The 57,671-nt window shown below is 62.0% G+C and carries 48 protein-coding genes (1 of these 48 running past the window's edge); 29 read left to right on the top strand and 19 right to left on the bottom strand.

Annotation, left to right across the window (positions count from 1 at the left end; all coding sequences use genetic code 11):
- On the top strand, positions 1 to 418 hold the 3' portion of the coding sequence (locus AC1D1L_RS00240) for a type 1 glutamine amidotransferase (RefSeq protein WP_477337865.1). 281 nt of this gene lie to the left of the window's left edge; 418 of the gene's 699 nt are visible here — the last part of the coding sequence; its start codon lies off the left edge, out of view; its stop codon occupies positions 416 to 418.
- A gap of 285 nt (positions 419 to 703) precedes the next feature.
- Positions 704 to 844 carry a hypothetical protein gene (locus AC1D1L_RS00235; protein WP_006206855.1) on the top strand — a complete coding sequence of 47 codons (141 nt, stop codon included), beginning with the start codon at positions 704 to 706 and terminating at the stop codon, positions 842 to 844.
- On the opposite strand, the gene AC1D1L_RS00230 is transcribed toward AC1D1L_RS00235, so the two are convergent.
- From AC1D1L_RS00230 to AC1D1L_RS00220, 3 genes are read right to left on the bottom strand one after another with little or no spacing between them, the layout of a single operon-like run.
- A complete protein-coding gene (locus AC1D1L_RS00230; RefSeq protein ID WP_477337863.1) occupies positions 841 to 1,608 on the bottom strand; it encodes a metallophosphoesterase in 768 nt (255 codons plus the stop codon). The genes AC1D1L_RS00235 and AC1D1L_RS00230 overlap by 4 nt on opposite strands.
- Positions 1,609 to 1,664: 56 nt before the next feature.
- Positions 1,665 to 2,801 carry an alpha-hydroxy acid oxidase gene (locus tag AC1D1L_RS00225; RefSeq protein WP_477337861.1) on the bottom strand — a complete coding sequence of 379 codons (1,137 nt, stop codon included), beginning with the start codon at positions 2,799 to 2,801 and terminating at the stop codon, positions 1,665 to 1,667.
- 8 nt (positions 2,802 to 2,809) lie between these two features.
- Complete coding sequence (locus AC1D1L_RS00220) at positions 2,810 to 3,607, bottom strand: FCD domain-containing protein (protein WP_477337859.1); 798 nt, start codon at positions 3,605 to 3,607, stop codon at positions 2,810 to 2,812.
- A 208-nt stretch (positions 3,608 to 3,815) separates the two neighbouring features.
- Between AC1D1L_RS00220 and AC1D1L_RS00215 the strand changes: the two genes are divergently transcribed.
- The 4 genes from AC1D1L_RS00215 to glcF all read left to right on the top strand — a co-directional run bounded on the left by AC1D1L_RS00215 (position 3,816) and on the right by glcF (position 9,688).
- Positions 3,816 to 5,141: a DUF3422 family protein gene (locus AC1D1L_RS00215; protein ID WP_477337857.1), complete on the top strand. Its 1,326-nt coding sequence runs from the start codon at positions 3,816 to 3,818 to the stop codon at positions 5,139 to 5,141.
- A 271-nt stretch (positions 5,142 to 5,412) separates the two neighbouring features.
- Positions 5,413 to 6,909, top strand: a complete 1,497-nt coding sequence (locus AC1D1L_RS00210) for an FAD-linked oxidase C-terminal domain-containing protein (RefSeq protein WP_477337855.1) — start codon at positions 5,413 to 5,415, stop codon at positions 6,907 to 6,909.
- A gap of 235 nt (positions 6,910 to 7,144) precedes the next feature.
- The gene (locus AC1D1L_RS00205; RefSeq protein ID WP_477337853.1) at positions 7,145 to 8,350 is read left to right on the top strand and encodes an FAD-binding protein; all 1,206 of its coding nucleotides are present in this window, start codon (positions 7,145 to 7,147) and stop codon (positions 8,348 to 8,350) included.
- Between the two features lie 12 nt (positions 8,351 to 8,362).
- Positions 8,363 to 9,688, top strand: coding sequence for a glycolate oxidase subunit GlcF (gene glcF / locus AC1D1L_RS00200; RefSeq protein ID WP_477337851.1), 1,326 nt, complete (start codon positions 8,363 to 8,365; stop codon positions 9,686 to 9,688).
- A 165-nt stretch (positions 9,689 to 9,853) separates the two neighbouring features.
- Here glcF and AC1D1L_RS00195 read toward each other — a convergent pair whose 3' ends face one another.
- Positions 9,854 to 10,774, bottom strand: a complete 921-nt coding sequence (locus tag AC1D1L_RS00195) for a bifunctional 5,10-methylenetetrahydrofolate dehydrogenase/5,10-methenyltetrahydrofolate cyclohydrolase (protein ID WP_192248116.1) — start codon at positions 10,772 to 10,774, stop codon at positions 9,854 to 9,856.
- Between the two features lie 265 nt (positions 10,775 to 11,039).
- Complete coding sequence (locus tag AC1D1L_RS00190; RefSeq protein WP_477337849.1) at positions 11,040 to 11,783, bottom strand: L,D-transpeptidase; 744 nt, start codon at positions 11,781 to 11,783, stop codon at positions 11,040 to 11,042.
- Positions 11,784 to 11,995: 212 nt separating this feature from the next.
- On the opposite strand from AC1D1L_RS00190, the gene AC1D1L_RS00185 reads away from it, so the two are divergent.
- Positions 11,996 to 12,634, top strand: coding sequence for a DNA-3-methyladenine glycosylase I (locus AC1D1L_RS00185; RefSeq protein WP_477337847.1), 639 nt, complete (start codon positions 11,996 to 11,998; stop codon positions 12,632 to 12,634).
- A 120-nt stretch (positions 12,635 to 12,754) separates the two neighbouring features.
- On the opposite strand, the gene AC1D1L_RS00180 is transcribed toward AC1D1L_RS00185, so the two are convergent.
- Positions 12,755 to 12,997, bottom strand: a complete 243-nt coding sequence (locus AC1D1L_RS00180) for a hypothetical protein (protein WP_192248110.1) — start codon at positions 12,995 to 12,997, stop codon at positions 12,755 to 12,757.
- Between the two features lie 353 nt (positions 12,998 to 13,350).
- On the opposite strand from AC1D1L_RS00180, the gene hisS reads away from it, so the two are divergent.
- The 4 genes from hisS to AC1D1L_RS00160 all read left to right on the top strand — a co-directional run bounded on the left by hisS (position 13,351) and on the right by AC1D1L_RS00160 (position 18,890).
- Positions 13,351 to 14,919 (top strand): histidine--tRNA ligase, encoded by a 1,569-nt coding sequence (gene hisS / locus AC1D1L_RS00175; RefSeq protein ID WP_477337844.1) that lies wholly within the window; start codon positions 13,351 to 13,353, stop codon positions 14,917 to 14,919.
- Positions 14,920 to 15,091: 172 nt separating this feature from the next.
- Positions 15,092 to 16,210 (top strand): ATP phosphoribosyltransferase regulatory subunit, encoded by a 1,119-nt coding sequence (locus tag AC1D1L_RS00170; protein ID WP_477337842.1) that lies wholly within the window; start codon positions 15,092 to 15,094, stop codon positions 16,208 to 16,210.
- Positions 16,207 to 16,908, top strand: a complete 702-nt coding sequence (hisG, locus tag AC1D1L_RS00165) for an ATP phosphoribosyltransferase (protein WP_477337840.1) — start codon at positions 16,207 to 16,209, stop codon at positions 16,906 to 16,908. The genes AC1D1L_RS00170 and hisG overlap by 4 nt, the downstream gene beginning before the upstream one ends.
- Positions 16,909 to 17,129: 221 nt before the next feature.
- On the top strand, positions 17,130 to 18,890 hold the full coding sequence (locus AC1D1L_RS00160) for an AMP-binding protein (protein ID WP_477337838.1): 1,761 nt from the start codon (positions 17,130 to 17,132) through the stop codon (positions 18,888 to 18,890).
- Between the two features lie 86 nt (positions 18,891 to 18,976).
- Here the strand turns inward: AC1D1L_RS00160 and AC1D1L_RS00155 are convergent, their stop codons facing one another.
- The 3 genes from AC1D1L_RS00155 to AC1D1L_RS00145 form a co-directional block, all read right to left on the bottom strand.
- Positions 18,977 to 19,378 (bottom strand): DUF992 domain-containing protein, encoded by a 402-nt coding sequence (locus AC1D1L_RS00155; RefSeq protein ID WP_477337836.1) that lies wholly within the window; start codon positions 19,376 to 19,378, stop codon positions 18,977 to 18,979.
- Positions 19,379 to 19,546: 168 nt separating this feature from the next.
- Entirely contained in the window at positions 19,547 to 22,696 is a 3,150-nt protein-coding gene (locus AC1D1L_RS00150) for an efflux RND transporter permease subunit (protein ID WP_477337834.1), read from the bottom strand.
- On the bottom strand, positions 22,693 to 23,862 hold the full coding sequence (locus AC1D1L_RS00145; RefSeq protein ID WP_477337832.1) for an efflux RND transporter periplasmic adaptor subunit: 1,170 nt from the start codon (positions 23,860 to 23,862) through the stop codon (positions 22,693 to 22,695). The genes AC1D1L_RS00150 and AC1D1L_RS00145 overlap by 4 nt, the downstream gene beginning before the upstream one ends.
- Before the next feature lie 80 nt (positions 23,863 to 23,942).
- On the opposite strand from AC1D1L_RS00145, the gene AC1D1L_RS00140 reads away from it, so the two are divergent.
- From AC1D1L_RS00140 to AC1D1L_RS00130, 3 genes are all read left to right on the top strand, one after another.
- Complete coding sequence (locus tag AC1D1L_RS00140; RefSeq protein ID WP_142870218.1) at positions 23,943 to 24,164, top strand: cysteine rich repeat-containing protein; 222 nt, start codon at positions 23,943 to 23,945, stop codon at positions 24,162 to 24,164.
- Positions 24,165 to 24,312: 148 nt separating this feature from the next.
- Positions 24,313 to 25,470, top strand: coding sequence for a calcium:cation antiporter (locus AC1D1L_RS00135; RefSeq protein ID WP_477337830.1), 1,158 nt, complete (start codon positions 24,313 to 24,315; stop codon positions 25,468 to 25,470).
- A 154-nt stretch (positions 25,471 to 25,624) separates the two neighbouring features.
- Positions 25,625 to 25,888, top strand: coding sequence for a hypothetical protein (locus tag AC1D1L_RS00130; protein WP_477337828.1), 264 nt, complete (start codon positions 25,625 to 25,627; stop codon positions 25,886 to 25,888).
- A 218-nt stretch (positions 25,889 to 26,106) separates the two neighbouring features.
- Here AC1D1L_RS00130 and AC1D1L_RS00125 read toward each other — a convergent pair whose 3' ends face one another.
- A complete protein-coding gene (locus AC1D1L_RS00125; protein ID WP_477337826.1) occupies positions 26,107 to 27,015 on the bottom strand; it encodes a hydrogen peroxide-inducible genes activator in 909 nt (302 codons plus the stop codon).
- A 140-nt stretch (positions 27,016 to 27,155) separates the two neighbouring features.
- On the opposite strand from AC1D1L_RS00125, the gene katG reads away from it, so the two are divergent.
- Positions 27,156 to 29,351 (top strand): catalase/peroxidase HPI, encoded by a 2,196-nt coding sequence (gene katG, locus AC1D1L_RS00120; protein WP_477337824.1) that lies wholly within the window; start codon positions 27,156 to 27,158, stop codon positions 29,349 to 29,351.
- Positions 29,352 to 29,416: 65 nt separating this feature from the next.
- Here the strand turns inward: katG and AC1D1L_RS00115 are convergent, their stop codons facing one another.
- A complete protein-coding gene (locus tag AC1D1L_RS00115; protein ID WP_477337822.1) occupies positions 29,417 to 30,094 on the bottom strand; it encodes an MIP family channel protein in 678 nt (225 codons plus the stop codon).
- Between the two features lie 314 nt (positions 30,095 to 30,408).
- On the opposite strand from AC1D1L_RS00115, the gene AC1D1L_RS00110 reads away from it, so the two are divergent.
- From AC1D1L_RS00110 to AC1D1L_RS00090, 5 genes are all read left to right on the top strand, one after another.
- Complete coding sequence (locus AC1D1L_RS00110; RefSeq protein ID WP_477337820.1) at positions 30,409 to 31,698, top strand: RsmB/NOP family class I SAM-dependent RNA methyltransferase; 1,290 nt, start codon at positions 30,409 to 30,411, stop codon at positions 31,696 to 31,698.
- Between the two features lie 140 nt (positions 31,699 to 31,838).
- Complete coding sequence (locus AC1D1L_RS00105) at positions 31,839 to 32,297, top strand: PaaI family thioesterase (protein ID WP_013893903.1); 459 nt, start codon at positions 31,839 to 31,841, stop codon at positions 32,295 to 32,297.
- The gene (locus AC1D1L_RS00100; protein WP_477337817.1) at positions 32,297 to 32,962 is read left to right on the top strand and encodes a 5'-methylthioadenosine/S-adenosylhomocysteine nucleosidase; all 666 of its coding nucleotides are present in this window, start codon (positions 32,297 to 32,299) and stop codon (positions 32,960 to 32,962) included. The genes AC1D1L_RS00105 and AC1D1L_RS00100 overlap by 1 nt, the downstream gene beginning before the upstream one ends.
- A gap of 55 nt (positions 32,963 to 33,017) precedes the next feature.
- Entirely contained in the window at positions 33,018 to 34,580 is a 1,563-nt protein-coding gene (guaA, locus tag AC1D1L_RS00095; RefSeq protein ID WP_192250469.1) for a glutamine-hydrolyzing GMP synthase, read from the top strand.
- A 294-nt stretch (positions 34,581 to 34,874) separates the two neighbouring features.
- The gene (locus tag AC1D1L_RS00090) at positions 34,875 to 36,131 is read left to right on the top strand and encodes a tyrosine-type recombinase/integrase (protein ID WP_477337815.1); all 1,257 of its coding nucleotides are present in this window, start codon (positions 34,875 to 34,877) and stop codon (positions 36,129 to 36,131) included.
- 296 nt (positions 36,132 to 36,427) lie between these two features.
- On the opposite strand, the gene AC1D1L_RS00085 is transcribed toward AC1D1L_RS00090, so the two are convergent.
- A complete protein-coding gene (locus AC1D1L_RS00085; RefSeq protein WP_477337813.1) occupies positions 36,428 to 36,697 on the bottom strand; it encodes a helix-turn-helix domain-containing protein in 270 nt (89 codons plus the stop codon).
- Positions 36,698 to 36,751: 54 nt separating this feature from the next.
- On the opposite strand from AC1D1L_RS00085, the gene AC1D1L_RS00080 reads away from it, so the two are divergent.
- Positions 36,752 to 36,883 carry a hypothetical protein gene (locus tag AC1D1L_RS00080; RefSeq protein ID WP_477337811.1) on the top strand — a complete coding sequence of 44 codons (132 nt, stop codon included), beginning with the start codon at positions 36,752 to 36,754 and terminating at the stop codon, positions 36,881 to 36,883.
- A 232-nt stretch (positions 36,884 to 37,115) separates the two neighbouring features.
- Here AC1D1L_RS00080 and AC1D1L_RS00075 read toward each other — a convergent pair whose 3' ends face one another.
- From AC1D1L_RS00075 to AC1D1L_RS00060, 4 genes are all read right to left on the bottom strand, one after another.
- Positions 37,116 to 37,397, bottom strand: a complete 282-nt coding sequence (locus AC1D1L_RS00075; protein WP_477337809.1) for a helix-turn-helix transcriptional regulator — start codon at positions 37,395 to 37,397, stop codon at positions 37,116 to 37,118.
- Positions 37,398 to 38,194: 797 nt separating this feature from the next.
- Positions 38,195 to 39,448 carry an adenylate/guanylate cyclase domain-containing protein gene (locus AC1D1L_RS00070; protein WP_477337807.1) on the bottom strand — a complete coding sequence of 418 codons (1,254 nt, stop codon included), beginning with the start codon at positions 39,446 to 39,448 and terminating at the stop codon, positions 38,195 to 38,197.
- Positions 39,445 to 39,834, bottom strand: coding sequence for a response regulator (locus AC1D1L_RS00065; protein ID WP_095081778.1), 390 nt, complete (start codon positions 39,832 to 39,834; stop codon positions 39,445 to 39,447). Before AC1D1L_RS00065 ends, AC1D1L_RS00070 begins: the two co-directional genes overlap by 4 nt.
- Positions 39,831 to 45,569: a GAF domain-containing protein gene (locus tag AC1D1L_RS00060; RefSeq protein ID WP_477337805.1), complete on the bottom strand. Its 5,739-nt coding sequence runs from the start codon at positions 45,567 to 45,569 to the stop codon at positions 39,831 to 39,833. The genes AC1D1L_RS00065 and AC1D1L_RS00060 overlap by 4 nt, the downstream gene beginning before the upstream one ends.
- Before the next feature lie 514 nt (positions 45,570 to 46,083).
- Between AC1D1L_RS00060 and AC1D1L_RS00055 the strand changes: the two genes are divergently transcribed.
- The 4 genes from AC1D1L_RS00055 to AC1D1L_RS00040 all read left to right on the top strand — a co-directional run bounded on the left by AC1D1L_RS00055 (position 46,084) and on the right by AC1D1L_RS00040 (position 53,023).
- Positions 46,084 to 49,926 (top strand): GAF domain-containing protein, encoded by a 3,843-nt coding sequence (locus AC1D1L_RS00055; RefSeq protein WP_477337803.1) that lies wholly within the window; start codon positions 46,084 to 46,086, stop codon positions 49,924 to 49,926.
- A gap of 16 nt (positions 49,927 to 49,942) precedes the next feature.
- Positions 49,943 to 50,338, top strand: a complete 396-nt coding sequence (locus tag AC1D1L_RS00050; protein WP_477337801.1) for an Hpt domain-containing protein — start codon at positions 49,943 to 49,945, stop codon at positions 50,336 to 50,338.
- Positions 50,307 to 51,866: a response regulator gene (locus AC1D1L_RS00045; protein ID WP_477337799.1), complete on the top strand. Its 1,560-nt coding sequence runs from the start codon at positions 50,307 to 50,309 to the stop codon at positions 51,864 to 51,866. The genes AC1D1L_RS00050 and AC1D1L_RS00045 overlap by 32 nt, the downstream gene beginning before the upstream one ends.
- A gap of 146 nt (positions 51,867 to 52,012) precedes the next feature.
- Positions 52,013 to 53,023 carry a hydroxyacid dehydrogenase gene (locus tag AC1D1L_RS00040; RefSeq protein WP_477337797.1) on the top strand — a complete coding sequence of 337 codons (1,011 nt, stop codon included), beginning with the start codon at positions 52,013 to 52,015 and terminating at the stop codon, positions 53,021 to 53,023.
- 118 nt (positions 53,024 to 53,141) lie between these two features.
- Here the strand turns inward: AC1D1L_RS00040 and AC1D1L_RS00035 are convergent, their stop codons facing one another.
- Positions 53,142 to 54,260 (bottom strand): alpha-hydroxy acid oxidase, encoded by a 1,119-nt coding sequence (locus tag AC1D1L_RS00035; RefSeq protein WP_477337795.1) that lies wholly within the window; start codon positions 54,258 to 54,260, stop codon positions 53,142 to 53,144.
- Positions 54,261 to 55,010: 750 nt separating this feature from the next.
- Here AC1D1L_RS00035 and AC1D1L_RS00030 point away from each other — a divergent pair.
- On the top strand, positions 55,011 to 55,337 hold the full coding sequence (locus tag AC1D1L_RS00030; RefSeq protein ID WP_113190782.1) for a DUF736 domain-containing protein: 327 nt from the start codon (positions 55,011 to 55,013) through the stop codon (positions 55,335 to 55,337).
- A gap of 76 nt (positions 55,338 to 55,413) precedes the next feature.
- Here AC1D1L_RS00030 and AC1D1L_RS00025 read toward each other — a convergent pair whose 3' ends face one another.
- Entirely contained in the window at positions 55,414 to 55,722 is a 309-nt protein-coding gene (locus tag AC1D1L_RS00025) for a helix-turn-helix domain-containing protein (RefSeq protein WP_477337793.1), read from the bottom strand.
- A 166-nt stretch (positions 55,723 to 55,888) separates the two neighbouring features.
- Between AC1D1L_RS00025 and AC1D1L_RS00020 the strand changes: the two genes are divergently transcribed.
- The 3 genes from AC1D1L_RS00020 (at position 55,889) to AC1D1L_RS00010 (ending at position 57,333) form a co-directional block, all read left to right on the top strand.
- Positions 55,889 to 56,452 (top strand): hypothetical protein, encoded by a 564-nt coding sequence (locus tag AC1D1L_RS00020; protein WP_477337791.1) that lies wholly within the window; start codon positions 55,889 to 55,891, stop codon positions 56,450 to 56,452.
- 130 nt (positions 56,453 to 56,582) lie between these two features.
- Entirely contained in the window at positions 56,583 to 56,777 is a 195-nt protein-coding gene (locus AC1D1L_RS00015) for a transcriptional regulator domain-containing protein (RefSeq protein WP_477337789.1), read from the top strand.
- 55 nt (positions 56,778 to 56,832) lie between these two features.
- Complete coding sequence (locus AC1D1L_RS00010) at positions 56,833 to 57,333, top strand: DUF2285 domain-containing protein (RefSeq protein WP_477337788.1); 501 nt, start codon at positions 56,833 to 56,835, stop codon at positions 57,331 to 57,333.
- Positions 57,334 to 57,438: 105 nt separating this feature from the next.
- Here the strand turns inward: AC1D1L_RS00010 and AC1D1L_RS00005 are convergent.
- A partial coding sequence (locus tag AC1D1L_RS00005) for an IS30 family transposase (RefSeq protein WP_477337786.1) occupies positions 57,439 to 57,671 on the bottom strand: 233 nt, incomplete at its 5' end.

The raw sequence follows: 57,671 nt of genomic DNA, 5'->3' as shown, positions 1-57,671 counted from the left end.
CGCCCGCACTTTCGGTGGCGAGAACAAGATCGGCGGCGCCTCGGAATTCGGCTGGCACAAGGTGTCGCTGACACCGGACGCCAAGACCGATCCGGTGCTTGGCGCACTGCCCCAGGATTTCCCGATCTTCGAATGGCACGACGACACCTTCGCACTGCCCGAAAATGCGGTGCGGCTAGCCGGCAGCGATATTGCCGAGAACCAGGCATTCCGCATCGGCCGCGCCGTCTACGGCTTCCAGTTCCATTTCGAAGCCGACCGGCCGATGGTGAAGGACTGGAGCACATCCTTCGCACCGCTCATTGCCGAGCGCCATCCCGACTGGCACGACCGGCTCGATGGCGAAATGGCTCGCAACGGAGCGGACGCCGATGCCGCCGGCCTCGCCATTGCCCGCGCCTGGGTGGCGACGATCTGAGCCCCGGTTGCCGCACGGAAGCCAGACGTTGCATAATTGGCACGCGGCGCTGAATCCGCCGGGGACAACTTCTTTCATCCTTGGTTTGTGACCGAACGCTATCCTACAAGGCGCGCGCTCTGCATCGGCAATGCAACCGCGATGAACCTTCTGTGTGCTCCGCGCGACACACCGCCGATACAGAATCGACCTACAAGCGCGAAATCGTCGAAACTTTGAGACGAATTCTCCGTTTCAACGCATTGGTAACCGCCTCGTGCCCAGATGCAGGAAGTTCAACTAGAGATGACGTCCGTGAAAGCAGCGCTTCTGTCCTTTGTCATGCTCTCTGCCATCGTGCTGTGCGGTCTCGGCATTTATTCCGCCGATGCAGCCAACAACCATCAGGCCGTCGACGGCTACGGCGTCACCGCCGCGCTTCGCTAAAACGCCTTTCCTTCCACAGTCAGGATACGCTTGTCCGCGCCGTCTACGGCGAGCGCGCTGAGCATGCCTGACTGCCAGGCGAGCGTGTCGACATTGACGCGGTTGGGCATCACCTCGGCCTCCGGCACCGGCGTGTGGCCGTGCACGACCACTTTCGGGTAAAGCCCTGGATGGTTGTGGAAGGCGTCGCGAATCCAGATGAGATCCTGCGGGTTCTGGCTCTCCAGTGGCACATCCGGCCTGATGCCGGCATGGCAGAAGAAGAAATCACCGAAGCTTGTTGAAAACGTCAGCGACCGCAGGAAGTCGACATGGGCTTGCGGCACGGCCTTGACCAGGTCGGCGTGCCCCCGCTGCACCGCCTCTGCCTTGCCGAACCAGCGTGCGTCTCCAATCAGGTTAACGCCATAGGATTGTGCCGTCTGCACACCGCCATAGCGCATGAACAGCCCTTCCGGGTCGGGCACGTCGAGAAAATCGAGGAAGCCGATATCGTGGTTGCCGGCCAGCATCAGGTTGCGCGGATCGCGCTTTTGCGCCTCGATCAGGAAATCGATGACGCCCTTGGAGTCTGGCCCGCGGTCGACATAGTCGCCGAGGTGGATGATCCGCCAGTCGGCGGCCGGCTTGTATTCGAGCTCGCTCTCGATCCGGTGGTGCATGGCTGCGAGCAAGTCGAGCCGGCCATGCACGTCGCCGATCGCATAAAGGCGCATGCCATCCGGCGCGCGCGCGTCGAGGTAATGGATGCCGGTCTCGGTCAAGGCTGGCGTCGTCTCCGTGATCCCAGCGAAGCTAGGGCCAATCGGTGAACAAGACCCTAGCGCCGCAACTGGTCCTTGCCCATGTCGGTCACCAGGCGCTTGCCGCATAGAGCCAGCGTAATGTCCATCTCCTTGCGGATGATCTCCAGCGCCAGAGTCACCCCTTCCTTGCCCATGGCGCCGAGGCCGTACAGGAAGGGCCGGCCGATATAGGTGCCCTTGGCGCCGAGGCAGAGCGCCTTCAGCACGTCCTGGCCGGAGCGGATGCCGCCATCCATATGGACTTCTATTTTGTCGCCGACCGCGTCGGCGATTTCTTCCAGTGCCATGATCGATGATGAGGCGCCGTCGAGCTGGCGCCCACCATGGTTGGAAACGACGATGGCGTCGGCGCCTGTCTCGACCGCCATCAGCGCGTCCTCCTTGTCGAGAATGCCTTTCAGGATCAGCTTGCCGCCCCAGCGCTCCTTGATCCAGCCGACGTCCTTCCACGACAACTGCGGATCGAACTGCTCGTTTGTCCACGAGCCCAGCGAGGAGACGTCGCCGACACCCTTGGCATGGCCGACAATGTTGCGGAAGGTGCGGCGCGGGGTAGCCGCAATGCCCATCAGCCAGCGCGGCCGCATGGCGATGTCTACAATGTTGGCCAGCGTCATCTTGGGCGGCGCCGACAGTCCGTTGCGGATATCCTTGTGGCGCTGCCCGAGGATCTGCAGGTCGAGCGTCAGCACCAGTGCGGAGCATTTTGCCGCCTTCGCCCGGTCGATCAAATTGAGCACGAAATCCTTGTCGCGCAACACGTAGAGCTGGAACCAGAACGGCTTCTTCGTCACGGATGCCACATCCTCGATCGAGCAGATGCTCATCGTCGACAGCGTGAACGGCACGCCGAATTCTTCCGCCGCCTGCGCCGCCAGCATTTCACCATCGGCATGCTGCATACCGGTCAGGCCGGTTGGCGCCAACGCCACCGGCATCGCCACCTTCTCGCCGATCATGGTCGATTCCAGTGAGCGGTTGCTCATGTCGACCAGCACGCGCTGGCGGAATTTGATCTTGCCGAAGTCCTCCTCATTGGCGCGGTAGGTGCTTTCGGTCCAGGCGCCGGAATCGGCATAGTCGAAGAACATTTTCGGCACCCGCCGGCGCGCCAGATCCTTGAGGTCGGCAATAGTGAGGATCTCGCTCATGGTGGTTCCTAACCTGTTGTCTTCACGCCGTCGCCGGCGTCGGAGCGTTGCTTGAGCCTGAGCCGCGACACGCGCTGCCAGTCGCCGCTGCGCTCGGCCTCGAGCATCGAGCGCTCGACATAGGAGATGTGCTCCATCGCCGCCTGCCGGGCGGCTGAGGGATCGCCGGCCTTCACCGCTTTGTAGATTGCCCGGTGCTGGGCCAGCAGCGCCTCGCGCGCGCCGGGCACGCTGAACACCAGCAGCCGGTTTTGGAACACGCCTTCCGACAACAGCCGGTAGCAGGAGCGCAGCGTGTGCAACAGGATGATGTTGTGCGCGCACTCGCAGACCGCGTGATGGAACTCGACGTCGATCTCCGCCTCGTCGTCGAAATCGCCGGTGCGGTGCGCCTCGTCCATGCGCGCCATGATGCGGTCGAGCAACGCGATGTCGTCTGCTGTGGCACGCCGCGCCGCATATTCGGCGGCAACGCCTTCGATCTCGCGGCGATATTCCAGATAGTCCGTCACCGCCTTGCGGTGCATGGAGATCAGGTCGGTCACCGGCTTGGTGAACAGCTGGCCGATGACATCGGCGACATGGGTGCCGCCGCCGGCCTTGGTCGTCAACAGTCCACGCCCCTCCAGCGCCTTCAGCGCGTCGCGCAGGATCGGCCGCGACACGTCGAACTGGCGCGCCAGCTCGCGCTCGCCCGGCAGCCGGTCACCGGTGCGCAGCACGCCTTCAAGGATCAGGCTTTCGATCTGCTGCACAACCTCGTCGGCGGTGCGCGAATGCTCGATCCTGGAGAAAATATCGCTCAACGGGGGCGCCTGGGAAATTGAAGCGGTGTCGTGCAAGATAAAGCCTGCGTCGCCAACTGGTCAAATTATTTATCCAATTCGCGCGGCACAGTCGCTTTCCGCACCGCGCCGGCGAAATCGCTTCGGCTAAACTTTGCTGTTTACGCGCCCCATCGATTGTCCCAAGAGGACTCGACAACACGAAGGGTCGAGAACAGGGGGACCAGCCGTGTCGGACGAGACGTCCAATCTCGAATTCCAGCCGCGCGCCCAGGGCAGCGTGATGGGCTTTCCCGCGCATGAGGGACGGCCCGGCGCGCTTGGCGAGGTTCATGCCCGACCGCATCCGCTGATCGAGAAGCCGCGTGTGCTTGTGCAACTCGCCTTCATGACCGAAGGCGGTTCCGGCGTCGATATGGCCGTGCTCTCCGAATTGTCGCGGCGTCTCGGCATCGCCGCGCCCGACCGCCACGCCCGCCACCACGCCATGAAGTGGGGCAAGGGCACGCTGCGCTGGGAGCGGCATACGGAATTCTCGACCTATCTGTGGGAAGGGCCGCTTGCCGAAAGCGGCAGGGCGGCCCAGGAGGATTCTCCCTTCGGCAACGGGTTTTCGCCGCCGGGAACGGTCATTTCCGGGATAAGGCTCGAAATCCGCAAATGGACGCAGGCGACCGAGAAGCTGATTGCCGGCTTCGACCCGACGAGCCTGTGCTATTCGCTGGTCGAGCGCGGCAATGCCGCCATCATCACCGACTTCCGCCAGGATGGCGATGGCATGACCCGCATCCTGTTGCTGGACCGCGGCCTGACGCCGGCACGCACCGGCGCGCTGTCGCAGCGGCTGATCGACATCGAGACTTACCGGACGCTTGCCATGCTTGGCCTGCCGCTGGCGATGACGCTGTCCGGCCGCGCCCGCCGCATCGAGGACCGGCTTGCGCAGACCACGCTGGAAATGAAGGTCACTGAAACCCGCGACAGCCAGACGCTGCTTGCCGATTTGACCGAGCTTGCCGCCGAACTGGAGGCCGACGCCGCCTCCAGCCTCTACCGCTTTGGCGCCAGCCGCGCCTATGACGGCATCGTGGTCGAGCGGCTGGAAGCGCTGGAGGAAGAGGCCGTGCCCGGCTACGACACATGGGGCGGCTTCCTGCAGCGCCGCGTAGCACCCGCCATGCGCACCTGCCGTTCGGTCGAGGAGCGCCAGGCCAACCTGTCGCGAAAACTCACCCGCGCCACCACGCTCCTGCGCACCTGGGTCGATGTCGAGGTGGAGAAGCAGAACCGCGATTTGCTGGCGTCGATGAACAACCGCGCCCGGCTGCAACTGCGGCTGCAGCAGACGGTCGAAGGTCTGTCGGTCGCAGCGGTGTCCTACTATGTCGTCGGCCTCATCAGCTATGTCGCCAAGGGCGCTTCGATCTTCGGCCATGCCTTCGCGCCCGAAATTGTCACCGCCGCTTCGGTGCCGGTCGCCATCCTGCTGGTCTGGTGGGGAGTTCGGCGTGTGAGGCGGATGCACTCCGAGCCGGCGAAACATCCGGGCGAGTAAGCGCACTTTTACCCTCCCCCTTGTGGGGAGGGTCGATCCGCGTAGCGGATCGGGGTGGGGTCTTCGTAAAGCTCCAGCCTGCGCCGACCCCCACCCCGCTCACTTCGTTCGCGACCCTCCCCACAAGGGGGAGGGTGAAGATCCATAGCGGCAGATTGCCGCTGCGGAAGCTCGCCGCTGGACCCTGCCGCGCGCTCGACCAAAGCAGGATTTGCAACAAGCGCCGACGGCTGGTAAAAGATTTTTACCAGTCACGCGGAGGACGCTGCCGATGTCCGGCCTTGTCATGCCCAAGCCAGACGACGCCACGATGCGAAGGCGCGCCGAGATCGTTGCCGACATGCGCATCATCGTGCCGGGCGAGGGCGTGGTCGACGCCGTGAATGGAATGCGCGCCTTCGAGAGTGACGGTCTCACCGCCTACCGGCAATTGCCGCTGGTCGTGGTGCTGCCGGAAACGGTGGCGCAGGTGTCGCGGGTGCTGAAATACTGCAACGACCGCAACATCCGCGTCGTGCCGCGCGGTTCCGGCACCTCGCTGTCGGGCGGCGCGCTGCCGCTCGAGGATGCCGTGCTTCTGGTCATGAGCCGCTTCAACCGTATCCTCGCGATCGACTATCCCGACCGCGTCGTCGTCGCACAGCCGGGCGTCACCAATCTCGGCATCACCACCGCCGTCGAGCAGGAGGGTTTTTACTATGCGCCTGATCCATCCTCCCAGATCGCCTGCTCGATCGGCGGCAATGTCGCGGAAAACTCCGGCGGCGTGCACTGTCTGAAATACGGCCTGACCGCCAACAATGTGCTCGGCATCGAGATGGTGCTGATGAACGGCGAGGTGGTGCGCCTCGGCGGCAATCATCTGGACTCGGAAGGCTACGACCTGCTTGGCGTCATGACCGGCTCCGAAGGCCTGCTTGGCGTCGTCACCGAGGTCACCGTGCGCATCCTGAAAAAGCCGGAGACGGCCCGCGCGCTGCTGATCGGTTTTCCCACGAGCGAGCAGGGCGGCCAATGCGTCGCCGACATTATCGGCGCCGGCATCATTCCCGGCGGCATGGAGATGATGGACCGCCCGGCAATCCATGCCGCGGAGGATTTTGTCCATGCCGGCTATCCCCTTGATGTCGAGGCGCTGCTCATCGTCGAACTCGACGGGCCGGGCGTCGAGGTCGATCACCTGATCGGTCTCGTCGAGGCGATCGCCCACAAGAACGGCTCCACCACCTGCCGCATCTCGCAGTCCGAACAGGAGCGGCTGAGTTTCTGGGCCGGCCGCAAGGCGGCCTTCCCAGCGGTTGGCCGCATCTCGCCCGACTATTACTGCATGGACGGCACCATCCCGCGCAAGGAACTGCCGCGCGTGCTCGCCGGCATGCGCGAACTCTCGGAGAAATACGGGCTCGGCGTCGCCAATGTCTTCCATGCCGGCGACGGCAATCTGCACCCGCTGATCCTCTATGATGCCAATGTGCCGGGCGAACTCGACAAGGCGGAAAGCTTTGGCGCCGACATATTGCGGCTTTGCGTCAAGGTCGGCGGCGTCTTGACAGGCGAGCACGGCGTCGGCGTCGAGAAGCGCGACCTGATGCCGGAGATGTTCAATCAGATCGACCTCGACCAGCAAATGCGCGTCAAATGCGCCTTCGATCCCAATCATCTGCTCAACCCGGGAAAAGTGTTTCCACAACTGCGCAGATGCGCGGAATTGGGGCGCATGCATGTGCATCGCGGGCAGGTGGCATTTCCGGATATTCCGAGGTTTTGATGGGGTTAGAATTTCGCACGTCGGTGATCCTTCGCGCCCCCCTCTGTCCTGCCGGACATCTCCCCCACAAGGGGGGAGATCAGCTGTCATCTCGGCCTTCGCAAATCTTCGACGCAAGAGAGGCGCGGTCGGAGAAGCTGCCAATCTCCCCCCAAGTGGGGGAGATGTCCGGCAGGACAGAGGGGGGCGCGAAGGAACGCGACGTCTCTGCACTCGCAAGTGGCGCGTCGCACCCATGACCACCTTCACCCCAACCACATCGGCCGAAGTTCTCTCCACCGTGCAATGGGCGGCGGCGGAGGAATCGCCGCTGGAAACCGTCGGCCACGGTTCCAAGCGCGGCATCGGTCGGCCGCAGCAGAGCGAGCACACGCTCGACCTGTCGAAACTCACCGGCGTCACGCTTTATGAGCCGGCTGAGCTGGTGCTGTCGGCGAAAGCCGGCACGCCGCGCTCCGAGATCGAAAGCCTGCTTGCACACAACGGCCAGCAGCTTGCCTTCGAGCCGATGGATTACGGTCCGCTGCTCGCCGGCGAGCCCGGCAAAGGCACGATCGGCGGCGTGCTTGCCGCAAACCTGTCCGGCCCGCGCCGGCTGAAGGCGGGTGCGGCGCGTGACCACATCCTGGGTATCAACGCGGTTGCCGGTCGCGGCGAGGCGTTCAAGTCCGGCGGGCGCGTCGTCAAGAATGTCACCGGCTACGATTTGTCGAAGCTGATGGCCAACAGCTGGGGCACACTGGCCGTGCTCACCGACGTCACCTTCAAGGTGCTGCCGGCGGCCGAGACCGAGGTCACGCTCGCCATCCGTGGTCTGCTCGACGATGCGGCGGTCCCCGCCATGGCGCTGGCGCTCGGCTCCAGCGCTGAAGTGTCGAGCGCCGCGCATCTGCCCGAACGCATCGCCGCGCGCGTTGCCGGCGGCAGTCTCGGCGCTGACGCCGCGACGCTGCTGCGCGTAGAAGGGTTCGGGCCTTCGGTCGCCTACCGCATCGGCGCGCTGAAGGCTCTGCTGAAAAACGCCGGCCCGCTGCAGGAGATTCCGGGCGATGCCTCACATGCCGTCTGGCTCGACGTCAGGGATTGCACGCCCTTCGCCGATGGCAGCGAAAAGCCGGTCTGGCGGGTCTCCATGGCGCCGTCGCAGGCCCATCAGATGGTTCTGACGCTGCGCATGCAGATCGGTGTCAGCGCCTTCTACGACTGGCAGGGCGGGCTGGTCTGGCTGCGCGTGGAGGAGGGCGATCCCGAGGCCGGCCTGCTGCGCGGGCTGATAAGAAAGCATGGTGGCGGTCACGCGACGCTGGTGCGCGCCGCCCCTTCGCATCGCGCCGCCGTGCCGGTGTTCGAGCCGCAGGCGCCGCATCTGGCGGCCCTGTCGGCCAGGCTCAAGGCCGAGTTCGACCCCAAGGCCATCCTTAATCCCGGCCGCATGGCTTAGGATCAGAACGAGATGCAAACCAATTTCTCCCTTGCCCAGCTTGCCGATCCGCATGTCGCGGAATCGGAAAAGATCCTGCGCAAATGCGTGCATTGCGGCTTCTGCACCGCCACCTGCCCGACCTATGTGACGCTTGGCAACGAGCTGGATTCGCCGCGCGGGCGGATTTACCTCATCAAGGACATGCTGGAGAACGGCCGTCCGGCCGACAAGGAGATCGTCACCCATATCGACCGCTGCCTGTCCTGCCTGGCCTGCATGACCACCTGCCCGTCGGGCGTCAATTACATGCATCTGGTCGACCATGCCCGCGCCCATATCGAGGAGACCTACAAGCGACCGCTGCTCGACCGGCTGATCCGCGCCATGCTGGCCTTCGTGCTGCCCTATCCCGCGCGCTTTCGCACCGCGCTGAAACTGGCGAGACTGGGCAAGCCGTTCATTGGCCTGTTCGAAAAACTGCCGGCCCTGAAGCCGCTCGGCGCGATGCTGAAGCTGGCGCCGGCCTCGATCCCGACGGCCTCGCCAATGGCTTCTCCCGGCGTCCATGCCGGCAAGGGGGCGAAAAAAGGCCGCGTCGCCATCCTCACCGGTTGCGCCCAGTCGGTGCTCGATCCCGCCATCAACGAGACGACGATCGCGCTGCTGACCAGGCTTGGCGTCGAGGTCGTGGTGCCACAGGGCGAGGCCTGCTGCGGCGCGCTGGTCCATCATATGGGCCGCGAGGAAGCAGCCCTCGCCTCAGCGAAGCAGAATGTCGATGCCTGGACGCGTGCCATCGACCAGGGCGGGCTCGATGCGATTGTCATCACCGCATCGGGGTGCGGCACGACCATCAAGGATTACGGCTTCATGCTGCGGCTCGACCCGGCCTATGCCGACAAGGCTGCACGCGTGTCGTCGCTGGCCAAGGACATCACCGAATATCTCGCGTCCCTCGACCTGCCGGAGCCGGTGCGCAAGCCGGGCACCGTCGTCGCCTATCACTCGGCCTGCTCGATGCAGCACGGCCAGAAGGTCACCCGCCAGCCGAAGGAGCTGCTGGCCAAGGCCGGCTTCGTCGTCCGCGAGCCGCGCGACGGCCATCTGTGCTGCGGCTCCGCCGGCACCTACAACATCCTGCAGCCGGAGATTTCCGCAAAATTGCGCGACCGCAAGGTGAAAAACATCGAGGCGACCGGCGCCGAAATCGTCGCCACCGGCAACATCGGCTGCATCACCCAGATCGCCTCGGCCGCCAAGCTGCCGGTGGTGCACACGATCAAGCTGCTGGACTGGGCCTATGGCGGCCCGAAGCCGGACGGCGTCTCCGAGGGAAGGCTGGTCGCTGCGGAGTGAGAAGACGATCGTAGGCGCCAGCCCCCTCATCCGGCCGCTTCGCGGCCACCTCCTCCCCGTCCGGCAGAAGAGGTTGGCGCTGACGTCGAAAGTCTCCTCTCCCCAAGGGGAGAGGTCAGCCGAGCGAAGCGGAGGCTGGATGAGGAGGCTTGGCGCCGCCGTATCTTACTCCGCCGCCAGCCTGTCCACCACGCCATACGTCGCCTGGTAGCGTGCCCGCTGGCGGCTGAGCGCGACCATGGTGTTGCGCAGCAGGATCGCCACGGTGATCGGGCCGACGCCGCCCGGCACGGGTGTGATCCAGGACGCGACGTGCTTGACACTCTCGGTGTCGACGTCGCCGACGATGCGGCTCTGCCCGTCCGGCCCGATCTCGGAATTGATGCCGATGTCGATGACGGCGGCACCGGGCTTGACCATATCGGCCTTGATCAGCCTCGGCTTGCCGACGGCGACGAACAGCGCGTCGGCCCGGCGCGCATGGGCGGCCACCGAGCGTGTCATGTGATGGCAAACCGTCACCGTCGCGCCTTCGCTCATCAACAGGAAGGCGATCGGCTTGCCGACGATTTCGGAATGGCCGACGACGACGACTTCGAGCCCCTTGAGGTCGAGGCCGGTTTCCTTCAGCAGCTCGACCGAGGCCGCTGCCGTGCAGGGCGCGAGGTCGAGCTGGTTGTAGACGATGTTGCCGATCGAGGCCGGATGCATGCCTTCGACATCCTTGAGCGGATGCACCGCCGCCTGCAGCGTCTTGATCGGGATGTGTGCAGGCACCGGCCGCTGGATGATGATGCCGGTGACGCGCGGATCGGCGTTGAGGCCATGGATCGCCGCTTCGAGTTCGCCGGCGGTTATGTCGGCGGCAAAGCGCCGCTCCTCGAAGGAGATGCCGGCGAGCCCGGCCTTGGCGCGCTGGTTGCGCACATAGACATCGACCGCATCGGTATCGCCGACGGTGATCGACACAAGCTTGGGCGGAAAACCCTCGGCGGTAGCAATGGCAGCATCCTCGCGCACGGCGGCGATGATGCGCTGAGCGACCGGGCCGCCTCGGAGATAGCGGCTGTCGTCTGGCTGAGACATGGCTGGACCTTCGTAGCGAATTTGGCCGCCCCTATAGCAGGGGAAATGTGGCAAGGGCAGCATGAAAGCGAACCGTCATCCCCCCGGCGCGACGTTCTGGCACAGCTTGGCCCAGGCGCAGCCGGTCCTACCTCAAAGAGAAAGGGCAGCGCGGTTTCCCGTGCTGCCCTTTCCTGACTGGCCGCATCCCCACACGGCCCGTCCCCCGTAGACCCTTTGCGATCCCTGAAGGCCTAGCCTTCCGGACAGCTGATTCGGTAGCCAACTATATCACGACAACGGTCGTTCCAACATTGACCCTCTCGTAAAGGTCAACCACGTCCTCGTTGCGCATGCGGATGCAGCCGGACGACACCGCGCCGCCGATCGTCCAGGGTTGGTTGGTGCCGTGAATGCGGTATTCCGTCGTGCCGAGATAGAGCGCGCGGGCGCCGAGCGGGTTCTCTTCGCCGCCGGCCAGATAGGTCGGCAGATAGCGACCCTTGGCGGCCTCGCGCTTGATCATCTCCGCCGGCGGGCGCCAGTCGGGCCAGACGCGCTTGTTGGTGATCTTGTGGGTGCCCGACCATTCGAAGCCCGGTTTGCCGGTGCCGACACCGTAGCGCCGCGCCTTGCCGTTCTTCTCGACCAGGAACAGGAAATTCTGCGTCGTATCGATGACGATCGTGCCCGGCTTCTGCGGGCCGTCATAGGCGACTTCCTGTGGCAGATACAGCGGGTTGATCTGCGGCCGCATCACCATGCGGTTGGCCGGAGCCTGCACCGAAGCGGTACGCACCCGGTCGGGCTGCGCCGGCTGTGCATAGCGAACGCGCGACTGCTGGATCACCTGGCGGCTCTGGCGCACGATGCCGGGCGCGCGGCCAAGCTGCAGCACCCAGGGTGCCGAAAGGTCGGGGCTCACCATCACCGGCGGCCTGTCGGCATAGCGGTCGTTGGCGGCAGACGAGGTGACGCCGGCGGCCAGGATGGCTGCGGCGCCGAGCACGGAACGCAAAAAGATCTTCATCGGAACGCACCTTGATCGTCGAACGGACGGAGGCGGAACTTGCCCCCGGTTGCGCGATCCTTGGCGCCAAGCCACAACCGAAACATGAATCGGAATGCGTAAAATGCCGTTCTGTCAGTAAACCTTTTGGTGTGGTTACCGCGGCGTTCAGGAATCTGGTAAAGCCCCGGTAAATGCAGGACAAAACGCACTAACGAACGGATCTTTTTGTTATGGCACAAGACAACACCGGTCTGCTCGCCGGCCCCGACGGGGGCACCCGCTGCTTCTGGCACGGCAACCTGCCGGACTATCTGCACTATCACGACCATGAATGGGGCCGGCCGGTGGTTGACGACCGCAGGCTGTTCGAAAAGATCTGCCTCGAAGGCTTTCAGTCCGGCCTGTCCTGGCTGACCATTTTGCGCAAGCGCGAGAACTTTCGTGAGGCTTTTGCCGGCTTCGACTTCGACAAGGTCGCCGCCTTCACCGACACGGATGTCGAGCGCCTGCTTGGCAATGCCGGCATCATCCGCCACCGTGGCAAGATCGTTTCGACCATCAACAATGCCAAACGCGCGCGCGAAATGGTCGATGAGTTCGGCTCGCTCGCCGCCTGGTTCTGGAAATTCGAGCCGGGCAAGGAGGAGCGACCCGAAATCGTCGACCTCGCCCATCTGCGCGCCAATCCGACGACGGCGGTCTCGATCAGGATCTCGAAAGAGCTGAAAAAGCGCGGCTGGAGCTTTGTCGGCCCGACGACGGTCTACGCCTTCATGCAGGCAATGGGCCTGGTCAACGACCATCTCGAAGGGTGTGTTTGCCGCAAGGAGGTCGAGAAGGACAGGAAGGCGTTCAAACGGCCGAAGTAGCGCTGTCCCCTACCTCCCCCTTGTGGGGAGGTCGCGCCGAAGGCGCGGGTGGGGGTCCCTTGGCGCTGCCCCCCACCCCGACGCTACGCGTCGACCCTCCCCACATGGGGGAGGGTAAGCTCACACCCCACTCGCGCCCGTCAAAAACAACCCCGCAACAATCGCCGCCAGCGCTGCAAAGGCCGGATAGATCACCAGCAGCCCGGTCATCAGCGCCTCGCGCATCGTCGAGCCCTTGCGCTCGTCGGCAGTGACCTCAAACGGACCGAGGCTCGCCGTCACCGGCGCACGGCTCTCGGCCGGCCGCAGCCGGACTTCATGCAAGCCGTCGTCTCTGATATCGAATTTCTGTGCCGCAGTCATGGCCCCAACCCCTTGTTTCGGCGCGCTTATCGGCTCCGATTGTGTCGGCACGATGCCGCGCCGATGGCGGAATTGTTTCCTTTTGGTGCGTTTTGTTTCGGACCTGGGCGCTCTTCCCTTCTCCCCCCTGTGGGACAAGGTGGCCGGGCGAAGCTCGGTCGGATGAGGGGTGCTCCAGCTTGGCACCGACGGTGATCCTTCGCACACCCCTCATACGTCTCGGCGCTGCGCGCCGATCCACCTTCTCCCGCAAGGGGAGAAGGCAGGGGAGCTAACCCTTGCCGCACCCAGTCGCATCGTTTAGGAAACGCGCGCTTGAACTAAGTCACTGCTGACCGGAAAAGACCCATCCCATGGCCGACAAATCGGAAAAGACGAAAGCGCGGCTGCCGCGCGGCTTTGCCGACCGCAGCGCCGACGATATCCGCGCCGTCGAGAAGATGATGGCGACGATCCGTTCGGTCTATGAGCTCTATGGTTTCGAGCCGGCCGACCAGCCGCTGATCGAATACACCGATGCGCTCGGCAAATTCCTGCCCGACCAGGACCGGCCGAACGAAGGCGTGTTCTCCTTCCAGGACGATGACGAGCAGTGGTTGTCGCTGCGCTATGATTTGACCGCGCCGACGGCGCGTTTTGTCGCCGAGAATTTTGAGCGGCTGCCAAAACCCTATCGCAGCTATCGCTCCGGCTGGGTGTTCCGCAACGAAAAGCCCGGCCCCGGCCGCTTCCGCCAGTTCATGCAGTTCGACGCCGACACCATCGGCACGCCGGGCGTCGCCGCCGACGCCGAGATGGCGATGATGATGGCCGATGTGATGGAGGCGCTGGGCATCAAGCGCGGCGACTACGTCATCCGCGTCAACAACCGCAAGGTGCTCGATGGCGTGCTGGAAGCGATCGGCCTTGGCGGCGATGAGAATGCCGGCCGCCGGCTGACGGTGCTGCGCGCCATCGACAAGCTGGACAAGCTGGGTGTCGAAGGGGTGCGCCTACTTCTCGGGGCAGGACGCAAGGACGAAAGCGGAGATTTTACAAAAGGTGCAGGGCTGATTGATGCTCAGGTAGATCAGCTCATGGAGTTTATCGAACAGGCAAACAAGTCAGCCGATGCAATGCGCAAAGCCGCCGGCGCGGGTGATCTGTTTAACAACGAAATTGATCAAAGCTATTTCCTTCTGAAAGAGGGCAGCACGTTCTACAACTCTGACCTTTGCGTTGAAGGACATCAGCAGCTTGAGGAAATACGGAGTCTGGCTAGAAGTGCGGGCTATGGAATGGATCGCATTCTGATAGATCCCTCGGTGGTGCGTGGCCTCGAATATTACACCGGCCCCGTCTTCGAGGCCGAGCTTCTGGCCGAGATCCCCAATGAGGACGGCCAGATCGTGCGCTTCGGCTCGGTCGGCGGCGGTGGGCGCTACGATGGCCTTGTCTCGCGCTTCCGTGGCGAGCCAGTGCCGGCGACCGGCTTTTCCATCGGCGTCTCCCGCCTGATGACGGCGCTGAAGAACCTCGGCAAGCTGGACACCACCGATGTCATCGCGCCGGTCGTCGTGCTGGTGATGGACAAGGATACCGAAAGCCTCGGCCGCTACCAGAAGATGGTTGCGCAACTGCGCGCTGCCGGCATCCGCTCCGAAATGTATCTCGGCGGCGCCGGCATGAAGGCGCAGCTGAAATATTCCGACCGCCGTGGCAGCCCAGTCGCAATCATCCAGGGCGGCGACGAGCGCGCCAAGGGCGAGCTGCAGATCAAAGACCTGATAGAAGGCGCCCGCATGTCGGCCGAGATTACCGACAACGCCGAATGGCGGGCAGCAAGGCCTGCACAGGTGACGGTGGCGGAGGGCGAGCTGGTCGCCGAAGTGAAGAAGATTTTGGCGGCGCAGGCTGCCGATCGCGCGAAGGGTGGCGCTTGAACACCCCCCTCTGGCCTGCCGGCCATCTCCCCCTCAAGGGGGGAGATTGGATGTCGTGCATGCTTTCGCCAATCTCCGGCGTTGAAGAAGAGGCGCTGCGCGTCAAGCTGCTGATCTCCCCCCTTGAGGGGGAGATGGCCGGCAGGCCAGAGGGGGGTGCCTCGCGCTGCCCATGACCTCCCGCCCCACCATCGCAACCGAAATCACCAACCTCTTCGCCACCCGCAACACCCATGCGGTGGAAGTGGCCGTGTTGCAGCCGGCCGATCCGTTCCTCGACATGGCCGGCGAGGATCTGCGCCGCCGCATCTTTCTCACCGAAAGCGAGACCGGCAAGACGCTGTGCCTGCGGCCTGAATTCACCATTCCCGTCTGCCTCGACCACATAGCCAGCCAGGCCGGCACGCCGCGCCGCTATTCCTACCTCGGCGAAGTGTTTCGCCAGCGCCGCGAGGGCGGCAATGAGTTTTTCCAGGCCGGCATCGAGGATCTCGGCGACCGCGATACGGCTGAGGCCGACGCCCGTTCGCTGGCCGATGCGCACGCGCTGCTGCAGCTGGTGCTGCCGGGCCAACCCCTGGCGATCATGCTCGGCGACCAGACCATCTTCGAGGCGGTGCTGGCGGCGCTCGGCCTGCCGCGCGGCTGGCGCATGCGGTTGGCGCGCGCCTTCGGCTCCGCGCCGATGCTGCAGGCGGCTCTCGCCGACCTCGCCAACCCGCCGCGCAACGGCCAGCTTGACGGCGATGTCGCGGCCCTTGTGCTCGACGGCGATCTCGAAGCGCTGTCTGCCCACATTGCTGGTGGCATGGAAGAGGCGGGCCTTTTGGCGTCAGGCGGACGCGCGCCCGCCGATATTGCCCGGCGGCTGATCGAGAAGGCCGAACTGCGCAGCGTACGGCTGTCGAACGAAGCCTTCGCGGCACTGAAGGATTTTCTCGCCATCGACGTGCCGCTCGACGGCGCGAGTGCTGCGCTCGAAAGCTTCGCCGCCTCTGCCGGGCTTTCGCTGGGCGCGGCACTCGAAAAATTTGCCGCCCGCGCCAAGGCGATCGAGGCGCACGGCCTGCCGATGCAAACAATCCGCTATGACGCCGCTTTCGGCCGTCCGTTGGATTATTACACCGGCATCGTCTTCGAGATCGCGGCTGAAGGTGGCGAGCGGCCGTTGGCCGGCGGCGGCCGTTACGACCGGCTGCTGACACTGCTTGGCGCGAAAATGCCGATCCCCGGCGTCGGCTTCTCCGTCTGGCTCGACCGCATCGAAGCGCTGCGGGGAGAGCCGCAATGATCACGCTGGCAATCCCGTCGAAAGGCCGGCTCAAGGAGCAGGCGCTGGAGGTGTTGGCCAAGGCCGGCCTTGCCGTCAGCCTGCCCGGCGACGAGCGCCAGTACCGCGCCCGCATCGATGGCGCTGAAGGCATCGAGGTGGCGTTCCTGTCGGCATCGGAAATTGCCGGCGAGATCGGCCAAGGCTCGGTCGATCTAGGCATCACCGGCGAAGATCTGCTGCGCGAAAACCTTGCCGACTGGGAAGCGCGCGCCGAGATCGTCGCTCGCCTCGGTTTCGGCCAGGCCGATGTGGTCGTCGCCGTGCCCGGCATTTGGCTCGACGTCGACACCATGGCCGACCTCGACGATGTCGCCGCCGATTTTCGCCAGCGCCATGGCCGGCGGCTGAGGATCGCCACCAAATACTGGCGGCTGACGCAACAATTCTTCTCGCAAAAGCACGGCATCCAGGTCTACCGCATCGTCGAAAGCCTCGGCGCCACCGAAGGCGCGCCGGCGGCAGGCCTTGCCGACGTCATCGTCGACATCACCACCACCGGCTCGACCTTGCGCGCCAACCATCTCAAGGTGCTGGCGGATGGTGTTGTGCTGAAGTCGCAGGCCTGCCTCGCGGCCTCGAAAAAGGTGCGTGCTGCGCCCGATGAGGCGCTGTTGCGCGATATCGCCGCGAAGATGAGCGCCCTCCCTCCCTCTTGAGGCGAGGGTGGACAGCCGCCGAAGGCGGCTGGACGGGTGGGGTCGCTACGGCAGTGCTCCATCTCTGGTCAAAGCCAGATAGAGGTCGAGGCAGTTGAGGTGACCCCACCCGCCTCGCTTCGCTCGGCACCCTCCCCTCGAGGGGGAGAGGGGTACCATCGACGGGATTTCCACCGCCCCATCAGGCTGATAGGTTCGGCCTATCCCGGGAGGAGACGGCGATGGCGATCAATCTCGACGAACTCAACAACGCCACCAATCTGCGCGAGCGCGGCAGGACGTTCATCGCTCCGCTCGATGGCCGGGCGCATGTTTCGGGCGATCGTTCGGTGCCGCTGCTCAACAAGACAATCCCCGAGCTGTTTTCCGACACGGTCAGCAAATACGCCACGCAGGATGCTGCCGTCTTCGTCGGCCAGGACAAGCGCTTCACCTGGAGCGAACTGTCGGACACCGTCGACACGCTCGCCGCCGGCTTCTTGGCGCTTGGCCTCGAAAAGGGCGACCGCGTCGGCATCTGGTCGCCCAACCGCTGGGAATGGCTGGTGACGCAGTTCGCCACCGCCCGCATCGGCCTGATCCTGGTCAACATCAACCCGGCCTACCGGCTGACCGAGCTCGAATATGCCCTCAACAAGGTCGGCTGCAAGGCGCTGGTGACGGCGGCCAGTTTCAAGACCTCCGACTATCTCGGCATGATTGAGACGCTGGCGCCGGAGCTCGCCAAGGCCACTCCCGGCAAGCTCCAGGCGCAGAAACTGCCGACGCTGAAGATCGTCATCCGCATGGGCGACGACAATTCGCCCGGCATGTTCAATTTCGCCGATGTGTTGTCGATGGCCGGCCGCGACGAGCATGACAGCCTCGACCGCATCTCCGAAGGGCTGAAGCCCGGCGAGGCCATCAACATCCAGTTCACCTCCGGCACGACAGGCGCGCCCAAGGGCGCCACGCTGACCCACACCAACATCGTCAACAACGGCAATTTCGTCACCGCTGCCATCAAGCTCACTGTCGACGACCGGCTCTGCATTCCGGTTCCACTCTACCACTGCTTCGGCATGTCGATGGGCACGATGGGCTGTGTCACCAAAGGCGCGACCATGGTCTTCCCCGGCGAGGGCTTTGACGCCGGCGCAACGCTGAAGGCGGTGGCGCAGGAACGCTGCACCGGCCTCTACGGCGTGCCGACCATGTTCGTCGCCATGCTCGACCACGCCGACTTCGCCAGCTTCGACCTCTCCAGCCTGCGCACCGGCATCATGGCGGGTTCGCCATGCCCGATCGAGGTGATGAAGAAAGTGGTCTCGCTGATGCATATGGAAGAGGTGACCATCGCCTATGGCATGACCGAGACAAGTCCCGTCTCGTTCCAGAGCAGCGTCGACGACCCGCTGGAGAAACGAGTCTCCACCGTCGGCCGCATCCATCCGCATGTCGAGGTCAAGGCCATCGACGCCGAGGGGGCCACCGTCGCCGTCGGCGCGCCGGGCGAGCTCTGCACCCGCGGCTATTCCGTGATGAAGGGGTATTGGGACGACGCGGAAAAGACCGCCGAGGCGATCGACAGCGATGGCTGGATGCACACCGGCGATCTCGCCACCATCGACGCAGAGGGCTATTGCAACATAGTCGGCCGGGTCAAGGACATGGTCATCCGCGGCGGTGAGAACGTCTATCCCAGAGAGGTCGAGGAATTCCTCTACCGCCATCCCAAGGTCAAGGAGGTGCAGGTGTTCGGCATTCCCGACGCCAAATATGGCGAGGAGCTGTGCGCCTGGATCGTGCTGAAACCGGGCCAGATCGCCACCGAGCAGGAGATCAAGAACTTCTGCGCCGGCCAGATCGCCCACTACAAGATCCCCCGCTACATCCGCTTCCGCACCGAATTGCCGATGACGGTGACCGGCAAGCCGCAGAAGTTTCTGATGCGCGAGGCGATGGTGGAGGAGTTGGGGTTGGTGGTGCAGAAGACGGCGTAAAGCGGTTACTTAGCCGCAGCTCGCGCCGGTAGGCATCTTGCCTTACCGTACAGGTTTGGCAGGGTAGTCTCGTATGGACGCGGCCACTAATTTGCGGCAGTGAGTTCGATCTGCTCGACCCCCGCCGCGATGTTGATGCCAGTTTCGTCCTCGACTGCGAGTGGTTGAAGTGCAAAGGCTTTCTCAGTTCCGCCAAGCAAGACATCGGCGCCAACTCCAAGGCCCGCGGCCGCTTCCGCATCGACGCCATCATATTTTCCGGTTAGCAGGCCATTGTCCTTTGCAGCCGAACCGCTCACGACGGCCCATATGAGATGGCCCTCCTTCACGTCGCCAAGTTCAATGCCGAATTCGTTGATGGAGCCGGTGTAATTTTCCTTCGTGCCGTCATTCTTGGTAAATACGCAGGTCATTGTCTGTTTGCGCGTAATGATTTCGCCGATGCCAGTCGAGGTGTCGCATTTCAGGATACCGATCTGGGCGTTCACCGCCCAGGCTGGCGCCGTCGGGACAAGCAGAAATGAAGCGCCCGCAAGAGCGAAGAGGCGGATGAGGGAGTGGAAAAGCATGTCCGATTTTCCTTGGCTAAGTTGCGATGCGTCCGATAGCAGGCAAATCTCCTTGGTAGTCGTTGGACGCGGCTCTCTTGCCGTGCCTTAGCCGGCAAGCGTGGACGTGACCTCCCGCTTCCCTTTGCGCTCGGCGCGCCATTCCTCAAACCGCTGTAAGATCACGAAGAAGGCAGGCACGAAGAGAACAGCAAGGCAGGTGGAGGCGATCATGCCGGAGAAGACCGTGATGCCGATCGATTTGCGCGCACTGGCTCCGGCGCCTGTCGCCAGCACCAGCGGCGCGACGCCGAGGATGAAGGCGAAGGACGTCATCAAGATGGGGCGGAAGCGCGCGCGCGCGGCCTCGATCGCCGCCTCGATGATCGGTCTGCCGGCGGCGCGCAATTCGCGCGCGACCTCGACGATCAGAATGGCGTTCTTGGCCGACAGCGCAATCAGCAGGATCAGGCCGATCTGGACATAGAGGTTGTTATCGATACCGAGCCCGGTGAGGACCAGCACCGGGCCGACCAGCGAAAGCGGCGCGGCGAGCAATATCGAGATCGGCGCCAGCCAGCTCCCATACTGGCCCGCCAGCACCAGATAGACCAACAGCAGTGCCATGCCGAACACCAGGTAGATCTGGCTGCCGACGAGCTTTTCCTGGAAGGAGAGTGCAGTCCAGTCGTAGCCGGTCCCGGGCGGCAGCGTGTCGGCCGCGGCCGCTTCCATCAGCTTGATCGCATCACCTGATGAGAAACCCTGCGCCTGCACGCCAAGGATCGATGCGGAGGGATAGAGGTTATAGAGGCTGATCAGCGAGGGGCCGACGCTTGGCGTGACCGTCAGCACCGTGCCAAGCGGGATCATATCGCCGTTCTGGTTGCGCACCGTCAAGCGGCCGATGTCCTCGGGCGACAGTCGGAACTGAGAATCGCCCTGCACATAGATCTGGAAGACCCGCCCGAACTTGTTGAATTGGCTGACATAGGTGGAGCCTAGATAGCCGGCGAGCGTCTGAAACACCTGGTCGGTGGTCAGCCCGAGCATCTGTACCTTTTCACGGTCGAATTCGACCTGGTATTGCGGGACGTTGGATCGGAACGTTGCCGATACGCGCTGGATGCCGGACTGCGTCGCTGCTGCCCTGGTCAGCGCGCTGGTCGCGCCCTGCAATTTCGCAAGGTCGAAACTGCCGTCACGCAACTCGACCTGCATGGTGAAGCCGGCGGCGTTGCCGATGCCCTGGATCGGCGGCGGTGGCAGCACCAGGACATTGCCGTCCGCCGTGTCTGACAGGTTCTTGTTCAGTGTCGCATAAAGCGAGGCGAGATCCTCACCCTTGCCCCGCACGCTCCAGTCCTTGAGGATGATGTAGGCAACGCCGGCATTTGCTAAAGTCGAGTTGTTGTCGAGGGCCGACAAGCCGGCGATCGTCACCACCTGGTCTACGCCCGGCGTTGCTTTGGCGATCTTCGAAATCTGCTGCAGCGTCTCCTGCGTACGGCCGAGGGACGCGCCGTCAGGCAGTTGCACCGAAGCGAGCAGATAGCCTTGGTCCTCGATCGGAATGAAACCGGTGGCTACGCGCGACATGCCGTAGCCCGCCGCGCCAATGATGAGCAACGCGATTATGCCCATCACCGTGCTGTGGCGCACCATGGATCCGATCAGCCGGGCGTAGCCGTTTTCCGCGCGCTGATAGACGGCATTGAAGCCGCGGAAGAAGGCGTTTCGCTTGTCCAGCGGCACCGGCTGCCTCAGCCAGGTCGCGCACTGCGTGGGCTTCAGCGTTGCCGCGTTGACGGCGCTGATCAAGGCCGTTGCCGCGATCACCAATGCGAATTGCGCATACATCTGCCCTGTCAGGCCGGGAAGGAACGCAGCCGGCAGGAACACCGCCATCAACACAAGCGTGATGCCGATGATCGGCCCGAACAGCGCATTCATGGCCGCGACCGCCGCATCATGGCCGGACATGCCGCGCTCCATGTTGTGCGCGGCCCCCTCGACCACAACGATGGCGTCATCGACGACGATACCGATGGCAAGCACGATGGCGAACAGGGTCGACAGGTTGACGGTAAAGCCAAGCGCGAGCATCGCCGCGAAGGCCCCGATGATGGTCACCGGCACGGTCGTTGCCGGCACCAGCATCGCCCGCCAGTCCTGTAGGAAAAGCAGGATCACGATCAGCACCAGCACCGCGGCTTCAAGCAGCGTCTTGTAGACTTCGTCGATCGCTTGGCTGACGAAGATCGTGGTGTTGAACGGGATCGAGTAAGCAAGGCCTTGCGGGAACTCGCCAGACAGGTCCTTCATCCTGGCCTCGACTTTGCCGGCCACGTTGAGCGCGTTGGCGCCCGGCGACAGGAAGATGGCCAGGCCAGCCGCCTGATGGCCATCGAGATTGAAGAATTGCCCATAGGTCTGGGCGCCGAGCTCGACCCGCCCGACGTCGCGCACGCGGGTCAGGTCGCCGCTGGCGCCGGTCTTAACGATCACCGCGCCGAACTGATCGGGGTCGTCAAGGCGGCTGGACACTTCGATCGTATATTGGAAGGACTGTCCGTCGGGCGCCGGCGGCGCGCCAACCTGGCCCGCGGTGACCTGCTCGCTTTGCTGCTGCAGGGCCTGGACGACGTCCTGGGTGGTAAGGCCGCGCACCTGCATCTTCTGCGGGTCGAGCCAGACGCGCATCGAATATTGCCCGGCGCCGAACACGTTCACGTTGCCGACACCTGGTATCCGGGAGAGCTCGTCCTTCAGCCGGATGGTTGCGTAGTTGGCGAGATAAAGGCTGTCGTATTGTTTGTCCGGCGACGTCAGCGTGACGATCTCGAGAATGGAGGTCGATTTCTTCTGGACGTTGACGCCCTGCAGCTGCACTGCCTGCGGCAGCGATGCGAGCGCAGTGGACACCCGGTTCTGGACACGCACCTGCGCCTGGTCGAGATCCGTGCCGATCTGGAAAGTGACGGTCAGATTGTAGCTGCCATCCGACGCGGAGAAGGACTGCATGTAGAGCATGCCCTCGACGCCGTTGACCTGCTGCTCGATCGGCAGCGCCACCGTGTCGATAACCGAGCGCGCGCTGGCGCCAGGATAGCGGGTGGTCACCGAAACGGTCGGCGGCACCACGTCGGGATATTGCGCCACCGGCAGGCCGAAGAGCGAGACCAGGCCGATGACGACCATGAGGACGGCGATTGCATTGGCCAGGACAGGCCGCTCGATGAAGAATTTGGAGATCATTGGGCAGCGCCGTCGGCCGCAGCCGCTTCCAGCGTTTTCACCTGCGGCTCGATCTTCTGGCCGGGCACGGCCGTCAGCAAGCCGGAGACTAGGACGCGGTCTTCCGCGGTGATCCCCTTGCTGATCACGCGTAAGGCACCGACAAGTTGGCCGATCTCGACCGGACGCTCCTCGACGACGTCGTCCTTTCCTGCAACGAGCAGGTAGCGACCCCTCTGGTCGCTTCCGATCGCTCGGTCGGGAACCAACAGCATGTCTGGTTCCTCTCCCAGCGGCACGCGCACGCGCACGAAGTAACCCGGAAGCAATGCCCGATCGTCGTTGGGCAGCACGGCGCGCACCGCGAGTGTGCCGGTGGTGGCCGTAACCTCAGGGGAGGCGTAGTCCAGCATTCCCTTGTGCGGATAGCCTGTCTCGTTCTGCAGGCCGACTTCGGCCGGTATCTTCTTGAGGTCCTGGCCGGTCAGGCCCCGTTTGGCCATGGCGGCGCGAATGCGCAGCACGTCCTGCTCCGAGATGTTGAAGTTGACATAGATGGGTGCGAGCTGAACGATGGTCGCCAGCGTCGTCGCGCTGCCGGCGCCAACCAGTTGCCCGATTGACACCTGGCGGGCGCCGACGATGCCGGCAAACGGCGCCTTGACCTCGGTGTAGCTCAAATTGAGCTGGGCTTGCTCGACGTCGACGGCGCTCTGCTTCTGCTTGGCGGCGTCGACATCCGCCGCGGCGGCGGACTGATCGAGGGTCGATTGCGAGATGATCTTCTGTGATAGCAGCTCCTGCTGCCGCTTGAGGTCGGCTCCGGACTGCTTGGCGGAGGCGTCGGCCGAACCTTGCCCGGCCTGGGCCTGTTCGAGTGCCAATTTATAGGCATCCTGTTCGATCAGGAACAGCCGGGTACCAGCCTTGACCTCATCTCCGTCCTTATAGTCGATTTCCTGGATGAAGCCGGAGACGCGCGCAACCAGCGGCGTCGTATTCACCGCCGCGGCGCTGCCTGTGGCCTCGAGATAGGGGGTTACTGTCTGCTTGACCGGAAGCGCTACATCTATCTTGGGTGGCGGGGGCGGCGCGTAACTGTTTTCATTGCTGCAGGCGCACAATAAAATTGCTGCAAATGCGAATGAACCAGCCGTCGGCGCCGCTCTCCTCCATGAGAAAACCATTTTGCCCCTCTGAATACTTCAGTATATATATCATATTGCTGTGAAATTGCGTGAACCTAGCTTTTTTTGGGGAGTTTGTCATGCGGATTGCGTTAAGCGTGCTTTTTCTGGCAACTCAGGTGACGGCCAATGCCGCATTTGCACAGACTGCGGCCGAGCGCGAAGCCTGCCAGTCTGACTACGAGAAATTCTGCAAGGGGGTGGAGCAGGGCGGAGGCCGCATCATCAAGTGCCTGAACGATCATCTGAGTGACCTGACGCCGCAATGCCAGAAGGTCGTCAAGGAGAACACGCCCCAATAGGGCACCAAGGCAATTCCAGCAAAAGTGCGCGGTGATTTTGCCTCCGGAATTGGGATAGAGTGCTCTAGGGCTCGGCCTATCCGACGACTGAGCGGGATCAGCGAACGCTGGCCGGCAAGGCCCGCTGGTCTCGTGGAATGTTGGCTGGATGCTTGAAGACAGGCCTACGCAAACGCCCAAGGTTGCAACATCCAAGGCCCCATCGGGCGGTTTCGGGCGATCGGTGGTGTCTTGGGTGATGCCTTTGGGTGCCTTGGCAATGGCTCTCGCGGTGAGGGCCAGCGGCCTTTCGGTCGACCAAGGATCGCTGAACCTCAGAATCCTCGTTGGCGCGCTGTCGAGCGCGATCATGTTCACCACCATTTTCGTGGTGCTCGACCATGCCGAGGCAGTCGCCCGGCGCGTGGGGGAGCCCTATGGAACCTTGGTGCTGACTTTTGCGGTGACGGCGATCGAAGTGTCGATCATCGTTTCTATGATGTTGCACGGAGAAAACAATCCGACGCTGGCGCGCGAGTCCGTTTTCTCGACGGTGATGATCACTTCAACCGGCGTCGTCGGCATATGCCTCACGCTTGGCGGCTGGCTTCATCGCAAGCAGGCAATCGTCCGGCAAGGGACCAGTGCCTATCTGGCGGTGCTGACCGCGCTGACCGTGATGACGCTTATTCTGCCGACCTACACCCAGACCACGGGTCCCGGCACGTTCTCGGCAGCTCAACTTGGTTTCGTCAGTTCCCTTTCAGTACTGCTCTATGCAAGCTTCGTGTTCGCGCAGACTGTCCGGCACCGGGAAGACTTTGTCGAGGGACAAGAGCACCACGTTTCGGTGCGAATGGCATCTGACGAGAACATCTTTGTCAGCGCTGTGCTGCTGGTGGCCGGGCTGATCGGAATTGTTATGCTTGCCGAGCAGGTCGCCGCAAGCGTTGAAGATACGCTCGTTGCCTACCAGGTGACCCAGGCCGACAGCATTGTCGGAGCAATGATCGCAGGGCTGGTGTTGATGCCGGAGGCCATTTCGGCAATTCGCGCTTCGCTCAACAATGAGTTGCAGCGCGGCTTGAATGTCGCGATGGGTTCAGCCTGCGCCACGATCGGCCTGACGATACCGGGAGTAGCAGCCGCCAGCCTGCTAACGGGGAGGGGTTTGACCCTGGGGCTGCCGGCGGCTGACGCGGTCCTCTTGGTCCTGGCGCTTTTCACATGCGCCGTAAGCTTCAGTACCGAAAGAACCACGTTCCTGACCGGCATGGTCCATATCGTGGTGTTTTTTACGTATGTGTTTCTGATCTTTGTGCCATGAAATTGTTGCCGGCCACTGATGCAGGGTCGGGCTATGCCGGGGCTGCATCGATGATCTGGCCGCGCCTCAATGGAACGGAATCAATCGATCTGTTGAGGCTTTCGCTCGCTGATGCTATATTAGAGAGGCTGCAGGTTAAGGAGAGGGGAAACCTATGGTCAGACGCGGTTTGTTTGCGCGCATATTTGCCATTGGAGCTTTGCTCACGATTTCGTCGATGGCAGGCGCCTCTGGATTCGGTTTAATCGCATCAGCGGAAGCAAAGACGGTCTTCATCCAGAAGACCACCATCTACATTACGACACTTCCAACGGGCTGCGTGAAGACCACTTATAGCGGTGGGATCGTGGTCTGGAAGTGCGGCACGAAATACTACCAGCCCTACAAAAACAGGTACGTGCTCGTCTACATCAAATAGTCGGGACAGTATGGTGTGAGGCATAAAGCCTGTTACGGCCCTACGAGGCCTGCCAGGCTGACTACGAGAATTCTGCAAAGCCATGGAACAAGGCGGCGGGCGTATGATCAAGCGCCTGAACGATCATCTGAACGACCAGACGCCGCAATGTCAGAAGGTCGTCAAGGACAACATGTGACCGGCCTATCAGTGAAGAATAGAGTCGCCTCCAACGCGCATCAAACCCCCAGCACCGCCGCATCCAGCCCGCGAATGATCTTCGCCAGTTCCACGCACTCGTCATGCCGCACCTTGCTGCGGCGCCACGCCAGGCAGATCGTGCGTTGCGGCATCGGTTCCTGGAACGGGACGATCTTCAAATCCTGGATGGCGCCGGCTGGACCTGCCGCCATTTCCGGGATCAGCGTGACGCCGAGCCCATGCGCCACCATCTGCAGCAGCGTCGTCAGGCTGGTCGCGCCGTAGCTTGCCATCGCCACCGGCCGCACGCTGCCGCACAGGGCGAGGGCCTGTTCGCGCAGGCAGTGGCCTTCCTCCAAAAGCATCAGCCGCTCCAGCGCCGGGCTTTCCGGCGGCACCGGCGGCGAGGCGAAGGCGGGGTCGCCGGCCGGCACGGCGAGGAAGAAGCGATCGGCGAACAGTTCTTCGGTGACCAGGCCCGGCTGGTCGAGCGGCAGGGCGGCGATGAAGGCGTCGAGCCGTCCCGTTGCCGTGTCCTCGACCAGCGATGCGGTGACTGCTTCGCGCAGTTCGAGCTGCAGGGACGGAAAGTGCCGCTTCAACTCCGGCAGCACATGCGGCAGCAGATAGGGCGCCACCGTCGGGATGATGCCGAGCCGGAAGCGCCCTTCCATCGCCGGGCGGCCGCGCCGCGCCGTCGTCTCGACCTCGCTGATATCGCGAAGGATGCGCTCGATGCGTGGCAGCAGCGCTTGCGCCTCTTCCGTCATCCGCACCGTCTTGCCGCCGCGCTCGAACAGCCGGCAGTTCAGCCTTTGCTCCATCTCGGCGATCTGCGCGGACAGCGCCGGCTGGCTGACGCCAGCCAGTTTTGCGGCGCGGCCGAAATGCAGCGTTTGCGCCAAAGCCTCGAAATATTGCATCTGCCGGACGGTGAGACCAATCATAAGAAAAACCTATCGCAACAAACAGGAAAGGCAATTTGTTTTTATCGAGGAGACGGCCTAGTCTGGAACCATTCCAGAGTGGCGCGGCTCCCGGCCGGCCCGGAAAACCAACACAGAAAATCAGCAATTCGGAGGCTAAGATGGACGCGAACACCGACGACAACAGCGCCGGCAAATGCCCGGTCGCGCATGGAACGTCCGGCAGGACCAATCGTGACTGGTGGCCGAACCAGCTCGACATCAGCGTTCTCCACCAGCAGTCGAACCTTTCGGACCCGATGGGCGAGGCGTTCGACTATGCCGAGGAGTTCAAGAGCCTCGACCTCGATGCGGTGATCAAGGACCTGCACAAGGTGATGACGGATTCGCAGGATTGGTGGCCGGCCGACTTCGGCCATTACGGGCCGCTGTTCATTCGCATGGCCTGGCACAGCGCCGGCACCTATCGCATCGGCGACGGCCGCGGTGGCGCCGGCGCCGGCCAGCAGCGTTTCGCGCCGCTGAACAGCTGGCCGGACAACGCCAATCTCGACAAGGCGCGCCGGCTTCTGTGGCCGATCAAGCAGAAATACGGCCGCAAGATTTCCTGGGCCGACCTGTTGATCCTCACCGGCAACGTCGCGCTGGAATCGATGGGCTTCAGGACTTTTGGTTTTGCCGGCGGCCGTGCCGATGTCTGGGAGCCCGAGCAGGACGTCAACTGGGGTTCGGAAACCAAGTGGCTCGACGACAAGCGCTATTCCGGCGACCGTGAGCTGCACGGCCATCTCGGCGCCGTGCAGATGGGCCTGATCTACGTCAATCCGGAAGGCCCGAACGGCAAGCCCGATCCGCTGGCCTCGGCGCGCGACATCCGTGAGACCTTCGGGCGCATGGCGATGAACGACGAAGAGACCGTGGCACTGATCGCCGGCGGCCACACCTTCGGCAAGACCCACGGCGCCGGTGATGCAGCCCTTGTTGGCGCCGAACCGGAAGGCGCCGGCATCGAGGCGCAGGGCCTCGGCTGGTCGAGCAAGCATGCCACCGGCATTGCCGGCGATGCGATCACGTCAGGCCTCGAAGTCACCTGGACGACGACGCCGACCAAGTGGAGCAACAACTTCTTCGACAATCTGTTCAACTTCGAATGGGAACTGACCAAGAGCCCCGCCGGCGCCCATCAGTGGACGCCGAAAGGCGGCTCCGGCGCGGTTACGGTGCCGGACGCGCACAATCCGGGAAAGCGCCATGCACCGGCGATGCTCACCACCGACCTCGCACTGCGTGTCGACCCGGCCTATGAGAAGATCTCGCGGCGTTTCCATGAGCATCCCGAGCAGTTCGCCGACGCCTTCGCCCGCGCCTGGTTCAAGCTCACCCATCGCGACATGGGTCCGATCGTGCGCTATCTCGGCCCGTTGGTGCCGAAGGAAGAGCTGATGTGGCAGGATCCGGTGCCGGCAGTCGACCATGAACTGGTCAGCGACCAGGATATTGCTTCCCTGAAGGCCAAGATCCTGGCTTCGGGCCTCACCGTTTCGCAACTGGTTTCGACCGCCTGGGCCTCGGCCTCGACCTTCCGCAACTCCGACAAACGCGGCGGCGCCAATGGCGCGCGCATTCGTTTAGCACCGCAGAAGGACTGGGAGGTCAACCAGCCGGCCGAACTGGCCAAGGTGCTGGCGAAGCTCGAGGCCATCCAGAAGGAGTTCAACGTTGGCGGCAAGAAGGTGTCGCTGGCCGACCTCATTGTGCTCGGTGGTGTCGCCGCGGTCGAGAAGGCCGCGACGGATGGCGGCAACGCGGTGAAGGTGCCGTTCACGCCGGGCCGCACCGACGCCTCGCAGGCGCAGACCGACATTCATTCCTTCGCCGCGCTTGAGCCGAAAGTCGATGGCTTCCGCAATTATGTCAGTGGTAAGTTGCTGATGTCGGTCGAAGCGTTGCTGGTCGACCGGGCGCAACTGCTCAATCTGACGGCGCCGGAGATGACGGTGCTGGTCGCCGGCCTGCGTGTGCTTGGCGCCAATGCCGGTGGCTCAAAGCATGGCGTGCTCACCGACAGGCCGGGCACGCTGACGAACGACTTCTTCGTCAACCTGCTGTCGATGAGCACCGTTTGGGATCCAGCCTCCGAACCGGGCTCGCATGAGGTCTACAAAGCGCGCGATCGCAAGACCAAGGCAGTCAAATGGACGGCTACCCGCGCCGACCTGATCTTCGGCTCGCATGCGCAGTTGCGCGCGCTGGCCGAGGTCTACGGGTCGGCTGATGCCGGGCCGAAATTCGTCGGCGATTTCGTCAAGGCTTGGACCAAGGTGATGAACGCCGACCGCTTCGACATCGTCGGCTGATCGCAGCCCTCCCAACAAAAAGGCGCGGGCCGAGGCCCGCGCCTTTTTGTTTCTGCTTTCGAAAATCAGTCCTTTTCGAAGATGCGCGCCTTGGCGACGACACCGGCAATGGCGCCGCCGATCAGCGGCGCGACGATGAACAGCCAGAGCTGGCTGAGTGCGGCGCCGCCGGTAAACAGCGCCGGGCCGATCGAACGTGCCGGATTGACCGAGGTGCCGGTCACCGGGATCATGGCGAAGTGCAGCCCTGCCAGGGTCAGGCCAATGACCAGCCCGGCGAACGCCGTCGAGTGCTTTTCCGCGGTGACGCCGAGGATGACGGTGACAAAGGTGAAGGTGCCGATCAGCTCCCACAGGAAGGCCGAGCTCATCCCCCATTTCGCCACGTCCCAGCCATTGGCGCCGAAGCCGGTGGTGTGTCCGCCGGTCTGGCCGGAAACGATGATCCACAGCGCCAGCGAGGCCAGGATGGCGCCGATGACCTGCGCGATCCAATAGGGGATCACATCCTTGGCCGACAGCCGGCCGGCAAGGAAGACACCGAGTGTGACGGCTGGATTGAGATGCGCGCCGGAAATCGGGCCGACCGCATAGGCAGCCGCAATCAGGCCGATGCCGAACGCCAGGCCGATGGCTTCCTGGCCGAGCGGCAGGTCGGCCAGAAAGCCGCCCGTCGCCACCGACGCCGTGCCGATGAACACCAACAAAAATGTCCCTAGAACTTCCGCAAGATACGTTTTCATTGCCCTCTCCTCGTATCGATCCGCGGGTTCGCGTTTTCTGCGCCGCGAATCATGGTGCAGAGAGTATTCCCAACGTAAAAGCTTGGAAAGCAGAGCAGTTGCGCCACAGGTTATGCTTGCGGCGGCTAGTTTCCAACATTAGAGACCCTGCATCTATTTGGGATTTGTTGTCGCCGGCGGGCGCACATTTGCCGGCCGGGAAATTCGCCGACCGCGATCGGGGTAGTCTCGTTGCCGCGAATGCGAGCGGGGTTCAATCTCGACGTGAAAGGCTCTAAGAGCAAGCCGGGAAGCTTGATTGAATGGAATGATGGATGCGACTGGGTGGACGGCTGGCGGCAGCCATTGAAGTGCTGGAAGACATTGGCCGGCGCCACCGGCCGGTGGCCGATGCGCTGAAGGATTGGGGTCTGTCGCATCGCTTTGCCGGCGGCGGCGACCGCGCGGCGATCGGCAACATTGTCTACGATGCGCTGCGCCATAAGCGCTCTGCCGGCTGGCTGCTCGGTGAAGAAACACCGCGCGCCATCGGCTTCGGCGCGCTGCTGATCGAATGGAGCCAGACGGCGCAAACGCTCAACGATGCGCTCGACGGCGACAAGTTCGCGCCGCCGCTGCTCAGTGCCGCCGAGTTGCAGGCGCTGGCCGAACGCCGGCCTGAAGACGCGCCGGAGGCGGTGCGGGCAGACGTGCCCGACTGGTGCGCGCCGCTGTTCGAGCGAGCCTTTGGCGCAGGCTGGGTCGAGGAGGGCGCAGCTCTGGCCACTCGCCCGCCGCTCGATATAAGGGTAAACACGCTGCAATCCGACCGTGCCAAAGTGTTGGCAGAACTCGCCGACACCGGCGCCAAACCGGCCGCTATCGCGCTGCAAGGCATCCGCATTCCGCCCATCGACGGCGATGGCCGGCATCCCAATGTGCAGGCTGAGCCCGCCTTCCAGAAAGGCTGGTTCGAGGTCCAGGACGAGGGTTCGCAGATCGTTGCGGCGCTGGCCGGGGCGCAAGCCGGCATGCAGGTGCTCGACTTCTGCGCCGGCGCCGGCGGCAAGACGCTGGCCCTGTCGGCGGCGATGGCCAACAAAGGCCAGGTTTTCGCCCACGACACCGAAAAGGCGCGGCTGGCGCCGATCTTCGACCGCATCCGCCGTTCGGAAAACCGCAACGTGCAGGTGGTCACCAAGCCGGCAGAACTTAGCCCCCTCACGGGCCATATGGACATCGTGCTCGTCGATGCGCCCTGCACCGGCAGCGGTACCTGGCGGCGCCGTCCCGATGCCAAATGGCGGCTGACACAGAGACAGCTCGATGCCCGCAAGAACGAACAGTCGGCGATCCTCGATGCCGCTAAAACCTATGTCAAAACTGGTGGCCTCTTGGTCTACATCACCTGTTCGGTGTTCGACGACGAGAATGGCGAGCAGATCGCCGCCTTCCGCGAGCGGCACAAGGGCTTTGCCCCGGTAGATCATCGCGCGCTCTGGGACATCAGCTTCCCCGGCCATGCGGCGGCCGCGCGGATCGGCAAGACAAGCGACATCTCCCTGTCGCCGGCGCTGAGCGGCACTGACGGGTTCTATTTCTGCGCGCTGCGCCGGGCGGCCTGAGCCTTGCCGCAAATCGGCAGTCTTCAGCCGGCTCTCGTCCCCTTGATGGCAGGCGGCGCTTTGCTGCAGTGCAGCAAAAGCATTTGCGCGGCGTTCAAGCCTCTGCAATAAGCTTTTGCAGATCAATCAGGGCGACAGCCATGGCAGCAAAGATCGTACCGGCTCCCGACTATGAGGATCGCGTCAGGGCGTCCTTCGCGCGCCAGCAGGCGATGGCGACGATCGGCGCCGAGCTGACGCTGGTGACGCCAGGCATCATCGAGATCGAGATGCCCTATTCGGCGGCACTCACCCAGCAGCATGGTTTCCTGCACGCCGGCGTGATTTCGACGGCGTTGGACTCGGCCTGTGGCTATGCCGCGTTTTCGCTGATGCCGGAAAATTCCGGTGTGCTGACCATCGAGTTCAAGGTCAATCTTTTGGCGCCGGGCAGGGGCGAGCGTTTCCTGTTCCGCGGCTCGGTGACCAAACCCGGCCGCACCATCATCGTCGCCGACGGCCAGGCCTACGCCTTCGCCGTCGACGGCGAGGCCAAGCTGATCGCCACCATGACCGGGACGATGATGACGGTGGTCGGGCGTGATGGGATTGCAGGCTGATGGCCAAGATTACGCGCATTGGCGGCAAAAATGTCCTCTTCGTCATGGCCGCGCAGGCCGAGTACGGTCCGCATCTGCAGAAACTGTTCACGCCGCTGATGACGGGCGTCGGCCCGGTCGAGGCAGGCGTGCGCCTCGGCGCCGAACTGTCCTGGCTGAAATCCGAGAAGACGCTGCCCGATCTCGTCGTTTCGCTCGGCTCCGCCGGCAGCCGCACGCTGGAGCAGACGGAGATTTACCAGGCCGTCTCGGTCAGCTATCGCGACATCGACGCCTCGCCATTAGGGTTCGAGAAGGGCGCAACGCCGTTTCTCGACCTGCCGATGACCGTGCCGCTGCCGTTTCGGATTCCCGACATCAAGGAGGCCAGCCTGTCGACCGGCGGCGCCATCATCACCGGCGGCGCTTATGACGCAATCGCCGCCGATATGGTCGACATGGAGACCTTCGCTTGCCTGCGCGCCTGCCAGCTGTTCGATATCCCGCTGATCGGCCTGCGCGGCATTTCCGACGGCGCGGCTGATCTCAGGCATGTCGGTGGCTGGACTGAATATCTGCATGTCATCGACGAGAAGCTGGCGGATGCTGTCATGCGCCTCGAACAGGCCATCGGGTCCGGCCTGCTGCGCAAGGAACAGCCTGGGGACGAGCCGTCGCCGCTCTGAAAGTCGGGTTACACAACCCATTGCGCCGACTCGTTTCTTTCTCTAAAGGCTCGCCATGACGACAGCCAATCATCCCGATACAGTCCTGATTGTCGATTTCGGCAGCCAGTTTACGCAGCTCATCGCCCGCCGCATCCGCGAGGCCGGCGTGTTTTCCGAGATCGTGCCGTTCCAATCGGCCGAAGCTGCCTTCAAGCGCATAAATCCCAAAGCCGTGATCCTGTCTGGCGGTCCCGCCTCGACATCGGACATAGGCAGCCCGCGCGCGCCGCAGATCGTCTTCGATGCCGGCGTTCCGGTGCTCGGCATCTGTTACGGCCAGATGGCGCTCTGCGTGCAGATGGGCGGCGTTGCCGAAAGCTCAAACCATCGCGAATTCGGCCGCGCCTTCGTCGAGATCGAAAAGGATAGCCCGCTGTTCGAAGGCCTGTGGGCGCCCGGCCAGCGCCACCAGGTGTGGATGAGCCATGGCGACCGCGTCATCTCGCTGCCGAAGGGGTTCGAAGTCTTCGGCAAGTCGGAAGGCTCGCCCTTCGCCATCTTCGGCAATGTCGCGCGCAAGATGTACGGCATCATGTTCCACCCCGAAGTGGTGCATACGCCAGATGGCGCCAGGCTGCTCAGGAACTTCGTCCACAACATTGCCGGCATCGAAGGCGACTGGACGATGCGCGCCTATCGCGAGCATGCCGTCGAGACCATCCGCAAGCAGGTCGGCAAGGGCAAGGTCATCTGCGCGCTGTCGGGCGGTGTGGATTCTTCCGTCGCCGCGCTGTTGATCCATGAGGCGGTCGGCGACCAGCTCACCTGCATCCTCGTCGACCATGGCCTGATGCGCAAGGATGAGGCCGCGGGCGTGGTGGCGATGTTCCGCCAGCACTACAATTTGCCGCTGATCCTGGTCGACGCTTCGGAGAAATTCATCTCGGCGCTGGAAGGCGAGTCCGACCCCGAGAAGAAGCGCAAGACCATCGGCCGGCTCTTCATCGAAGTGTTCGAGGAAGAGGCCAAGAAACTCGGCGGCGCCGATTTCCTGGCGCAAGGCACACTCTATCCCGACGTCATCGAAAGCGTCTCCTTCACCGGCGGCCCGTCGGTGACCATCAAGTCGCACCACAATGTCGGCGGCCTGCCCGCGCGTATGAACATGCAGCTGGTCGAGCCGCTGCGCGAACTGTTCAAGGATGAGGTGAGGGCGCTGGGCAAGGAGCTCGGCCTGCCCGAAAGCTTTATCGGCCGCCATCCGTTCCCGGGTCCCGGCCTCGCCATCCGCTGCCCAGGCGGCATCACCCGCGAAAAGCTCGAAATCCTGCGCGAGGCCGACGCCATCTATCTCGACGAGATCCGCAAAGCCGGCCTCTACGACGCCATCTGGCAGGCTTTCGCCGTGCTTTTGCCGGTGCAGACCGTCGGCGTGATGGGCGACGGCCGCACCTACGAATTCGTCTGCGCGCTGCGCGCCGTCACCTCGGTCGACGGCATGACCGCCGACTTCTACCACTACGACATGGCTTTCCTCGGCGCCGCCGCCACCCGCATCATCAACGAGGTCAAGGGCATCAACCGTGTTGTTTACGACGTGACCTCGAAACCGCCAGGGACGATCGAGTGGGAATGATTCAGGCCCACTCAAACGCCGCCGAACCTACACCAATCTGCGACGTAACATACTGAAAACAAAGATAAATACTTTCAGAGACAATCAGCGACAATCGGCACGCAGAGATTGGTTGTGACAGACCGACTGACGGGTCGCGTACATATTGCCCACCCGAAATTTTCTGAGTACCGTCACAGTCAATGAGGCTAGTGACGGTACTTTTTTGCCCCATAAGGCATTGAAGAAAAAAGGAATTTTCTGCCGAGAAGCCTCAAAATTGTACTGACGGTACTTTTTCAGGAGGCAGTAGGCATGCTGACGGATGCCGCCCTTAAGGCGCTGAAACCAAAACAGAAAATCTACAAGATTGCAGACCGTGACGGCATGTACATCCGCGTCATGCCCAATGGCGCGATCTCGTTTCGGCTGGACTACAGGCTGAATGGACGCCGTGAAACGGTCTATCTAGGCAGATACGGCAGAGACGGCATCTCGCTCGCGTTGGCCCGGGAGAAGTGCCTCGACGCGAAGCGCGCTGTTCGCGAGGGACGATCGCCGGCCATCGAGAAGCAGCGAGAGAAGCGCCGCTTGAAAGAGGCCAAGAGTTTTGGCGAGTTCGGGCAGAAGTGGCTCACCGCCGCGCCGATGGCCGACAGTACGCGCGCGATGCGGCGCTCCATCTTCGAGCGAGAGCTGCTTCCGGCCTGGCGCAATCGACTCCTGACGGAGATCACGCCGGACGATCTAAGAGCCCACTGCGGCAGCATCGTCGAACGTGGTGCTCCGGCGACCGCTATCCACGTTAGAGATATCTTAAAGCAGATCTACGGCTTCGCCATCCTGCACGGGGAGAAGGTGTCCAATCCGGCTGATGAAGTCGGGCCGGCGTCGATTGCCACGTTCGTGCCAAAGGATCGCTCGCTCTCGCCCTCGGAAATCCGAGTGATGCTGAAGCAGCTTGAGCACGTCGCCACCCTTCCCACGATCCGCTTGGGAATGCGGCTTTACCTGCTCACGATGGTGCGAAAGAGCGAGCTGCAGGACGCGGTTTGGGACGAGGTCGATTTCGAAAATGCGGTCTGGACGATCCCGAAAGAACGCATGAAGCGATCGAAGGCGCATAACGTCTACCTGTCACGCCAAGTGCTCGACATCATGATTGCCCTGAAGACCTGTGCAGGGAATTCCAGATACCTTCTTCCATCGCGGTACGATGCGGATGCTCCGATGTCGCGTGCTACCTTTAACCGCGTCACCTACGCGGTCGTCGAGCGGGCGAAGTCCGAGGGGCTGCCTCTGGAGCCGTTTACGGTTCATGACCTGCGGCGAACGGGCTCGACGCTGTTGAATGAACTTGGTTTCAACAGCGATTGGATCGAGAAATGCTTGGCACACGAAGACGGGCGCTCGTCGCGTGGTGTCTACAACAAGGCCGAATATGAGGTGCAACGCCGCCACATGATGCAGGAATGGTCGGATATCGTCGATGCCTGGGTCGGTGGCAAGAAACATGTGCCGACACTGATCCCGCCGTCGATGCCGATCTTGGAGCCTGATCCGGCCCTTTAATTCCATACACGGGTTGTACGGCGCATCACGCCTGTTTGGCCCGAGGTTCGCCGAGTCCGTTTTTCCTGCTACGCATTAATATGAAACTTTGTGGCGCCGGTATTATAGCTGGACGATAATATGGTGAGGCGGTTCGGGACTCACTACTGCCAGGCATTAGCAAACCACTTTTGTGATTCCTGTTAACGGTTCCCTGGCTCGCACCAGGACCTTCGGCTGCACTCCGGCGACCCCACATCGTACACGAAAGTCGAACCACGTTTTCCGGATCTGTCCAGGCCGCCGACTGGCTTCTGCTACCTGTCTAAACGCGCAGAATCATCTTCCTCAATGATGTCTTCGAGTGTCCGGCGCTTGTTGTTGAAGGTCGTCAGCCGGAAATCGAGCCCTACAATGTTCATGAGTGTGAGCACGCGTTTGAAACCCATGTCGGATACCCTGCCATTCTCAAGCGCCTCGATCCTCGCCCGGCTGAGCCCGGAAAGTTCGGCGAGCTTTTCCCGGGTCAGCTTGCGCTGCTTCCTGGCATTCTTGATCTCATTGCCAATATCGTTCAGGTCGATCATTTTCGCCTCACAAATTAGCTGTTTCGAGCTTTTGTGAGGAAAATAGCTTATATAATGGCTGTTTTCGAGGCTCTGATAACCGTGACATCAGACGGCATCATGCCGATCATAAGCAGCAAGCTCCGCACGCTCTTTGCCCCTGATCATCATCGCCATCATGCCGCCGGCGCGATTGTGCCGACGTGACCATCAGCGATCTTCGGCGGGGTGGATGGTTATCACAGATGTCCCGATTCTCGGGTTAGCAGCTTCGACGTTCGCGACCGCTCAATCTGGTTTCATGGACGCCCACCTGAAGCCTTCACTAGGGCGTCGGATTTGCCAGTGGACTTTGCGGCTCCATGGCATCCGCCGCCGCGGCAGATATGCCGGAACGGATTGATCATCGACACCAAACCGTGGCGATCATCCCCGGTGCTTACGATATTTGTGCCCGATCTCGCGCTCTGACCGGAGAGGTTTTCCGTAGACGCACATCAGGAGGACTCGCTCGGGGGATCGGAACTGCCCTGCGAGCCTGCAGCCAGGCTTCTACTTCGGCCAGATTCCAAACTACGCACCGAGGGGTGAGAGCGAAGCGTCGAGGAAATTGCCCGCGTTGTTCCATTTCATAGATTGTGGTGTCGGCCAGAGGTACGATTTCGCGCAGCTCCTTGCGGCGGATCGTCCGCTTTGTTGCACTTTTCCCGGGACCAGTCATGGCGCCATTCCTCCTTCGCTAAGCAGACGATTGAAGCAGATGGTCTTCAGGGAAGGAAATGGCGAAAGCCGGCAAGCGTATGCAGGGCGGTCATTTCGTAAATATCGGCCGGTGAGGGTTAGCTGTGGCCCGGATCGACCATATGCGTCATGCGCGGCGGATCGCTTCCTGCTCTGCGGTCACGTTAGCGAGCAAAGTTTCATATGGCGCCCTTCGCCGGGGGCAGTCGGTCCCGCATCCCGCCTCACGGCGGCGCTATGCTGATGCTCCTTCGGCCGCCCTGTTGAACCGGTCTCAGGGCCACGAACCTGCTCCAGCACCGAACTGACTTATTCCCGCTGACGGAGATTTCGGTGCTTCCGCCTTGTACGCCCTTTTTCACATTGGTCGGGAGATCAGGGCTCTCCCGACGGAGAGTCAGAGGAGGAGCGGGTTTTTCGCGACGGGTTGAAAGCGGAAGGAGAGGCCTTCGGCGCCAGTCGCGGAGAACCGCAATGTCTGTCCGGACCAATCGAACTCATCCTGTCGCTGACCGGTCAAACCTATACGACGAGATCACCGCCAGATTAGGCGGCACAAGCTGTCCCTCTGTCCCGCTCTCTAGACGGTGGGACACTGCGACAGCCGCGCGTCAATGCTGCGGGCTATAAAGGAGGGACCGGCTCATGCAACCCTGCTGTTTTGTGGATGGCGGCAATGCGCCTCTTGTCGGCCGTTGAGGGCACCTTTGCCACCTCGTGAAATCAGACATTGCCGGCGACGAGGCTTGTCGGTCTCGGTCGCGACAGGCGCAAAGATCAGTCGAGGCTGATCCGCGTTCCCTTGGCGCCGTTGAGCAGCCGCTTGAGATGGAAGCTGGCGAGCTGGTCGTCCGGACATTTGCCGATCTGCGCGGCGAAAGCCGTAAGCGCGGCTGCATCGCCGGCCTCCAGTCTGCCGAAGGCTTCGAGATAGCTCGCCGTCGAAGGATCATCATACTGCTTTGACGACAATGGCTCGAACGCGCGCAGCGCCTCGACCCTGCCGCGCAGCATCAGATCGCCGACCGGCCGTCCACGGAAGCCCTCGACCCTTGCAGCCACGCTCCCGCTGACGCAGATACGCGTGCCCAGCTGCTTGTTGGCGCTTTCCAACCGCGCCGCGATATTGATGGTGTCGCCATAGGCCGTATAGTCGAAGAAGCGGCCTCCGCCGAAATTTCCGACCAGCGCCGGACCTGCATGGACGCCGATGCGGGTCGTACCGACCGCGACGCCTTTGTCGCGCCAGCTATCGCGGAACGATTGCGACAGCGCGTCGAGCTCGAGCGCGCAGGCAACCGCGCGCGCCGCATGGTCCTGCTGCTCGCCAGGCGCGCCGAACAGCACATGCAGCGCATCGCCGACGATCTTGGCGACGGTGCCTTCATGCGCGAACACGACGTCTGTCATGCCGGCCAAATAGTCGTTGAGGAGCGCGCCTAGCGTGGCAGGGTCGATCGTTTCCACCAGCGTGGTGAAGCTGGTAATGTCCGTGAACAGCGAGGCGACCTCGCGCCACTGCCCGGCTAGCGCCAACCCGTCGGCGTCGCCGGCCAGCCGCTCGGCCAGATTGGGCGAGAAATAGCGCGACAGCGATGCATGCGCGCGCTCCGCGACCGCTTGCCGCCGATGCGCCTCGTGCAGCACCTCGCGATGCTTCAAGGTCTTGGTGATCGTGGTCTCCAGGTCGGCAAAGTCGATCGGTTTAGTGATGAAGTCGAAGGCGCCGCGGTTCATCGCCGTGCGGATGTTGGCCATGTCGCCGTAAGCGGAGACGATGACCGTCGAAAGGTGCTGCCCCTCGGCCTGCTGCAACTTTTCCAGCAGCGACAGGCCGTCCATACGGGGCATGTTGATGTCGCACAGCACCATGTCGATGTCGCTGTTGTCGTCGATGACGGACAGGGCGTCCACGCCATCGCTGGCAAACAGGAAAATGACCGCGCCGTCGCGGATCTGACGCCGGAACTTCTGGACGATCAAGACCTCAAGATCGGGCTCGTCGTCGACCACGAGGATGCGCGCCGTCACGCCACCATTCCCAGCCGGGTTTCGATCTGTTGCCTGAGCGCCGAAAAGTCGATCGGCTTGGTCAGCAGCGCTTCGGCACCGTTCTCCAACGCCTTGCTCTTGGTTTCGGCGTCGCCATAGGCGGTGATCATGATGACCGGGACGTCGGGCCGCAGCACCTTGATCTTCGGCAGCAGCTCGAGCCCGCTCATGCCGGGCATGTTGATGTCGGACAGGACCAGGATCAGTGTCACCCCTTCGGCGTGGTCGATCTGCTCCAACGCATCGACCGCCGATTGCGCGAACTCCATGGTGAAGCGGCTGGCTCGGATGTCGCGGCGGAACTGCTGGCGAAACAGCGGCTCGACGTCGGGCTCGTCGTCGACGACCAGGATGAGGAGGCTCATGCTCCACCTCCCGATTTTGCGAGCGAGGCCGCAGCGCGCGGCAGCACAATCCGGAACTCGGTGAACGCGCCTGGTTGGCTGTCGACGTCGATCGTGCCGGCATGCTGTTTGACGACGATGTCGTGGCTGAGCGACAGGCCGAGCCCGGTGCCCTCGCCGGCTGGCTTGGTCGTGAAGAATGGATTGAACATCTTCTCCTTCACCTCCGGCGGAATGCCGGTGCCATTGTCGCGGATCCTGATTTCGACACGGTCGCCGAGACTCCTGGTGGTAGCGGAGAGCGTCGGCTCATAGCCCGCGCCATTCGCCGTGGCGCTACGCTTGGCCGTTGCATAAAAGCCGTTGGAGATGAGGTTGAGAAGCACCCGCGTGATCTCCTGCGGGTAGAGATCGACATCCCCCGCCTGCGGGTCGAAATTCCGCGTCAGCGTGACGTTGAATCCCGGCTTTTCGGCGCGCGCCCCGTGATAGGCAAGGTTCAGGCTCTCCTCCACGACGGCATTGATGTCGATCGGACGATGCTCCCCTGAACCCGCGCGCGAGTGCAGCAGCATGTTCCTGACGATGGAATCGGCCCGCTTGCCGTGCTGGACCACTTTGTCGAGATTGCTCTTGAGCATGCCTGTCAGTTCGGCGACCTCTTCGCGCACGGATGCCTCCAAAGGCGCTTCGGCCAGCACACTGCTCAAATCATCGATGAGTTCGCCGGAGAGCGCTGAGAAGTTGTTGACGAAGTTGAGCGGGTTCTTGATCTCGTGGGCGATACCGGCGGTCAACTGGCCGAGTGAGGCGAGCTTCTCCGTTTGCACGAGGCGGTCCTGCGCGGTCCTCAGATCTTCGAGCGAGCGTGACAATTCGCGGGTACGCGCCTGCACCTCGTCGAACAGCCGGACGTTCTCGATCGCTATGCCGGACTGGTCGGCAAACGTCTCGACGAGCTCGATCTGCCTCGGCGTGAAGTCCCGCACCTGTGACCGCGTCAGCGCGAACACGCCGACCGGCGCGCCTTCGCGCAAGATCGGAACACATAGAATGGTTCGGTAGCCGCCGAGCTTCTGAAGCTGCGTTGCCCCGTAGTCCGGGTCGGCGAGCACGTCCGAAACGTGGACGGCGCGAGCTTCGAGGGCCACCCTTCCGGTGACGCTGTCGCGACTGGCGGCGAAGGGATTGGCTTTGGCGAAAACCGCGGCTTCAGGCAAATTGCCGTACTCGGCCGACCACCGGTAGAGATCGCCGTCGCGTTTGAAGATGACGCTCGTGTCCGCGTCGCACAGCTTGGCCGCTGATTCCACCAGCGTGTCGAGAACCGTCTGCAGGTCGAATGTGGAACGGCTGATCGCCTTCAGAACATCCGCCGTTGCCGTCTGCTGCTGCAGCGACTCGCTCAATTCCGCCGTGCGGGCCTGTACCTCGTCGAACAGACGGACATTTTCGATGGCGATCACTGCCTGGTCGGCAAAGGTTTCGACGAGTTCGATCTGCCTTTCGGCGAAGGGCCGCACCGTCGAGCGGGTGAGCGAGAAAACGCCGATTGGAACCCCCTCGCGCAGCAGCGGCACGCACAGCAGCGTGCGGTATCCGCCGAGCCGCTGTCCTTCCCACAGCGTGTAGTCGGCGTCTGCCAGCACATCCGGAATCTGGATGGCCTTGCCGTCGAGCAGGACTCGGCCGACTCCAGTGCCGCGCCCCGGGACGTGCACAAAGCCGCTGAAATATTCCTCGAGCTCGGCCGGATAGCCGTAACTCGCAGCCTCGACGAATTTGCCGTCCGTCTCACGCACGATCGAGGCGTTGTCCGCTTCGCACAGCCGGGTCACCGATTCGGCCAGAGCGTCGAGCACTGCCCGGAGGTCGAACGTCGAGCGGCTGATCGCCTTCAGGACGTCGGCCGTCGCCGTCTGCTGCTGCAGCGATTCGCTGAGTTCGGCGGTACGCGCCTGCACTTCGTCGAACAGCCGGACATTCTCGATGGCGATCACGGCCTGGTCGGCGAAAGTCTTCAGAAGTTCGACTTGCTTAGCGGCAAGAAAGCCCGTCTCAGCACGCCCGACTGCTATGCAACCGATAGGCAGGCCGTCACGCAGCATCGGCACGGCGACAGCACTGCGCAGGCCCGAAAAAGCCGCCGCGGCGCGATGCGTGAATTCACTATCCAAGGTGAGGTCCGGGATCTGCGCCACGTCAAGATATAGAATTGCCCGTTCGGCAGCGCTGCCGCGAGTAGGTGCCACGGGAAAGGTGTTGCGCACGATCTCAACGCTTTCTTCGGTGATGCCGTGATGCGCGACGAAATGCAGAAGGTCGCCATCAAATCTGTAGACAAAGCAGAACTGCGCTTCGCATAGACGGGCGGCACTTTGCGCGATCATATTAAACACTGGCTGCCCATCGGTGGGCGAGCGGCTGATAACGCTAAGCACATCGCTGGTCGCCGTCTGGTACTCCAGCGCCTCTGTGGCCTCCCGTGTCCGCTGCTGCACCTCCTCGAAAAGGCGAACGTTCTCGATCGCAATTACGGCCTGGTCGGCAAATGTCTGGACAAGTTCGATCTGGCTATTGGTGAAGGGCCCGGGTTCAGGTCGCGTCATTGCGAAGACGCCAATTACCGATCCTTCGCGCATGAGCGGTACACAGAGCACAGCCGAATAACCTCCGAGCCGCGGAGCTTCGGGAAGGCCATGTTCTGTGTCCTTGGTAACATCCGGAACATGGACGACTGCCTTGTCGAGTGCTGTTCGGCCGACCCAGGACTGTCGGCTGATCGGACTTGGATTCGCCTCTTCATACGCGCGATACTCCGGGGTTTGGTCGTAGCCTGCCGCAAGCCGGAAGACATCGCCGTCGCGCATAAAGATGCCAGACGTTTTCGCACCGCAGAGCCTCACAGCAGAATCGATAAGTGTCTGCAGGACGCTCTGCAGGTCGAATGCGGAGCGGCTTATGACCTTGAGCACATCCGCGGTCGCGGTCTGCTGCTGTAATGCTTCGCCAAGCTCGGCGGTGCGGGCCTGCACCTCTTCGAAGAGCCGCACATTGCCGATCGCGATGACGGCCTGGTTGGCGAAAGTTTTGAGAAGGCCAATTTGGCTGTCGCTAAAGGGCCGCGCCTCGATGCGCCGGATCATAAGCGCTCCGATTGCCTTTCCTTCCTGCAACAGCGGAGTGGCGAGAATCGCGCGAAAACCGAGACGTTGAGCCATCATTCGGGCAGTTGCAAACTCCTCTCCAGCGATGGTCAAGTCGTGAACGTGGACCGGCACCCCATCCAATACGGCGCGGCCGGTAACGATGTCGCGCGCGACCGGCAAGCCAGCACTGTCAATCGGAATCGGTCCATGATGCGCTCCCACAGCCAGCCTGTCGGAGCGCAGCAGATAGATCGTTGCGTCATAGGCGTCGCAGAGCCGAGCGGCACTTTCAGCGACGGCGTCCAGCACAGGCTGAATGTCCGTAGGAGACCCGGCGATCACTTGCAATATTGCGCCGGTCGCTGTCTGCTTCTCTAGCGCGTCGGTCAGATCACGGCCACGCGACTCGACCTCTTCGAACAGCCGGACGTTTTCGATGGCTATGACCGCCTGGTCGGCGAAGGTCTTGAGCAGTTCGACCTGCCGATCGGGAAAATCGCCGGCTTCAAGCCGGTCGACCGTGATCACGCCGATCGGAACGCCATCCTTGAGCATCGGCACCGCGACGGTGCTTCGCGATTGCAATAAATCGGCAAGCGCGCCCATCGTATGATCCGGATCGGCCTGATAATCCGGATCGGCCTGTATGTCGGGGATTTGCACTACGGTGCCGCTGCTCACCGCCCGCGCGGCAGCGCTGCCACGTCCTGGTGCCATTGGGAAGCTGCGATCGATCGTCTCGATGGCTTCGGGCGGCACCCCGTAATGGGCCATGAAGTGCAGGAGCGTTCCATCGAACCGGTCGACAAAGCAGAATTGCGCCCCGCAGAGCTTGGCGGCGCTCTGGGCGATCGTGTCGAAGACGGGCTGCGCATCAGTCGGGGATCCGGAGATTGCGCGCAATATCTCGCCGGTGGCCATCTGCTGTTCCAGCGACTCGGCTAGGTCGCGGTTGCGGGACTCGACCTCTTCGAAGAGCCGCACGTTCTCGATCGCGATGACCGCCTGATCCGAAAATGTCTGCACCAGTTCGATTTCGCGCGTACTGAACGGCGAGACCGACGAGCGGGCGAGGACGAAGACGCCGGTCACGGCGCAGTCACGCATCAGCGGAACGCCCAGCAGGGTGCGGAAGCCGCCGAGCCGCTGGCCTTCGATGTTGGTATACTCCGGATCGTCGAGAACGTCGGCAATCTGCTCCACGGACCCGCTTTGGGCAACGCGGGCGGCGATGCTGCCCCGGCCCGGCGTGACCGGGAGGTTGTTCATGTGGTCCTGGAATTCTTGGCTCCATCCGATCTGTACCGTCGGCTGCAACACGTCGCCCTGGCGCAGATAGATGTAGCCCATCCCGGAATGACAGAGGTCGGACGCGGACTTCACAAGCGTATGCAGCACGGAATCGAGATCGAACGCCGAACTGCTGATCGTCTTCAACACTTCGGCCGTCGCCGTCTGCTGTTCCAGCGCTTCAGTCACCTCACGGTTGCGCGCCTTCACCTCGTCGAACAGGCGGACATTCTCGATGGCGATCACGGCCTGGTCGGCGAAGCTCTCGACCAGTTCGACTTGACGCGGCGAAAATAGCCCGATCGTCCGCCGCCCCAAGCCGAATACGCCGATGGTCTCCTGACCCCGCTTCAGCGGAACAGAAAGTACTCCGCGGAAACTGCCCATGACTGCCGCTTCCGGCCTTTCGTATTCCGGGTCTTCAAGCGCGTCCGCCACGTGGATCGTCAATCCCTCCAGTGCGGCGCGGCCCTGGAACGTCCCTCGTCCCACGACATGTGGGTTGGCTCGTTCGTATGCTTGCAGCTCGGCAGCTTGCCCGCCGCCTGCCATGAACCGCAACGTATCGCCAACGCGCAACGTGATTGCGCCCATGTCCGCCCCGGCCAGCCGTATTGCCGAGTCGACCAGCGTCTGCAGTACCGGTTGGAGATCGAAGGCCGACCGGCTGATTGCCTTGAGCACATCGGCAGTCGCGGTCTGCTGCTCCAGCGCCTCGCCGAGATCGTGCGTGCGCGCCTGCACCTCGTCGAACAGGCGCACGTTCTCGATGGCGATGACCGCTTGGTCGGCGAAAATCTTGAGCAGCTTGATCTGCTTCTCGCTGAAAGGCTTGACCTCGATGCGCCCGATGACGAGCGCGCCGATCGCCTCGGTGTCACGCATGAGAGGTGTCGCGAGCATCGTGCGGTGGCCAAGCCTTTCGGCCAGTGTTTGGCTGACAGGAAACTCCGCACCTGCTGCCGCTATGTCGTTGACATGCACAGTCTTGCAGTCGGCGAAGGCGCGACCGCAGACCCAATCGCGTCCGACCGGCATCGGTTCGAAGTCGAAGGCGATGGGGCCGTAGTGTGCTTTGGGGAAAAGTGTCCCGTCTCGCGCTAGGAAAATGCCGGCGTCGTAGGTGTCGCAAAAGCGCGCAGCACTCTCCGCCACGACCTGCAGGACGGGTTGGATGTCGGTGGGCGATGCGGCGATCACCCTGAGGATCGCACTCGTCGCATTCTGCTGTTCAAGGAGATTGGCGACCTCCGCGGTGCGTACCTGATTTTCTTCGCGCGCCGCTGTCAACTCGGATCGGAGCGAGCGGATCGTCATCTCAGAGTCGTAGTCGGGCCCTCCCACAGAGGAGCTCCTCTTTTTCTCTGCTCAGTGTCGGCTCTGGCCAGCCCAGCGTCAAGTTTGGTACCTGCAACGTCCGTTCGTCACGCAGAGCGGTCGCTCCGGTGATGCACCTGAGCGTCGGATTTCGGAGCAATTGCAGACAGGGAATACGTCCGAGATGGGATCGTAGGCCGACTGACCGCTCCCTCGCACCTTGACCTAAAACAAGTCGACCAGCTTCCGTCCCCTTTGCCGGACCGCAATTCGCCTCATCTCGGTCATACCGGGCACCTTGGCCGCTCGCGAAAGCGGACATTTCTCGTGACGACCGTGACTCAGGGATTTGCCGCAGAAGCGGACATCACAGGCCAGTGGCTGCGCAAAGACGCTGCCCAGGTACTGACAATCAACCGCTTGGCATGTAACAGTGCTTGCTAATGTATGATGAGCAGTTGGGGAAGGATGCCGCTCACACTCTTGGCGGAATTTTTTGGGGGAGAAAGCCGACATGCAGAGCTCAGTCGAAATCGACCTTGCTGGTCGACTCGAATCGGCGAACCGGTACATTGCCGAACTAGAAGTCGCCAAAGCATCTGCGGCAACCCAACTCAGCCAACTTTCTGCCGACAACAAGCGTCTGCTCGACCTCACCGAGGACCGCGCAAAGGAACTCGCGATCCTCAACAGCGTCGGCGAGGCAATGGCCAAGACGTTGAACGTCAAGACTGTCACACGCATCGTCGGTGACAAGGTTCGGGAGATATTCGGGGAGGACATCACGGAAATACTGCTGCACGATGAGGCCTCTGATCTCATCACCGTCCCGTATTCATTCTACCGTGAGTACCAGGACGTGGAACCGTTCACTTTGGGCGCAGGACTTACCTCAAAGGTCATCCTCTCTGGAACCCCGCTGGTTATCGATACGTTTGAGCAGTCCCTCAAGTTTGATGTGATCGCACTTACCGAAGCGGAGCGAGCAGAATCGTACATAGGCGTGCCGATCATCGCTGGAGGCAGAACTCTAGGTGTTGTCAGCGTGCAGAGTTACCAAAAGAACGCCTTTAGCGAAGATCACGTGCGTCTCTTGCAAGCCCTCTCTTCGAGCATGGGAGTTGCCATCTCGAATGCCCGCCTTTTCGACGAAACCCAGCGACTGTTGAAAGTATCCGAGGACCGCGCAAAAGAACTCGCGATCCTCAACAGTGTCGGCGAAGCAATGGCCAAGACGTTGAATGTCAAGACCGTCACGCGCATCGTCGGTGACAAGGTGCGCGAGATATTTGGAACAGACGTCACCGAAATCCTGCTGCGTGATGAGAAGTCTGATCTAATCACCGTACCCTATGCGTTTTACAGGGACTATCAGGACCCCGAGCCATTTGCGATGGGCGAAGGTCTGACCTCCAAGGTCATACTCTCAGGCAAGCCATTGGTGTTGGGCACGACTGAGCAACACGTTGCTCTGGGCGCACTTATACCTACAGAAGATGACAGGACCGAATCCTACTTGGGTGTGCCGATCATCGCTGGTGACAGGATTTTGGGTGTCGTCAGCGTTCAGAGCTACGAGAAGAATATCTTCAATGAAGATCATGTGCGTCTGTTGCAGGGGCTGTCATCCAGCATGGGCGTCGCCATCTCCAACGCACATCTGTTCGATGAGACGCAGCGCCTGCTGAAAGTGACAGAGGACCGCGCAAAAGAACTGGCGATTCTCAACAGCGTTGGCGAAGCGATGACGAAGTCGCTTAACCTGGACACTGTTATTCGCTTGGTAGGCGACAAGGTGCGGGAGGCTTTCGGCACCGAAGTCAGTGAAATTTTGTTACACGATAGCGAAACCGGCTTGATCCATGTCCCTTATGCATACTTTAGGACCTATAGAGCTATCGATCCATTTCCAATGGGCATGGGAGTAGCTTCGAAAATCATAACAACAGGTGAGCCCTGTGTTTTCGGCACTCTTGAGGAAGGAAAAGAGCTTGGCGCCTACTTTCCACACGAAGAGGATAGGACTGCCTCCTACATAGGCGTGCCGATCAAGTCTGGTGAGGGAACACTGGGTGTTCTCAGTGTGCAGAGCTATCAGAAGCATGCCTTCGACGAAAACCACGTGCGCCTGCTGCAGACGGTGGCCTCCAGCATGGGGGTCGCCATCGCCAACGCCCGCCTATTCAATGAAACCCAGCGTCTGCTCAAGGTGACTGAAGCCCGCGCTGCCGAACTTGCCGCCATTGGAACGGTTAGTCAGGCGCTCATAGCAGAATCGGAACTTGACAGCACGATCCAGTTGATCGGTAACCAGATGCAGGAGATCTTTGATGCCGATATTGTCTACGTCGCACTGCTCGATCCGGAAACCAAGCTAATCCATTTCCCCTATCAGTTTGGCGAGGCCTTCAACACACTAACCCTTGGCGAGGGGCTGACAAGCAAGATCATAGAGACTGGTGAGCCGCTGCTGATCAATCAGGATGTGGCGGAACGTGGAGCGCAGATCGGGGCTACCCCCGTCGGCAAGGATGCGTTGTCCTATCTCGGCGTTCCGATCAAAACTGCGCAAGGAACGCTTGGAGTTATCAGTGTTCAGAGCACTACGCGGGAGGGCATATTTACCGATGACTCGCTTCGTTTGCTTTCCACCATTGCCGCCAATGCCGGTGCGGCCCTCCATAACGCGCAGCTATTTACCGAGCTCAAACAGCTTTCCCTGGCGCTGCAGCAGGCAAAGGAGGCGGCCGAGGCGGCAAATGAGGCGAAGAGTTCTTTTCTGGCGACGATGAGCCACGAAATTCGTACGCCAATGAATGGCGTGATCGGAATGAGCAACTTGTTGCTTGGTACAAAGCTTGACGCTGAACAACGCGAGATTAGCGAGACTATCAGCAACAGCGGCGAAGCCCTGCTAACGATTATCAACGACATACTCGATTTCTCCAAGGTTGAGGCCGGCAAGCTGGAGCTTGATCCAAGTCCCTTCGAACTCCGGGAATGCCTTGAGAGCGCAATTGACCTGGTGGCCTCCAAGACCGCGGAGAAGGGGCTCGACCTAGCGTACTTGGTGGAGCCCGGTACTCCCGACGGGATTGTCGCAGACAGCACAAGACTGCGGCAGATTTTGCTTAATTTCCTCAACAATGCTGTGAAATTCACGGAACGGGGTGAAATTGTACTATCGGTGACGAGAGTTCCGTCCGCAGTTGAAGACATGGGGACACCTCACCGTGGAAGCGAAGAGGGCTTATCCACACTGCAGTTCGCAGTACGCGATACCGGTATCGGAATTCCCGAGAGCCGACTGGATCGCTTGTTCAAGTCTTTCAGCCAGGTCGATGCCTCGACGACGCGGCGCTACGGCGGAACCGGGCTAGGGTTGGCGATCAGCAAACGACTGGCAGAACTGATGGGCGGCGAAGTATGGGTGGAAAGCGTTGAAGGGTCAGGGACGACATTCTTCTTCACGATCCGTGCTGCCGTAGCGCCCGCCCCCAGGCAGGCGCAAATGTCTGTGGCCAAAGTTGAACTCGCACGCAAGCGGTTGCTCATCGTTGACGACAACGCAACCAACCGGCGCATTTTGTCTCTGCAGGCCCAATCCTGGGCTATGGTTCCACACACAACCGAATCGCCCCTTGACGCATTGCGCCGGATTTCGAGTGGCGAAAATTTTGACGCCGTCGTGCTCGACATGAGTATGCCAGAGATGGACGGCATAGAACTGGCCAAACGATTGCGTAGTCTTGGTCAACGGGGTGACCTTCCACTGATATTGCTGAGCTCCCTCGTCCCTCTTGATGAGAAAAGCAAGGCGGCTATCGAGAGCATCAAATTTGCGGCGATGCTTCCTAAGCCGATCAAGCCCTCGCCGCTCCTCAATGCTTTTATGTCAGTCTTTGCCGTGGCTCCAACGCGTTCAGCCAAGCCTGATCAACCCAAGGGACCATCCCTCGACAGCGAAATGGCGGCAAAATTGCCGCTTCGGATCCTGCTGGTTGATGACAACATCACCAATCGGAAGATTGGGTCCAAGGTGCTTGAACGGCTTGGCTACAAGGTAGACTTGGCGGTGGATGGAGAGACGGCGATTTCGTCATTTGCCGAGGGACAACACGATGTCATCCTGATGGATATCGAGATGCCGGACATGGACGGGCTCGAAGCCACGAGGTTGATCCGCGCATCAGGCGCCGGGGATTCGCTGCAGCCTTTCATCGTGGCACTTACCGCCAATGCAATGGCCGGCGACCGCGAGCGCTACCTGGAAGCTGGGATGGATGATTACCTGAGCAAGCCGTTGCGCGTGGAGGAGTTGGTCGCCTCTCTTAAACGCGCCCACCAACATAACTGACAACAAAGGTCTGGTCATGGATGTTGTGCAGGACGCTCTAGACAAGCTCCTTGATCTCATAGGTGGGGATCAAGGCTCTCTTGCAGAACTCATTGAGAGTTTTCTGGAGGAATCCCCGTTGCTGGTCGAGCAGATGCGCCGGGCTGCGGAGTCCGGCGACCGTTCAGGCCTTGGCCGCGCTGCCCATACGCTGAAATCAAGCGCGCGGGACTTCGGCGCCAACCAACTTTCCGCGCTTTGCGCGGCAATGGAACAATCCTGCCGCGACAGTATGCCCGGCGGGGCCGCGACGGAAGTGGAACTCATCGCGGGCGCGTGTGACAGGGCCAGCCGAGATCTAAGCTCGCGCCTTGCCGATTTGAAACGAGGGGGACAACCGAATGAGCATAGAATCGGAGACACAACCACCTAATGCTCGCGCATCTCAGGGTGCGCGCGTGCTCATAGTAGATGACTCAGGCACTGTGCGCCTGAAACTCAGCAAAGCCATTCAAACGCTTGGCCATGAAACAACAGCTGTCGCAAGCGGCAAGCTGGCGCTCGAACAGGTCACCCAGAACTCATTTGACCTGGTACTCCTTGATATAGTCATGCCCGAAATGGATGGGTTCGAGGTGCTCAAGGCGCTCAAGTCCTCGCGAGCCACTCGCGATCTGCCAGTGATCGTCATTTCGGCGCTCGATGAAGAAATGGGCAGCGTGATAAGCGCTATCGAGCTTGGCGCTGAAGACTTTCTGCCAAAGGACTTTGAGCCCGCTCTACTGAAGGCTCGTGTGGACACCTGCATCGAGAAAAAAAGACTCCGCGACGTTGAGACGGAATATCTGCGGCAGGTCACCAAGCTGACCAGGGCGGCCGCCACCTTGGAAACCGGGCGGTTCAATCCTTCGAAACTTGGCATCCGCGATGTGGCAAGCCGTACAGATGGTCTCGGCAAGCTTGCCACCGTGTTCGCGGCAATGGCCCAGAAGGTCTACGAGCGAGAGCGAAAGATGCGGCAGAATATTCGCACGTTTCGTGGGGCTCTATTGCTGCTTGCATGTGGTGGGCTATGGGGCGTCGTCGTGCCACTTTCCAAGATGGCTTCGCTCGTTGAGGCTCATCCGATAGGATTGGCAATCCTCATTGACATTATAGGAGCTGTGTTCTGCATCGGGATCAGTTTGAAGCGACGGACAATGCCGAGCCTCAAGGATCTCACATGGGCGGATCGGAAGTTCATCCTGCGTTTTGCGTTCATTAGCTCGGTGATCAACCAGGTCTTGGTGTATTGGGTGGCAAGCAAGCTTCCAGCTTCGATCGTCTCCATTGTCATCGTGCTTGAGGGATTTGCCGTCTTCTTGTTCGCCGCTTTGATGCGGACCGAAGCTCCGAATTTGAAGCGCTTTTTAGGTCTTGGATTGGGTCTCGTCGGCATCTTCATTATCCTCCTCTACGGAGAGCCCGGAGAAATGGCCACCAGTTGGGTGTGGCTTGTCATTGCTCTTGTAATTCCCGTCACTTACGCGGCCGAGGATGTCTATCTCTCAGAGTCCAAGCCCGCCAACATCGATAACGTCGCCCTGTTCGGGTTGTCGCTCGTCGTCTCGGTTTTGATGCTGATCCCACTTGCCGCTTTTTATCAGGACTTCGTGCCATTTGATCTGTTGACTGGTCGCCTTGGAGTCATCGTCTTGCTGATGGCTGCCGCTGGCAATTTGGCGATGCTGCTTTTCATTCAGTTGATCGCCAGCACCGGTGCTGTCTTCGCAAGCCAGAACGCCTATGCGGGAACAGCAGCCGGCATAGGCTGGAGTATGCTGTTACTTGGAGAGGCGATACCAGTTGTGACCTGGGCCTCGCTGGCCCTGGTCATCGTCGGTCTCCTGATGGTCGAGCCAAAGCAGGAGGCTGAGGAAGAACCCCCGCCCCTTGACGACTCGCTGGAGGCCGCGGCTTGATCTGCTGCCGTCACCCACGGAATGAGAGATCGGCTACCAACCACTGACGCGCCCGACATCAAGGCGACGAGGCGCCCCCTTTCGAAGCGGATTGAAAGCAAAGCCGTTTCACCATGGGCAATTCGAAACCTTTTGAGGAGATCGCCATGAGCGCTCAAGTCTTGCCCAGCGTTCTCGCATTTGAACGCTACGACCCGACTGACGCCTCGCTGGACTGGCTGCGCGAGCGTGGGGTCAACGTCATTTTCGGCAATGCGCTCTGGGAAATGCCGTTCAAGCGCTTCACCGAGGATGAGCTGATTGCCAAGGCACATGGCTGTGTCGCCTTGATGGGGGCAAGCGGCACCCGCATCACCAGGCGCGTGATGAAGGCGCTTCCGGATCTGCGCTACATCTCAAAATATGGCATTGGCGTCGACAGCATCGACATCGACGCCGCCACCGAGCACGGCATTCTGGTTTCGAGTACGCCGAACGATTTTCAGATCTTCACGGTCAGCGAGCACGCGGTCGCCCTGATGCTGGCGGTTGCCAAACAACTTGGCACGTGGACGCCCGAATTCATGCGGCGTGGCGGGTGGCGCGGCCTGACACATGGCGCGACGCTGCGCGGCGCCACCGTCGGCATCCTCGGCCTCGGTCGCATCGGCCGTGGCGTGGCGCAACGGCTGTCGGGCTGGGAGACCCGCATCCTTGCCTACGATCCCTTCCTGGAGGAAGCGCCTCCAGGCATCGAACTCGTCGACTTCTTCACGCTGGTGGAGCAATCCGACTTCCTGACGCTGCACGCAACGCCGAGCCCGGATAACCATCACATCCTAAGCGCCGCCGCGTTCGCGAAGATGAAACCGTCAGCCATCGTCGTCAACACCGGGCGCGGATCGCTGATCGACTACACAGCCCTGCGCGCAGCGCTGGCCAATGGCCAAATCGCGGGTGCGGCGCTCGACGTGTTCGATCAGGAGCCGCCGAAGACCGACGATCCGCTGTTTTCGCTACCCAACGTCTTGTGCACACCGCATGTCGCCGCCTGGACGACTGAAGGAACACAGGCCATCGGCTGGCATGCGGCCAAGAACCTGTGGGCCATGATGAGCGGCGAAGGACATGCCGATATCGTCAACCCGCAAGCCAGGCAGCGCAGGAGTGCGGTCTAGCTCGGCGACGTGTTATTCCAGGAGGCTTCGTGAGTGCCCCAAGCCCTTCTGCCTGGATTGTGGGAACCGCAAGGCAATCAATGTGGATCCTGAACTTGCCGAGGAGAAGGTCCGGGCTTCACCAGATTACCGACCGGTCGATTTCGCCGATGCGCGCCCGGCCGGTTAGCGCCATTGCCATCTCGAAGTCCCGGCGAAGCAGGTTGAGGCAATAGGCTACGCCCTCGGCACCATCCGTTGCCAGTGCGTAGACATAGGGGCGGCCTATCATGACTGCGCTTGCCCCCAGGGCAATCGCCTTCAAAACGTCGATGCCACGCCTCACGCCGCCGTCGAGGATGATGGGGATCCGCCCGGCTACCCGCTCCGCGATGGCGGGCAGAGCATCGATGGTCGCCGGCAGGGTGTCGAGGTTACGCGAACCGTGGTTCGAGACGACGATGGCATCGGCGCCGGTTCCGATCGCCTGCTCGGCATCGTCAGGATCGAGGATGCCCTTCAGGATAAGCGGCAGGGTTGTCAGCGAACGCAGCCAGGCAATATCCGCCCAGGTCGGCATGGCGCGACGCTGCGCCGTGCCAACTTTGAGCACGCCAGTGTTCCGGTCCTTGAAGTATGGCGTCGCGAGGCTGTCGGGAATTTTGAATCCTGCCCGGAACTGCCTGCGGCGATCGCCTGGCGTTGGCAGGTCGACCGTTACGCTGATGGCCTTTGCGCCCAGTGCGGCCATGCGCGATACGACTTCGCCATTGAAAGCGCGGTCGCTTTGCCAATAGAGCAGGAACCAGACTGGAGACTGGCTCGCCGCCACGCAATCCTCGATCGTCGCCGTCGCCGTGGTACCCAGAGTGAACACCGCTTCCGCCATTCCAGCGCCGCGAGCCGTGGCCATCTCGCCTTCCGGATGTACTAGTCGCTGGTATGCTATTGGGGCCAGAATGATCGGATGCGGCAGCCTTTGCCCGAAGAGTGTGATACCGGTATCAAGTCTTGTCACATCGCGCAGCACGCGCGGCCTTAACTTGACGCGGTCGAACGCGGCTTCATTGTCCCCCTTGGTGATTTCTTCGCCAGCACCGGCGGCAATGAACTCGTAAACGGCGTGCGGCAATAGCTCCCGCGCCGCCGGTTCAAAATCCGCCAGGCAGAGAAACCGGGTTTCGAAGTCAAGCGGCATGGACCAGTCCGATAAGTATTTCAGAAAAAGTCGGCTATTTGACAGGGAACATTCGTGCAAATCGCCGCTGGCCGCAAGGCGGCGCCGCCGCGCGCAGGGCAGCGAGTTCCGATCAACGCAGATTCCGGGACATTCATATTTGTTGGCCCCTGTTTCTCCTCTCCATAAGACATCGGAATCGCCAAAGGTGCCCGCCAGCGCGACGTGAAATCAGGACTGTTTCGTCAATGTCGCGGCCAACCGCGACTTGCGGTGCTTCCCGCTCATTCCCGCTGGTCGGGCACTGCTTTACAGACAGTTCGGATTACGACGCAGATCTGGGCTCTAGCAGGTGACGCGGGAAGTTCTGCTTCAGCGCCAATGTCTTCCGAAACCGGACAGTCCCCTCCCGGCCCAAAACGAGACATTGGCGGTACGCCACCGTGAGCGGTTGGGTGGGCGCAAGCTTTCATTCAAGTCACGTCAAACCGTTATCGGCGGACATCTCGGCCAGCAGTTCGCTTCACGTTTTTGATAGCCAGCGCCACAATTGCCTCCCTCCTTCTTTTTCACAGAGCGCACCAACGACCTCTCAAACGGGCTGATCTGGCCGAAGGACGGCTGAAGCCTCGACCGCCTATGCCGCAATGGCGCGTCGCGCGCTTCTTCCCCTGGGCGTAGCCCATTCCTCGCGAAACCAAGAAACGCGGGACTGCGCCATCCTCCGCTTTGCTGCGGTCGCAAGCGATGCGGCGGCGGCCGCCTCCGGCCCCACGATCGCCATCGAGGTCGCATGGTGCGGGTTCGGAAACGAAGAAACGGAGACTGAAAATGGCTACCATCGGCACTTTCAAGAAGACCAATGCGAACGAGTTCACCGGCGAGATCGTCACCCTCAGCGTCCAGGCCAAGGGCGTGCGCATCGTCCCCGACACTCGGGCCAGCGGCGAGAACGCTCCAAGCCACCGCGTGGTGGTCGGCAAGGCCGAAATCGGCGCCGCCTGGTCCAAGCGCTCCAACGAGGGCCGTGACTATCTCGGGCTCAAGCTGGACGATCCGAGCTTCACCGCTCCGATCTACGCCAACCTCTTCGCCGACGAGGAAGGCGAGGGCCACAGCCTCATCTGGTCCCGCCCCAACCGCCGCAACGGCGAGTAACTGTCAAGCGAGCCCGTTCGACTCCGGTCGGACGGGCTTCGGCGTCTGACAGCTGGCTTCAGCGGTGAAGCCGCGATCAACTGCTCTTTCGCAACAGAATTCCGTTGTTGGGCAGTACTTCGATGCCAGCTCTCTCAAGCGCATTCACGATCGCTAATATATTGTTTGCGATTGGAGTCCGCGCGCCGCGTTCGAAATCAGCGATTGTCTGCCTTGCGACGTTTGCCGCCCGGGCCAAATCATCTTGGCTCCATCCCAACATTGCACGCGCACCACGACACTGTTCGGCGCTGAAATTCGCTGCCTTCTCGCCAATATTCTGATTGACCTCAATCAATTTGTATATTATCCCTGTCTCGAACTTGCGGTCGAAGAGGGTGCGCAAACACCCTTTTCGACCTGACCAACGCCAAGCTGTGTGGAGCTCGGATCATGGCTGATTCCGACAATACCACGACTTTGCCTCCCGTCACGCTTGGACGGGAGACGCAATCTCCATTGACCAAAGAACATCCTAAGCCTTCGGCCGACCCTGCAGTGGAAGACCGCCGTTGGCCGATCCAGCACTTGTCCTGTCCCTTGCCTGGATTGACGCGCACGTTGCAATGCTAGCCTCTTCTCTCAGGCAGCAGCAGGCGGAGGAGGGGTTCTTGGAGCGCTGCTCGCTATTGCCTACCGGCGAAGTGATTGGGCGCGGGGAGGGGGCTTGCGCCGACCGCGACTGTCCTGATTTCCTGAAGGGAGAGCAGGATCACGCTGAAAAGGCCGACGCTTTGCTGGCTGAGATTGCCGCGACGCCTGCTCAATCCTTGGCGGGCGTGGTCGCCAAGCTCGCGGTCATCCTTCGGGAGGCGACTGACAACACCGACCTTTGCGAATTTCCGCTGCCGCACATCCGCTCGGCCTTGGCCGATCTGCGGCGCCTCACGGATGAAGCGATAAGCGATCAGCTTCCCGGCTGGCCCGCCGGCGATCAGTCGATCGGCACGCTGTTCGAGCAGCCTGCATCATCTTTCGCTGCCTGGCGCGCATTCAGTGCCTGGAGCCAGGGTGATGATGATGCCTATCGCGCCTGGACGGACACATTCAAGACACTACAAGGCGCAAGCCAGTAGGCATCGCAAAAATCTCCACTTGATCGCTCAGCGCCGAGATCTCTCCTCGTCCATTCGTCAATGACGGAATCCAAGGATTTCGTTCAACGCCGCGTCCCCCTATCAAATCCTTGAGAAGGGAAGGATGCGGATGAAGCCGGATACATCGCAGTGGCGTGACCCACAAGCATATGCGTTCGTCAAAGCCGCCGCTGCCGATGTGATCGCGTGGGAGTTCCTGCGACGCAATCCCCAGTATCAGCAGGACTTCGCCGCCTCCCGCTCAGCCAAGGCGATGCGCGCGTTGCGCAAGCGCTGGGGTTTGCAATTTCGCCGCCAGGCCTGACCAGTCCGCGGTCGAGCAGACCGTCTATTGGGCGCCTCAGATCGATCCGGGGGTCGTGAACCTTGTCCAGATTCCGCCGGATCTGCGAGCGCAGGGAGGCAGTGCTTCCGACGTCCCGCTGGCCGCGGGCCGGCATGACGAGGTCGGCCTTCACATGCGCTCTTCGCCGGGCGGCACGCAACTGGCGCTTCTCGACGACGCCAAGCCAGGCGAACCCCTTGCCGCCATCATCCCGCTCGACGACATGGCGCACGACAGGCTCCAGGCGATCGAGCGGTTCATCCAATCTATCCATAGGCAACACCTTCCCGACGCCCGCTTGACCACGGCCCAGCGCCGGCGCCTAGGCCACATGCTGCGATGCCTTGATGGCCGCGCCCAGCAGGCATCCCATTTTGAAGTCGCGACCGCCTTGTTCGGTCCGCGGCTGGTCAGCGCCGCCGACTGGCATGACTCCACTTTTCGCTACCAGACGTATCGCCTCGTCCGCGACGGGCTGAGGATGATCGAGTGCGGCTATCGCCAATTGCTGCGCGCGCGGCGGCGTCATCTCTGACGAGTGCCGCCGGTCGAGTTGTCCACTTACTTGCGCTGTCTCCAAGCCGACGCCTACTCTCAATCCTGAAGCGGATGGCGGCTTTGCGCCGGTGGGTTCAATAGGTCATTGCAACACCTTCTGTAGCCTATCGGCCGGCGTTTCGAAGTCCAGGGTTTTTCGGGGTCGCTGATTGAGCCGCAGGGCGACGGCGTTGAGTTGGTCCTGCGAGACGTGGGAGAAGTTGGTAGCTCTGGGGAAATACTGCCTGAGCAGACCGTTGGTATTTTCGTTGCTGCCGCGCTGCCAGGGACTGCGCGGATCGCAGAAGTAGACCTGTAGGTCGGTGGCAACGGTGA

The sequence above is a fragment of the Mesorhizobium sp. P2_D6 genome (genome assembly GCF_056404315.1).
This window is presented reverse-complemented; position numbering and strand designations above follow the sequence as displayed.

Excerpts from the sequence above, each read along its gene's own strand:
- AC1D1L_RS00055 (WP_477337803.1), top strand. The coding sequence starts at position 46,084 with ATGCAGAGCTCAGTCGAAATCGACCTTGCTGGTCGACTCGAATCGGCG.
- katG (WP_477337824.1), top strand. The coding sequence starts at position 27,156 with ATGGACGCGAACACCGACGACAACAGCGCCGGCAAATGCCCGGTCGCG.
- AC1D1L_RS00130 (WP_477337828.1), top strand. The coding sequence starts at position 25,625 with ATGGTCAGACGCGGTTTGTTTGCGCGCATATTTGCCATTGGAGCTTTG.
- AC1D1L_RS00050 (WP_477337801.1), top strand. The coding sequence starts at position 49,943 with ATGGATGTTGTGCAGGACGCTCTAGACAAGCTCCTTGATCTCATAGGT.
- AC1D1L_RS00105 (WP_013893903.1), top strand. The coding sequence starts at position 31,839 with ATGGCAGCAAAGATCGTACCGGCTCCCGACTATGAGGATCGCGTCAGG.
- AC1D1L_RS00135 (WP_477337830.1), top strand. The coding sequence starts at position 24,313 with ATGCTTGAAGACAGGCCTACGCAAACGCCCAAGGTTGCAACATCCAAG.
- AC1D1L_RS00065 (WP_095081778.1), bottom strand. The coding sequence starts at position 39,834 with ATGAGCCTCCTCATCCTGGTCGTCGACGACGAGCCCGACGTCGAGCCG.
- AC1D1L_RS00145 (WP_477337832.1), bottom strand. The coding sequence starts at position 23,862 with ATGGTTTTCTCATGGAGGAGAGCGGCGCCGACGGCTGGTTCATTCGCA.
- AC1D1L_RS00030 (WP_113190782.1), top strand. The coding sequence starts at position 55,011 with ATGGCTACCATCGGCACTTTCAAGAAGACCAATGCGAACGAGTTCACC.
- AC1D1L_RS00075 (WP_477337809.1), bottom strand. The coding sequence starts at position 37,397 with ATGACTGGTCCCGGGAAAAGTGCAACAAAGCGGACGATCCGCCGCAAG.
- hisG (WP_477337840.1), top strand. The coding sequence starts at position 16,207 with ATGATCACGCTGGCAATCCCGTCGAAAGGCCGGCTCAAGGAGCAGGCG.
- AC1D1L_RS00185 (WP_477337847.1), top strand. The coding sequence starts at position 11,996 with ATGGCACAAGACAACACCGGTCTGCTCGCCGGCCCCGACGGGGGCACC.
- AC1D1L_RS00015 (WP_477337789.1), top strand. The coding sequence starts at position 56,583 with ATGAAGCCGGATACATCGCAGTGGCGTGACCCACAAGCATATGCGTTC.
- AC1D1L_RS00080 (WP_477337811.1), top strand. The coding sequence starts at position 36,752 with ATGGCTGTTTTCGAGGCTCTGATAACCGTGACATCAGACGGCATCATG.
- AC1D1L_RS00090 (WP_477337815.1), top strand. The coding sequence starts at position 34,875 with ATGCTGACGGATGCCGCCCTTAAGGCGCTGAAACCAAAACAGAAAATC.
- AC1D1L_RS00205 (WP_477337853.1), top strand. The coding sequence starts at position 7,145 with ATGACCACCTTCACCCCAACCACATCGGCCGAAGTTCTCTCCACCGTG.
- AC1D1L_RS00040 (WP_477337797.1), top strand. The coding sequence starts at position 52,013 with ATGAGCGCTCAAGTCTTGCCCAGCGTTCTCGCATTTGAACGCTACGAC.
- AC1D1L_RS00210 (WP_477337855.1), top strand. The coding sequence starts at position 5,413 with ATGTCCGGCCTTGTCATGCCCAAGCCAGACGACGCCACGATGCGAAGG.
- AC1D1L_RS00100 (WP_477337817.1), top strand. The coding sequence starts at position 32,297 with ATGGCCAAGATTACGCGCATTGGCGGCAAAAATGTCCTCTTCGTCATG.
- AC1D1L_RS00225 (WP_477337861.1), bottom strand. The coding sequence starts at position 2,801 with ATGAGCGAGATCCTCACTATTGCCGACCTCAAGGATCTGGCGCGCCGG.
- AC1D1L_RS00085 (WP_477337813.1), bottom strand. The coding sequence starts at position 36,697 with ATGATCGACCTGAACGATATTGGCAATGAGATCAAGAATGCCAGGAAG.
- AC1D1L_RS00125 (WP_477337826.1), bottom strand. The coding sequence starts at position 27,015 with ATGATTGGTCTCACCGTCCGGCAGATGCAATATTTCGAGGCTTTGGCG.
- guaA (WP_192250469.1), top strand. The coding sequence starts at position 33,018 with ATGACGACAGCCAATCATCCCGATACAGTCCTGATTGTCGATTTCGGC.
- AC1D1L_RS00180 (WP_192248110.1), bottom strand. The coding sequence starts at position 12,997 with ATGACTGCGGCACAGAAATTCGATATCAGAGACGACGGCTTGCATGAA.
- AC1D1L_RS00150 (WP_477337834.1), bottom strand. The coding sequence starts at position 22,696 with ATGATCTCCAAATTCTTCATCGAGCGGCCTGTCCTGGCCAATGCAATC.
- AC1D1L_RS00235 (WP_006206855.1), top strand. The coding sequence starts at position 704 with ATGACGTCCGTGAAAGCAGCGCTTCTGTCCTTTGTCATGCTCTCTGCC.
- AC1D1L_RS00110 (WP_477337820.1), top strand. The coding sequence starts at position 30,409 with ATGCGACTGGGTGGACGGCTGGCGGCAGCCATTGAAGTGCTGGAAGAC.
- hisS (WP_477337844.1), top strand. The coding sequence starts at position 13,351 with ATGGCCGACAAATCGGAAAAGACGAAAGCGCGGCTGCCGCGCGGCTTT.
- glcF (WP_477337851.1), top strand. The coding sequence starts at position 8,363 with ATGCAAACCAATTTCTCCCTTGCCCAGCTTGCCGATCCGCATGTCGCG.
- AC1D1L_RS00170 (WP_477337842.1), top strand. The coding sequence starts at position 15,092 with ATGACCTCCCGCCCCACCATCGCAACCGAAATCACCAACCTCTTCGCC.
- AC1D1L_RS00045 (WP_477337799.1), top strand. The coding sequence starts at position 50,307 with ATGAGCATAGAATCGGAGACACAACCACCTAATGCTCGCGCATCTCAG.
- AC1D1L_RS00115 (WP_477337822.1), bottom strand. The coding sequence starts at position 30,094 with ATGAAAACGTATCTTGCGGAAGTTCTAGGGACATTTTTGTTGGTGTTC.
- AC1D1L_RS00060 (WP_477337805.1), bottom strand. The coding sequence starts at position 45,569 with ATGACGATCCGCTCGCTCCGATCCGAGTTGACAGCGGCGCGCGAAGAA.
- AC1D1L_RS00195 (WP_192248116.1), bottom strand. The coding sequence starts at position 10,774 with ATGTCTCAGCCAGACGACAGCCGCTATCTCCGAGGCGGCCCGGTCGCT.
- AC1D1L_RS00190 (WP_477337849.1), bottom strand. The coding sequence starts at position 11,783 with ATGAAGATCTTTTTGCGTTCCGTGCTCGGCGCCGCAGCCATCCTGGCC.
- AC1D1L_RS00160 (WP_477337838.1), top strand. The coding sequence starts at position 17,130 with ATGGCGATCAATCTCGACGAACTCAACAACGCCACCAATCTGCGCGAG.
- AC1D1L_RS00140 (WP_142870218.1), top strand. The coding sequence starts at position 23,943 with ATGCGGATTGCGTTAAGCGTGCTTTTTCTGGCAACTCAGGTGACGGCC.